The following is a 47,230-nucleotide window of genomic DNA, read 5'->3' on the forward strand; positions in this document are numbered from 1 at the left end:
GTCGTACGCCTCGCGGTCGGCGACGCCGAGCTCGACCCACTCGTCGACCTGGACCAGGGCGGGCAGTTCGGTGAGTACGTCCTCCTGGTTGCGGCGCAGATAGGCGGGGGCGACGGACTTGCGGAAGGCGTGCGGTCCGGCCGCCGCGGTGCCGTTGCGGACGGTCGGCAGGAGTTCGGGGCGGAGGTGGCGGACGAGGGTGCGGAACTCCTCGACGTGGTTCTCCATGGGTGTGCCGGTCAGGAAGAGGACGCGGTCGCAGCGCTCGGTCCAGAGGGCGACCGACTTGGTGCGGCGGGTGTCCGGGTTCTTCACGTAGTGGGCTTCGTCCACGACGAGCATGCCCGGGGTGGGGCCGGTCGGTGCGGGGCCTGTCGGTGTCCCGCCCCTCGGCTTCTTGCCCTTGGGCGACGTATCGACCGGCGACTTGTCGGCCGGCGCGGGCAAGGTGTGCAGCGTGTCGAACGTCGTGATCGCGACGCCGCCGCGCTCACCCCACTCCGCATAGGCCTCGTGCCGGTCCGGGCCGTGCACGGGCAACGCGCGCAGGGTGCTGCGGGCGCCGATCTCGCGGGTCCAGTTGATCAGCACGCTGGCCGGGCAGACCACCAGGAAGTGGTTGTGCCCCTCGGCCGCGAGATGGGCCAGCGCGGCGATGGCCTGGACGGTCTTGCCGAGCCCCATCTCGTCCCCGAGGACGACCCGGCGTTGGGCGAGCGCGAACCGCGCCCCGAACGACTGGTATCCGCGCAGGGAGACCCGGCGATGGGTGTCGTCCAGCGGCTGGGCGTGCACACGCTCGGCCAGCTCCGCCGGCAGGAAACCCTCGCTCGCCGCGAGATCCGGCTGCTGCCCGTCGACCTCGGCGAGCTGGCTGTAGTACTCCGCGGAACGCAGCTCGAAGTCGACCCACGCCTCGATGTCGGAGACCGGCGGGCGCAACAGGTCCGTGGAAGCCTGGGCGATCAGCAGCCGTACGTCCTTGGCGGCCGAGTCGGCGACCAGCTCGTGCAGTTCGGCGACCGCGGCGAGCGCGCCGTCTCTCCGCCTGCGCCCGGCGAGCGCCATCAACAGCCTGCTGCTGGCGGGCCGGGCCACGGGCAGCAGCGCACCGAGCCGCTCGTCGAGCCGGGCGGCGGCGTCCAGGGCGCGGCGCAGCTCGGGTCCGGCCTCGACAAGCCGTTGCAGGGCGATGACCAGGGCGGTGGTGCGCGGCTCGGGGTGGTCGACGTCGATGCGGACGGAGACGGTCTCCGCGACCGCCCGCGCGATCTGCCGGGCCGCGGCGAGCGCCCGGTCGGCGGTCTGCTGTCCTACGCCGGGCAGCTGCCGCAGCTCGTACCGGCTCGCCTCGTGCACCGCGCGCACGGAGGTCAGCCCCGCCGCCTCCACGGCCCCGAGCCGCAGCCGCCCCTCGGTGACGTCCTTCAGCCGGGCTACCGGGATGGACTCCAGCTCCTGGGCGACGAGTTCGGCCCGCAGCGGTTCCAGCGCGGAGCGGACGGTGTCGAGGGCGCGGGTGTGGTCGTCACGCAGGGCGCGCGCCACGTCGTACAACCGCGTGCCCCGCGCACACAGCTCCCTGGCCCGCCGCCCGGCCCGCGGAAACTCGTCCTTCATGTCACCCCCCGGCTCCCCATTCGTCCCACTGTGCATCCATCGTGGCACGCGCCACTGACAACGGGGACGGGCGCGGGCGGGGCCAGGGTTCCCGGCCGTCCGTCAGGCGTCGAACCCCGTCGCCCGGGTCCGCTTCTCCCAGGCCGCGATGTCGCCGCGTACCTGGTCGAGGTGGTCGAGGACGGCGTTCACCGCGTCGTCGCCCAAGGGCAGGTGCAACGGGGTCTCCTCGCTATCGAGGGCGGCGAGGATGAGGGCCGCCGCCTTCGCGGGGTCGCCGGGCTGGACACCGTCGCTGCCATCGACGGAATCGCGGGTCGCGCTCACCTTGGCGTACACCCTGCTGTCGGCGCTGACCCCGGCCCGGCCCGTGTCGAACAGCGCGGTCCGGAAGGCGCCCGGCTCGACGATCAGCACCTTGATGCCGTACTCGGCGACCTCGTCCGCGAGCCCCTCGGAGAGTCCCTCCAGGGCGAACTTCGTTCCGCTGTACGCCGAGAAGCCCGCGAAGGACATCTGCCCGCCCATGCTGCTCATCTGCACGATCGCCCCGGAGCGCCGCTCCCGCATGAACGGCAGCACCGCGCGCGCGAGGGCCGCCGGCCCGAAGACATGCAGGTCGAACAGGTCCCGCAACTCCCGCTCGGTGGTCTCCTCGAAGGCACCGACATGCGTACGCCCCGCGTTGTTGACGAGCACGTCGATCCTCCCGTGCCGCGCCACCACATCCCGTACGGCCGCTTCCGCCGCCCCCGTGTCGGTGACGTCCAGGCGCAGCGTCTCCATCTGGTCGGGACGGGCGGCGACGAGATCGTCCAGCCCCTCGGTCCGCCGGGCCGCACCGACGACCACGTCACCGGCCGCGAGTGCCGCTTCGACGATCGCCCGCCCGAACCCGCTGCTCGCGCCGGTCACCAGCCACACCTTGTTCATGAGGACTCCAGGACTCAGGGTGAGTTCACGTACTTCCGTCACGAACCACCGTGCCGTCAAAGTGAGTTGCCCGTCCAAGACCCATGCTGATAACCGTTGGCTATGACCACGGACGTCCATGTGCGGGACCTGCGTTACTTCGTCGCGGTCGCGGAGGAACTGCATTTCACGCGCGCGGCCGAGAAGCTGTACGTCTCACAGCCCGCCCTGAGCAAGCAGATCCGGGCGCTGGAAGGGCAGTTGGGCGCCGAGTTGTTCCGCCGCGACCGGCAGGGCGTCACGCTCACCCCGGCGGGCGCGGCCCTACTGCCGTACGCCGAACGGGTCTTGGCGGTCTGGGCGGAGGGCGCGTCCGCACTGGCGAAGGTCACGGCGGCCGAGCGCGGCACCCTGGTGGTCGGCATGAGCACCAGCCCCGGCCGGGGCGGTCTGCTGCCGGCGATCCGCTCCCGCTTCACGGCGGCGCATCCGGAGGCCACCGTACGGCTGCGGCAGGTCAGTTGGGACGACCCGACGGCCGGTCTCGCGGACGGCGACGCGGACGTGGCGTTCGTCTGGCTGCCCCTGCCCGACGCGAAGCACGGGGACCGGGCCGGTCGCTACGACTGGACGGTGGTCGCCGAGGAACCCCGCCTGCTCGCGCTCCCGGACTCCCATCCCCTCGCGGTCCGCCCCCACATCGACTTCACCGACCTCGCCGACGAACCGTTCCTCGCCCTCCCGTCCAACGCGGGCCTCCTGCGCGACCACTGGCTCGCCCTCGACGAACGCGGTGGCCACCTACCGCGCATCGGCGCGGAGATCGCGAGCACGGAGGAGACGTACGAGGCGCTGGTCGCCGGTCTTGGCGTCTGCCTGGTCGCCACGGGCAACGCCCACCTGATCACCCTCGGCGGCGTCACCACCCGCCCGGTGCACGGTGTTTCGCCGAGCCGTTACGCCCTCGCCTGGCGACGCGAGGACGGTGCACGACCGCTGGTCCGGGCGTACGCGGAGGCGTGCCGCCTGGTGGCGGGGCGCTGATCGAACTCGCCTGCGGCACGGCTACGATGAGCCGTTTTCGGGGGTTGAGATTCAGGGTTCGGGGCTCGGAGGGGAACCATGTCCACAGGGGGAAGCGTGTCCGTACGACGGACAAGACGCACACCACTCGCATCGCTCGCGTTCGTCGGAGTGGCCGCGCTCGCGGGGCCGTTGCTCGTTCCCGGCGCTTCCGCTCAGGCGGCTTCGGGCTCGTTGACCGTCACGACGTTGGGGCGGCACGGTGCGAAGGTGGCGACGACGGTGACCGTCGTCAACGCGTCGTCGGGTGAGACGCGCACCGTCAAGTCGGGCAAACGGCTCAGCCTGCCGTCGGGCCGGTACCTCGCGATGACCGACATCTACGAGAGCGCCACGGACGGTCTGGGCACCGACACCGTCGGCGCGCAGGTCGTGTCGGTGTCGGGGGCCAAGTCCGTGACGCTGGACGCCCGTAAGGGCAAGGCCGTGAAGGTGTCGCTGGACACCCCGGCCGATGTGACGGAGCCGGCCCGGATCAGCGCGCAGGTGTGCGCCGCCGACATGGACATGCCCTCCGCGTTCAGCGCGGGCGGCTGGAACGACGCGGGGTCGCTCTACGCGATCCCCAACTCCTCCAAGCTGCTCCAGTTCGGGTACATGGCGCAGTGGTCGGGCAACGACAGCTATGTCGCGGTCAAGAAGACGACCGGCATCCCGTCCGCGCCCGGCGGTTCGTTCAAGCGGTCACAACTGGCGTCGCTGCGCTTCTCGGTGCGGAGCGGGACGCAGATGGGCACCCAGAACGACACCGCCCTCCAGGCCGCGCCCAAGGTCGACGACTGCACGACCGACCTGTACGCCAACGTCACCGACGACAGCGCGCCGTTCAGCACCACGGTCCATGTGACGCCCGGGACCTGGCAGCCGCGCGACGGTGTGATCGCGAACAACGGCGACGGCGTCGGTGGTGGTTTCCCGGCGACCAGGACGCTGAAGGCTGGGCAGAGTCTCACCCAGTACTTCGGGCGAGCCGTGTGGAGCCCCATGCACTATCTGCCCATCGTCGGCGACAAGTCCCTGACGTTCATCCCGGACGCCCTGATCGGCGACCCCGACGTGGGCATATGGGGGGCCGACCCGACGAAGGAGACGGTGGTGCTGTCCAAGGGGAGCACCACCGTCAAGAAGCAGACCCTGACCAACTGGGGTTCTTCCGACGCCGAGTTCACCGCCACCGTCCGCTCGGCCGGCACGTACCGGCTGACCGTGGACGCCCACCGCTACCACCCGGGCATCACTTTCCCGTCCGGCATGCTGTCCTCGCGCGTCACCCTCGACTGGCGGTTCAAGGCCGACCCGGCCAAGTCGGGGAGGGTCGCGCCCGTCTTCATGACGCGGTTCCTGCCGGCCAGCCTCAACAGCCACAACCAGGCGGCGACGAACAGCACCACGACGGTCACCGTCAGCGCCGGCCGCGGATCCCAGGGCCCCGACGCCAAGTTCACCAAGTCGACGGTCAAGTCCCTGAAGGTCTGGGCGTCTTCGGACGGCGGCAAGACCTGGAAGGCCGCCTCCGTCACCCGCTCCGGGTCTTCCTGGAAGGCCTCGGTGCACAACCCGGCCTCCGGCGCGGTCGCCCTGCGTTCACAGGTGACCGACTCCACCGGCGGCACCTCGGTGGAGACGGTCTACCGCGCCTACGCCATCGGCTGATCCGCCCCCGCCCCGGCCTCCGTCTGAGCACAGGGCTGGTCGCCGGCCGGGGTGGACGGGTCGGCAGTGGGTGACGTCGAGGGCTCGGACGGGGTCGTGGGCTCCGGAGTGGTGGCGGGGTACGGAGTCTCCTTCACGGGAGCGCTCGGTGTTCCGTCGCCCTCTCCGCCGGTCACCGGGGTCGTCGGCTTGGGCTCCGGCTTCGGCTCATCGGTCTTGGGAGGCACGGGAGTTGGGTCGGTGGGCGTCGGGTCGGCGGGCGTCGGGTCCGTGGGCGTGGGTTCTGTGACCACCGGCGGCTTGGGAGTCGGCTTCGTAACCACCGGCGGTGTAGGCGTCGGTGTAGGTGTAGGTGTCGGCTCCGGTTCCGTGGTCACCGGCGGAGCGGGAACCGGCTCGGTGGTCACCGGCGGCGGCTCAACAGGCGCCGTAGGAACGGGAGTTCCGCCACCCCCCACCGGCGTCACGCTCGACCCGTCCCCGCCCCCGGTGCCGCCAAGTACAGCCGGAGGCACGGCACTTATGGACCCGTCGGCCGCAGGTGCCGTAGAACCACTGCGGTCACTCGGCGTCTTCGAGGGCTTCCCCGTCCGTGGCTGGGACGCCACCGGCCCCTGGGAGACCGGGACTTCGGCCACCGGGCCCTTCGCGACCGGGACTTCGGTGGTGGCGTCGGTGCCGCCGAGGAGGACGCAGACCGCGACGGCGCCCGCCACGGCCGTACCGACAGCGGCGGCCACCTGTGTCTTGGAGGCGCCGACTGCCGCGTGCCGTACGCCGTGCAGGAATCCGGCACCGTGGCCACCCGCGGCCGTGACCGCACCGGCGGAGCCCGCGCCGAACGCGGCGAGCAGGAACTTGCCCGCGCCGCCGAGCACGAACACGAGCAGGGCCGGTGCCACGAGTGCGGGCAGGCGGTCGTTGGCGCGCATCAGGGCCGCGAGGCGGGCGCGGCAGTCGTCGCACGCGTCGACGTGGCCGAGGAGGCGTTCGGACTGCCGCTCGGTGGCGCCGCCGCGCACGTACGCGGGCATACGGGCCCAGTGGACCTGGCACGCGGGATCGTCCGGTACGCCGGTCTGGGCGCGCAGGAACGCCTGCCGCATGCCCTCCCGCGCGCGGTGCAGCAGTACGGCCGTCGCGCCCTGCTTGGTGCCGAGTTGGGGGCCGATCGCGGCCAGCGGCAGACCCTCCGCCTCGGCCAGCCACAGCGCCTTCACCCACCGCTCGGGCAACTGCTCAAGTACCCGCACCAGCAGGTCCGTCGAGGACACCTGCTCGGCAGGATCGCCCCCGTGGCCCTGGCCCTGGACGTGCACATGGTCCGCGCCGGCCCGCTCGTCGGTCTGCGGATCGCGCGGTGTCTCGCGTGCGGCGCTCCCCGCGGCCGTGGCGAGGTGCTTCACGGTCGTCATGAGGTACGCCGGTACGTTGTCGATCTCGTGCCCGGCGGACAGTCGGCGCCACACCCTGAAGTGCGCCTCGGCGACGAGGTCTTCGGCGACCCAGGTGTTGCGGGTGAGCGAGCGGGCGTAGGCGACGAGGCGCGGCTGCTGTTCCTCGTAGATCCGGGCGTACGCGGCGGTGGGGCCGTCGGTCATGGCAGCAACGCTCCAGTTGCCAGGCGGGCGGGGAAGGATTTGTAAGCCTAGATGGCAAAACTTTCAACTAAAGTTGCAGCAATAACAGAAGGTGACCCAGATCACATCAACCATCTTCCGTAACGGCGTAATCAAGCGCCCCTCCGCGCACTCAAGGAGGGTGAGTCGGCACAACCGGCCGCCGTCCCACCCGAATCGGAGACCGCCCATGCGCCACATCACCCTGGAACAGCCCACCAGCGCCCGGCTGATCGCCGACCACGACCAGGAGTTGGCGGTGACGGTGACCCTTCGCTACTCGTCCGGCGACCCCTTCGCCGTCCAACTGCTGTTCCCCGCCTGGATATCGCTCGACGGCAAGAAGGTGACGTGGACCTTCGCGCGGGCGCTGCTGGAGGAGGGTCTCGCCACCCCCGCCGGGATGGGCAACGTGCACATCAGGCCATACGGCCCCGCCCATACGGCCGTTGAGTTCCACTCGGCGGAGGGCATCGCGATGATCCGCTTCGACTCGGTCGCCCTGCACCACTTCCTGCGCCGCACGTACAGGGTGATCGAGCCGGGCCGGGAGGCCCTGGAACCGTCCCTCGACCGAGGCCTCGCCTCGCTGCTCGACGGCGCGTGACAACGGCGGGCCCGTTTCGGTCCCCTTGCGTTTGGCATATTCTGCAAGGCCTCTTGATGTGATCAGGTCCGCCGGTGCTCCTCTGGAGAAAGCAGCCCCCCGTGAGTGAATCACCGCGCCGGACGTCCCGGATGTCCACCCGTGCCGTCGTCATCGGAGGCAGCCTCGCCGGCATGCTCGCCGCCGCCGCCGTCAGGGACCACGTCGACACCGTCGAGATCATCGAGGCGCACGACCTGCCCGAGGGGCCCGAGGCACGCCCCGGCGTTCCCCAAGCGGCGCATTTCCACGTCCTGTTGTCCGGTGGGGCGAACGCGATCGAGGACCTGCTGCCGGGCACGGTCGAGGAGTTGCTGTCCGCGGGCGCCAACCGGGTGCCCATGACGACGAACATGCTGATCTACTCGCCCGAGGGCTGGTACCGCCGTTGGCAGCGGGACAGCCACTACCTGATCACCGCCAGTCGCGACCTCACGGACTCCGTCGTCCGCGGGCAGGTGGTGAAGGACCCGCGCGTCAGCGTGCGCCCGCACACCAACGTCACGGCCCTGCTGGGGAGTTCGCACCGCGTCACCGGCGTACGGCTGCGCGCGGCGGACGGTACCGAGACCGACCTGAGCGCGGACCTGGTCGTCGACGCCTCCGGAAAGGCGTCACGCACGCCGCGGTGGCTGGCCGAGTTGGGCATCCCGGGCCCGGCCCAGGACCGCATCGACTCCGGCATCGCGTACGCCAGCCGTATCTACCGCGCCCCCGTCTCCACCCGCAACTGGCCCGTGATCAGCGTCCAGGCCGACCCGCGGCGGGGCGAACCCGGCCGGACCGGCGGCATCGTCCCGATCGAGAACGGCCGCTGGCACGTCAGCCTGATCGGCACCCCGGGCGCCCAACCCACCCGCGAGACAGCCGAGTTCGAGCCGTACGCCCGCACACTCCGCCACCCGGTCATCGCCGACCTCCTGGCCCACGCCGAGCCTCTCACCGACGTCGCCATGACCCACAGCACGGTCAACCGCCGCTACTACTACGAACATCTGAAGTCCTGGCCCGAAGGCCTGGTCGCCCTGGGCGACTCGGTCGCCGCGTTCAACCCGGTCTACGGCCACGGCATGTCGGTGGCGGCCCTGGGCGCCGTAGCCCTACGCACCCAACTGACCTCCCTCGGCCTCACCAACGGCCTCTCCCGCAAGGCACAACGGGCCGTCGCGAGGCCCGTCGAACTCGCCTGGAGTCTCGCCGTAGGACAGGACATCCACTACAAGACGACGAAGGGCCGCACCGCGGGCGCGGCCGACCGCCTCCTCCAGCGCTACGTCAGCCGGCTGTCCCACACCGCCACGGGCTCGTACCACGTGGCCACCGCGATGACAGAAGTACTGACCCTCCAGTCCCCGGGCACGGCCCTGCTCCGGCCAAGTGTCCTTGCGGCGGCGGCGATCGGGCCCCTGCGTCCACAACTCGACGGGCCGACGTTCACGGCTGGGGAACGGCGGTTGCTGGCCGAGGCGGGGATCTCGTTGCCTGGGGTTGCCGAGTAACGCGCCGGGGTTGTCAGTGGCGGCTGCTTTCATCAGGTCATGAGCACCGTGTACGAAGCCGCCGCCCTCCTCCCCGACCCCGTCGAACTCCGCGTCCATCTGCGCGCATTGGCTGTCCTGGACGCCACGATCGCTGACGATCCGCAGTTCAGCCGGTACACCTTCGACACCGACTCGGGCCCCGGCGAGGAGGCGGCCCTGATGGACAACGGCTCGGGGGACGACTTCTCCGTCCTCTTCACCCCGGCCGGCGTGCTCATCCGCGGCTTCGACCACGAGTCGGAGATGAGCCCGTGCGGGACGGACGCCGAGGAGGTCTGGCCCGGTGTCGTCGACGAAGTCCCCGCCGCACTGCGCCCGCTGTTGGACGACCCCGCCTTCCACGACGAGGACATGGACGTCCCTCTCGTCACCGTCTGTCTGTGGCGCGAGACCGGCGACACCGCATGGCGCACCGGCTCGGCCATCGACTTCCCCGCCGGCCACGAGAGCCCGGACGGCTCCGGCTTCCTCTTCCACCTCCTCACCGACCGCTCCCCGGAGGCCGTCCAGGCCCACTTCGAGGACTATTACGAGCGTCCAGTCCCCCTCGACGCCGTCCGCCACGTCCTGGCCGCACACCCCGTGACCCCTGCGATCGCGGCAGCCCTCAACCCGGCCCGGGTCAAGTAGCCGTGCAAGAGACCGCAGGCCAGGTCCAGTTGCCGTTCGTCTGGATGGTGACGCCCCAACTGTTGCCGGTGCCGTTGGGTTTGGCGGTCAGCACCTGTGAACTGGGGTAAGTGGCCGCGATGTTCCAGGTGGCGATGATCTTCGCGGGCGACGGGACGTTCATCGTCACGGTCCACGTACTGGACCCGGAGACCGAGACGTTGAGGTTGTAGCGGTCGCTCCACTGCGTACCGGCGGACAGGGTCGCCGTACAACTGCCGCCGCTCCCACCGCCGTTGCCGCTGCCGTCGGGGGCCACCGCGCGGCCGGTCTGCGGAGAGATCATTCCGGCGCAGAGGTTGCGGGCCGCCAGGCCCTGGGCGATGCGTGGGATCGCCGCGACCGTGTTGGCCGGCCAGTCGTGCATGAGGATGATCTGGCCGTTGGTGAGCCGGGCGGCGGCCTGGACGATCGCGTCGGTGCTCGCGCCGTTCCAGTCCTGCGAGTCGACGTCCCAAATGATCTCCGTCAGACCGTACTTGGCCTCTACGGCCTTCAGCGTCGCGTTGGTCTCTCCGTACGGCGGGCGGAAGAGCTTGGGGGTGCCGCCGCCTGCCGCCGCGATGGCCTGCTGGGTCCGGGAGATCTCCGAGTCGATCGTCGCCTGGGTCTGCTGGGTCAGGTGCGGGTGGGTGTAGCTGTGGTTGCCGACCCACATACCGGCGTCGACCTGCGCCTTGACCTGTGCCGGGTACGCGGCCGCGTACTGGCCCTCGTTGAACATCGTGGCCCGAAGACCGTTCTGCTTCAGCGCGTTGAGCAGGGTGGGGGTGTTGCCGGACGGGCCGTCGTCGAAGGTGAGCCCGACGTACCCGCTACAGGTGGCGGCCTGCGCCGGAGCCGCCGTGCCGACGGCGAGGGTGCCCGCGGCGGCCAGGGCGATGACTGCCAGCCTGGCGACCAGGGATCGCAGGGAACGTAACGAGAAGTGCGGTGCGGGCTTCATGTGAAGTGGTCCTCCAGCCTCGGGAGTTGGGGGGCGGTCAGCTCGCCGTGCAGGAGACCGTGGGCCAGGTCCAGTTGCCGTTGGGCTGGATCGTGGCGCCCCAACTGTTGCCGGTGCCGTTGGGTTTGGCGGTCAGCACCTGTGAACTGGGGTAGGTGGCCGCGATGTTCCAGGTGGCGATGATCTTCGCGGGGGACGGGACGTTCATCGTCACGGTCCAGTTGCTGGAGCCGGAGACCGAGACGTTGAGGTTGTAGCGGTCGCTCCACTGCTGGCCGGCGGACAGGGTCGCGGTGCAGCCGCTGGTGCCGCCGCCCGAACTGGTGCCGCCCACCGTGATGTTGGAGTTCCCGCTGCTCTGGTAGCCCTCGGTCGCGAGGATCATGTAGTAGCTGAAACTGCCGAGCGGCATGCCAGCGCGGGCCCAGGCGTCGAAGTGGTTGCCGGTGGTGATGGTGCCGCCGGTCCGCTTCGTCTGCCGGACGCTCCAGTACTGGTCGAAGGTCTTCGTGCCCTCCACCGAAGGGGCGTTGTACCGCGTGGTCTTGTAGATGTCGTACGTGCCGCCGTCGCTGGTGACGGTGCCCATGTACGTGCCCGTGGGCCGGTAGGTGCCCCAGTTGTCGACGATGTAGTACTCGACGAGCGGGTTCGACGTCCAGCCGTACAGCGACAGGTAGCCGTTGCCGGACGGGTTGAAGGTCCCCGAGTACGTCACGCTCCGGCGACCGCCGGTGCTCCAGCCCTTGCCGGCGACGAAGTTGCCGGTGTTGCTCCACGTGGTGCTGTAGTTGCCGGCGGAGCCGAGGTTCATGGAGACCGAACCCTGGGTGTCGGTCCAGAACGAGTAGTAGTAGCCGTTGTTGGTGCCGGTCTGGTTCGTGGTGACGACCGTGTCGGCATTGGCGGTGCCGGGCAGGGTCATCATCGCCAGGAGGGCCAGCAGCAGGGTGCAGGCGCCGCTGACGAACAGCCTGAAGCGGCCACGGCCAGGGCCATTGGGTTCACGGTTCGTCGTGCGTGCGGGTGCGGGTGCGTTGTTCATGCGGGTGCTTCCTCCTCGTCCTCGTCACATCACGGTCACGACGGCGTCAGTGTTGGTCTGACCCTGTCAACTGTCAATAGTTTCGGTATCGAGTGCGAAATATTCGCCGCTCGCGAGTAATGGACGCTGCTCGTAATCTCGCAGCTCACACGCCCTGTTGAACGATTCACAGCGGAAGAATCTCAAGAGATCGCGTCCGAACCCGGAGAATCAAGATCCGCGCTTCGAATGTTTTCGCTCGAATGTTTCGAAGAATTCCCCGAACATGCGATCGGGGCAGTCATTGATAATGGACAAAGGTCACACGCCTCACACGACGGCTCGCATGATGGACCTCATGACGGCTCGCACGACGGCTCACCCGATGGACCGCTACCCCACGGTCGCCGAGGTCACGGAGTCGGCGCGGCGGCTGGTCTCGCGGTATCCCGGAGCCTGCCGGCTGCGCCGGATCGGGAGATCCCGCGCGGGCCGCCCGATCCTGATGCTGTCCGTGGGACACGGACCGCGCCACGTCCTCGTGGTCGCCGGCCCGCACCCCGACGAGCCGGTCGGCGGCGCGACCGCGCTCACGCTGGCGGAGCAAGTGGCGCGCGGAGACCGGCTGTTCGCGGCGACCGACCCCGCCATCGTCACCTGGGACATCGTCCTGTGCCTCGACCCGGACGGCGCGGCCGTGAGCGAGGCCGGAACGGAGGGAGCCACGACCACAGCCACCCTCACCCCCACGGCCAACCCCACCCTGCGCAGCTACTACCGCACCACCTACCGTCCGATCGCCGCCGAGCAACCGGAATGGGCACCGATCGTCTCGCGCCAACTCCCGGAGAGCCGAGCGCTGTTCGAGGTGATCGACGACCTACGGCCCTTCCTCCAGTGCTCGCTGCACTGCACCGATGTGGGCGGCAGCTGGGTCCAGTTGACCCGCGACCTCCCCGAACTGGCCGCGCCCTTCCGCACCTCCGCCGCAGAACTCGGCATCCCCCTCCAACACGGTACGTACGACGCCCTGTACTGGGAGAACCCCAGCCCCGCGATCTACGTCCTGCCCGCACCGGCCAACACCGCACGCCTGGCGGCCGGTTCGGAGAACATCGGGGCGTCCACCTGGTGCGCACCCCTGCGGTACGGCGGAGTCACCGCGATCGTCGAAGTCCCCATGTGGGCAAGCGACTTGGCCGAGGACCTGTCCCCGTACCCGGATGCCGAACACGCCCTCCGCGACCTGGCCGACCTGGTCCTGGACGGCGGACGCCAGGTGACCGCCGTACTCGAAAAGGCACGCGCCTTCCTGCCGCCACCCCAGGACGACCCGCTCAGACGCGTGGTGGAGTGGATGGCCGACGGCCTCTACGACATGGTCGCCACCTCCTGGGAACCACTCGCCCGCCAGGCCGCCGCCGCGTCGGCCGACGACGACCCACGGCGTCTGACGACGGCCCAGGTCTCGGCCCTGAACATCGTGGCCCGCCGCCAACCGATCCGCGCGGCAGGCCTTCTGCTACGACTCCTGCAGGCGTCGGACGACACGTCCGCCCCCGCGCTGTACCGCGAGTTGGACGAACTCTTCACGGCGTGGTGCACGGACGCCGAAGAAGCCCTACAGGTGCGCTGGGTACCGGTCCACCACCAGGTGGAACACCAGGCCCGCACGGTCCTGGCCAGTGCCGAGAGCGCGCTGAAGGCTCTCCGCTGAACATGCGAGGCACCCCCATGAACACGCGACAGGCCCCGATGACCAGGTGACGGACCCGCACCCGCACCCAAAGGGCGGCCCCCTCAATGCCGCCCGGCAAGCAGCGCCTCCACCCCGAACTCGTACCGCTCCTCGAACGACCCCGGCGCGAGATGTCCGGCCACGCGATGGAGCGCGGGATGGGTCGTCTCGGAGATCGCACGCGCAAGGATGTCGCCCAACGGACGGTGATCCACCGCCTGTTCCTCCTGCGTGAGCCCCAGCGCGAAGTAGACGACCGCCCACGAGGTCCACGCGGCCTCGCGATCACCCAGGCCGCACGCGAGCAGCGCCTCGACCAGGCTCTCCGCGAAGGACAGGGTCATGGGCTCGGCGGCGTAGGTGCCGACGACGAGTGCCGCGCCGTCGCGATGGGACAGCAGGGCGCGACGGAACCGGCGGGCCAGTTCGCGGGCCCGTTCGGCGGGGACGTCCGGCAGGTCGGTGAGCGGGATTTCGCCAAGTACGGCGTCCGCCATCAGCTCCAGCATCCGGGCCTTGGTCTTCACATGCCACTGCACGGTGTTGATCCGCACGCCGAGCCGGTCGGCGACCGCGCGCGTGGACACCGCGTCCAGGCCCTTCTCGTCCAGGAGGTCCAGCCCCGCACGGACCACCGTGGCCGGATCCAGTCGGTCACTCCGTTGCTTGTTGGTCACTGACCTAGTCTACTTCACCCGCAGACTCTGGGTCAGCGACCAAGAAATGGGTGATCTCATGGGAGCACGGCAGGTGGAAGCACAGCGGGTGGGAGCACAGCGGGTGGAAACAACGCAGGTCGTCATCGCCGGAGGCGGCCCCGTCGGCCTCTGGCTCGCCGCCGAACTCCGGCTGAACGACATCTCCGTCACCGTCCTGGAAACCCGCACCGAGATCGACGACCGCTCCAAGGCGCTCACCGTGCACCCGCGCGGCGTCGAGGTGCCGGCCTCCCGCGGCATCCACCAACGCTTCCTCGCCGAGAGCCTGAAGATCTCCACCGGCCACTTCGCCAACCTGTCCGACCGGCTCGATTTCTCCGTCCTGGACACCCCGTTCCCGTACACCCTCTTCATCCCCCAGGCCCGCACCGAGGCGCTCTTCGAGGAGTACGCCCGGTGGATCCGGTGGACTCTGCTGTCCGCCGGGGTCGTCGTCTCCGTGCTCTTCGTCGTCACGGGGTTCCGACTGCCGGTGCCGTCGCTCGGTCCGGACAGCGGCTGCACCCGCGAACAGGTCCAGTGCAACCTCCAGGCAAGTCCACGCGGGGCTCGACGGGCCACGCGGAGCACCGAACCGTGGATCAACCGAGCCGAAGATACTGTTATCCCTCCTCATTTTCTCATTCAAACGAAGGAAGGGTGTGATGGACGGGTTAACCATCTCCCCCTAGGGCAGAAAGCCGTTGCTTACATCAAAGAAAGAAAAGGAAGGGTGAGGGGGTGGAAAGAGTGGAGGGGATTTTCGTCGCATGAGGGCATGCGTGAACCCAATCGCTGGGAGCATTTCTTTCGTTCGATCATTGGTGATGCGCATGCACTTATGCCGCGATTCTTTCTGGACTGAAGTCCTTCAGCATCGCGAGCGCCTCCTGCGTCTGGTGCGCCGTCGACTGCCCAATCTTCATGACGCCGAGGACTGCGTCCAGGAGGCCATGCTGCGGGCGGCGACCCACCGTGACCTTGACCGCGACCGGCTCGGCGCGTTCCTGACCACGGTCGCCATGCGGCTGTGCATCGACAGCTACCGGGAACGGGAGCGCTGGCAGCGGCTGCTGCTGCGCATCACCGACGGGGAGCCGGAGATGCTGGAGGAAGCCGTCTGCGACCGGGAATTCGGGCGCTGGCTGCTCCGGCAGGCCGGCCAGCTCCGGGGCCGGGAGCGGCAGGTGATGCTCGCGCGGGCCGATGGGATCTCCATCGTCGAGTTCGCCCGCATCAACCAGATCTCCGTAAAGGCCGCCGAGGGTGCTTTCACACGTGGCAGAGCAAGGCTCCGGCACATGTGCACCCAATCCCTGGGCGAATCCTGCGGATGACCGAAAAATGGTTGGGCATCTTGGTCTATTCCATGATGCCCCTAGGGAAGGACACCCGAAAAAGTGGCTGACAAGCCGAGCACACAGGACACCATCAAGAACTTACTCGGCGATATCGCCGACAGTTCCAACAAGGCCTTCAACGATTTCCTCGACCCGCCCAACAAGTCCAGGAAGTCCGACTTCCCGGACTGGTTCGGCTCCGGCAATCCGATGGCGGCCCTGGCCGGGACGCCCCTCGGGGCACTGCAGGCGATGGCGGCGTTCGGCGGCGGCATGAACCCCGTGGCCGCACTCGCCGGCGCCAACCCGCTCGCCCTCCTGGCGGGCGCCTCCTCCGACCGGGGCTCCGGGCCGGTGAACCCCCTGGCCGCACTCGCGAACGCCAACCCGCTCGCCGCACTGGCGGGCGCGACCCATCCGGCGGCGGCCCTCGCCGGGCTGTCCGGCCAGTCCAACTCCTCCAACAATCCGCTCGCCGCCTTCGGGCAGCTCGCCGGCGCGGCGGCGGGACTGCCCGCTGCCGTGGGCGGTCTCGGCGGCCTGGCCGAATCCCTGGCGACCCTGCCCCAGCAGATCGCCAGGCTGACCGACCTGCTGTCCTCGCTGGTCGGCGCCCTGGACACCATCAGTGATGTCGCGGCGAGTGCCGGAGTCCGTCCGCCGGCCAAGAAGGGATGACCGACGCCGTCCTGGCACAAGGCCGTTGACCCGCGGTCCGTGCCCGGTGCGCCGGGTCGGCTTCCGCAGAACCCTTAGGAGGGAACCCGCGTCGTGAGGACCTTGATCGGCGACCGGCTCCGGCTGGTCGTGAAGGTGCTGGGCAGTCTGATCGCCGACGAGGTCGGTCACACGGCGCGGGAACGCGGTAGATCCAAAGGGAACGGCCGGTCCCCGGCGGAGGAGGAGGAATCCGCCGCCGGGGACGCCCAACGACGTGCCCGGGCCGTACGAAAGGCCCTGGAGAGCCTGGGCCCGTTCTATGTGAAGCTCGGCCAGATCCTCTCCACCCGGCCGGACATGGTGCCGCCCTCGATGATCGCCGAGTTCCAGAACCTGCACGACCAGGTCGACGTGCAGCCGTTCTCCCTGTTCGAGCCGGTCCTGGAGAAGGATCTCGGCCCTGACTGGAAGCTCAGGTTCGACGACATCGACACCAGCAAGCCCCTGGGGGCGGCGTCGCTGGCCCAGGTCTACCGGGTGACCCTGCCCGGGGGCCGGGAGGCCGTGGTGAAGATCCAGCGGCCGGAGATCCGCGAGGCGGTACGGGCCGACATGGCCCTGCTGCGCCGGGCGTCCCGCATCGTGGCGCGTGCGGCACCGCGGTTCAACGAGGTCATCGACGTCGAGGCGATGCTGGGCTCGATCTTCGACGCCATGGAACCCGAACTGGACTTCACCGGCGAGGCGCGCAACATGGAGGAGGGCCGGGAGGCGGCCCGGGACTTCCGCACGCTGGCCGTCCCCGAGGTCCTGTCGGCCACGCCCCGGGTGCTGGTGCAGTCGATGGCTCCCGGCATGTCCGTACGGCATCTGGACCCCAGGGCGTTCAGCGACAGCGAACGCACCGACATCGGCAAGGACCTGCTGCGGTTCATGTACCGCGGCTACTTCGTCCAGCGGACGTTCCACGCGGATCCGCACGCGGGCAACGTCTTCGCCCTGCCCGGGGGCCCCGCGACGCTGATCGACTGGGGCATGGTGGGTCGCCTGGACAAGCGGACCAGCCTGCAGCTGCTGCCGCTGCTGATGGCACTCGCGCAGAACGACGGACACGGACTGGCCCGCGCCTGGGCCGACATGGGGAAACTCACCGCCTGGGCGAACCTGCCGGCGTTCGCCGCCGACATGGCGGCACTGGTCCCCAAGATCTCCAACGCCTCGCTGGGCGAGCTCAACTTCGGCGTCTCGCTCACCACGGTGCTGGAGAAGGCCACCAAGCGGGGCATCGGCTCCGCGCCCTCGATCTCGCTGCTGGGGAAGTCCTTCGCCAATCTCGAAGGCTCGGTCCGCTGCCTGGCGCCCGAACTGTCGCTGGCGGAGATCTTCAAGGGCGAGGTCCGCGGCATCGTGATGTCCCTGCTGGGCGAGTTCATCTCGCTGGAGCAGTTGGGCCGTACGGCGATGGACCTGATGGTCACGGCCACCACCAGCCCCGAGCAGCTGCGCGGGCTGCTGGCCGACGCGTCCAACCGGCGGTTCGCGCTCCAGGTCCACCACCCGAGGACGCCGGCCGCCCTGGGAGGCGAACGCGGGTCCTCCTACGCGGGGTTGATCGCGCTGGGTGCCATGGCGCTGCTGCTGGACCACCGCCGTAGGTCCCGCTGACACGTCCGGGCGCGCACCCTGCCTCAACCGCCCCAAGGGCTCCCGCTTCAGCCGCCCTCCAGAGCTGCCCGGAGGGCGGCGAGTGTCGCCCTCATCGTCGCGCGGTTGCGCTCGCGGCGCCGGACCACACCGGTGAACACCGGGGTGACGGCGGTGAGCAGCCGTCCGGCGACCGGCGACCGCAGGTCCAGCCACTCCTCCGTCACCTCGCATCCCCCGGGTACCTCCGTGAACCGGTACGTCCATTGAGACAGGGCGACGCCCAGGAAGCTGACCTTGAAGGAGAAGCAGCTCCCCGGCTCGGCGGAGACCACGGTGCACAGGGTGGCCCAGGGCAGCCACGAGGCGCGGTTGAGTCCCACGAAGCGTGTTCCCACGCGTACGGGTCCCCGGCCGCCCAGTACTTGGGAGCCGCGGACCTCCGGACTCCACTGCCCCATGCGCGTGACGTCGCTGACGGCGGCGTACGCCGTGCCCGGCTCCACCCGGACCGTGACGCTCTCGCTGAGCGGGGCCGGGCCCCTCACGCGCGGATGGTGATGCCGTGCTCACGGTCGTCCGTGAGGATCTCCATCAGGGCGCGGCTGTCGGTCTTGAGCGCGGTGCGCTTGCCGGTGACCCGGTTGGCGATCTCCACCGTGCAGGAGCCGATCTTCGTGTTGAGGCAGTGTTTGATCCCGCCGGGCGGGTTGTAGTAGTTGAGGCCTACGAACCGTTCCTTGGGGGCGGTCATCCGGCCGCGGATGTCGACGGTGCCGTCGGATGTGGCGAAGTCCCAGTAGAAGTAGCCGAAGTCCGCCTTGGCGGTGAGCGCCTGGCGCAGGGACACCAGCGAGTACTCGCGGTCGTCGTGGCGCAGGACGAGGAAGGTGACCTGCGGGATGTGCACGGGGCCGATCTTGGCGCGTGCCGTGACGACCTCCAGGAAGCTGTCGGGCTCCCCGTCGAAGCCCGCGACCTGCCCGAAGGCGTAGTGGTCGGTGTGCCGGCTGCCCCAGTTGTGGTTCTGGCTGCCCGTCCAGCCGTCGATGGCGACCTCCTCGCCGTTGACGTGCAGACTGCCGCTGTACCGGGCGAGCGGCGTGCCGACCAGGCTCTTGGCCTTGGGGAACCCGCCCGTGTACATCCTCGGCGGCAGGAGGAGAAGCGGCGGCTGGTCCCCGGTGTACGTCAGATCCCAGCCGATCCGGCCGTCCGGCCCCCTCGCCTCGCCCTTGAGGCGGCCCGGTTCCAGCACGCGGTCGCCGACCCGGGCGCCGAACGAGTCGGTGCCGAAGTGGCAGTCGGCGATGGGGTGTTCCTCCTTGGCCACCACGTGCTGTCCGGTCACTCCGTCGAACCAGATCGCCCAGAGCTCGCCGATGGCCGCCTCGGGCATGTTCGCGGGGCTGAACACGGTGTACCTGATCCAGAACGCGCGGGGTTCCGTGGGGTGGTTGCCCCGCTGGTAGAAGCTCTCGTAGTGGCCGGCCCGCTGGCCCGGCCGGTAGCGGGTCCGGTTGACGTGCTCGGGGTCGAGGAGCGAAGAGTCGGCGTTCATGAGGTCCGTTCTCCCGGATACGGTCGGCTCCGGCGCGGGGGTCGGGTACAGCGGCGGCTTACTGGGCATGGGCGGGTCGGGCGGCCGAGGGCGTCCGCTGATGCATCGTCATCAGCATTCCGTACCGCGGCCGCAGGGTGATGGTGGCGTGGTTCACCACCCGGTGTGAGGGAACATGGCGGAACTCCCAGCGGCGCACCAGGGCGCACAGCAGCAGATGGGCCTCCATGAGCGCGAAGTGCTTCCCGATGCACAGATGGGGCCCCGCGCCGAAGGGCAGATAGGCGAAGCGATGGCGCCCCTTGCCGGTCTCCGGCAGAAACCGGTCCGGGTCGAAGCGCTCGGGGTCCGTCCAGTGCCGCGGGTGACGGTGGATGTCGTACAGGTTCACCAGGACGCGTGACCCGGCCGGCACCCGGTAGCCGCCCAGTTCGGTGTCCCGCAGCACCAGCCGGGGGAGGATCGGCGCCGACGGGTAGAGCCGTAGTGCCTCTTCGAAGACCCGCAGGGTGTACGGCATCGCCGCCAGGTCGTCGGGAGTGGGGAGGGCGTCGCCCAGGACGCCGTCCACCTCCCGCTGGACCCGCTCCAGCACCTCTCGGTGCCTGGAGAGCAGGTAGAAGGCCCAGGTGAGGGTGATCGCGGTGGTCTCGTGGCCGGCGGCGAAGGTGGTGATCACCTCGTCCCGCAGCTCCCGGTCGGTCATCCCCTGGCCGGTGTCGGCGTCGCGGGCGGCCAGCAGCATGTCCAGCAGATCCCCGCCGCCGGTGGTGGCGTCGGGCCGCCGGCGTTCCGCGATGATCCGGTAGATGAGGTCGTCGAGTCCCCGCATGACCTCGTGGAAGCGCCGGTTGCGTGGGGTCGGCCAGGACGTGGGCGGGCTCAGCGGGTTCTGCAGCCGGTCGAAGGCGTAGTTGATCGCGACGTCCACCGCGTCCGGTCCGAGACCGGCCAGGGTCCGGCTCACATCGGTGCTGAACATGCAGCGGCTGACGATGTCGAGGGTGACCCGCATCATCTCCGTGTGCAGGTCCACCACCGCGCCCGTCCGGTAGCGGTCCGCCATGTGCGAGATCTGCTCGGCCGCCGAGACGCCCATCGTCGCGAACATGCCCGCTAGGGCCTGCTTGGTGTAGATCGGCTGCATCATCCGGCGGTTGCGCAGCCAGCTCTTGTGGTCGTCGCTGGTCAGCAGGCCCTCGCCGAGGACGAGCCGCAGCGGGTTGTCCGGCCCGAGTTTGCCGAACCGGCCGGTGTCGGTCAGTACCTCGGCGGCCAGCTCCGGGCTGGACACGCCGTGCACCGCCACCGGGCCGAGCCGGTAGCGGACCAGGTCGCCGTGGGCGGTGCGCCCCCGGTGCATGGCCTTGAGGATGTCGCGCCGGAAGTCCAGCACACTGCCCAGCAACGGCAGCCCGGCCGCCCTCGGGGCGCCTGCCCCCACACCATCGCGTACGTCGGTCATCGCCCTCGCCCTCACTTCCGCGCCAGCGCGCAGACCCAGCCCAGCGAACGGCGCGGCTCCGACACGAACCGGGCGTCCTGGAAACCGGCCTTGGTGAGCCGGTCCACCAGGTCGTCCCCGGAGAGGATGTGCAGCCCCGCCCGCTGCGAGCGTTCCGTGAAGCGCCGGCCGAAGAACCGCTGCGTCAGTGACGGGTCGTCAGCGGCCTCCCGGCTCATCTCCAGCGTGATGGCGATCTGGCCACCCGGTTTGAGCACCCGGTACGCCTCGGCGAGGCCGAGCAGGGGATCCGGCCAGAAGTAGAAGGTCTCGATCGCGCAGACCTGGTCGAACGAGGCGTCCTCGTACGGCAGTTGGGAGCATTCCCCGTGCCGGACCTCGACCCGGCCACGCGCGATGGACGGCAGATTGCGCCGTACCGCCTGCTCGACCATCTCCGTCGAGTAGTCCACCCCGGCGACGAATCCCTGAGCGGCCCGCTCCGACAGCAGCTTCACCGCCATGCCCCCGCCGCACCCGACGTCCAGCACCCGTTGGCGGCCGCGCACGTCCATGTGCTCGATCGTCCACAGGGTGAGGCTCCGGTGTTGCACCGCCATCAGGTTTCCGAAGAACCGGCCGGCTCGCCCGGTCGGCCTGCGGAAGTTCTCCTCCATGAGCTCCAGCGGCCTTGCCAGCAGTGTCCCGATCATTGACGTTTCCTTTCCCGGTCGGCCCGGCGTCCGTGCGGTGGTGAGGCAGTCGAAGGGAATCGGACGGATGGTCTACGGCTCCTCACCCCCGGGGACCCAGGGCGGGCCCTGCCGCACGGCGGGCAGTGCGGTCCATCCAGGCCAGGTGGGCCCGCAGGAGCGGCCGGGCCGGTCCCGACACCGGCAGTCGTGGCGCCCGGGAGCGGTGCCAGGGCAGCGGCTCACGCGGGCCCGCGTCACCCAGCAGGGCCTCGGCGAGGTAGGCGCCGTGCGCCACCGACATCGCGAGACCGTGCCCGTTGCAGCCGCCCGCGTACCAGAGTCCGGGTCGGCCCCGGACCGGCCCCACCACGGGGAGACCGTCCGCCGTCACCCCGATCCCGCCCGCCCAGCGGTGCGTGACCTCCACCCCGGCGAGGGCCGGGTGCAGTGCCCGCAGCCACTGCTCCAGCCGGTGGAACGCGAAGACCCGCAGCACGGCCCTGCGGCGGGGTCCGATCCCGTCCGGACAGAGGGCGGTCCCGCCCCCCACCACCAGTCGGCCTTCCGCGGTGAGGCGGAAGTACGGGGCCAGCGGCACCGCGTCGATCACCGCCAGGCCACCGTGGCCGAGGAGCGCACGCGCCTCGTGGCCCAGCGGCTCGGTCGCCACCGCGTGCACCTCCAGACCGAGCACCGTGCCCACCGGCAGTCCGAGCCCCGCCACCCCGGCGTTCACCGCCAGCACGGACTGGGGCGCCCGCACGGTGCCGTGCGGGAACAGCAGTTCGGGCCGGTGTCCGTCCCCGCCGCGTACCTCCCGCAGGGGGCTGCCGCCGTAGAGCCGTACGCCCTTGGCCACGCAGGCCCTCGCCAGAGCCGCCGTCAGCGCGGCCGGATCGAGGGTGGCGGTGTGCCGGTGGAGCAGACCCGCGTGGTAGGGCACGTCCACCCGGCGCCGGATGTCGGCGGCGCAGAGCACGGGCACCTCCAGGTCCAGGGCGCGGTAGGCGGCGGCCTGCCGCGCCAGGGACAGCAGCCCGGTGCGGGAGCGCGCGGCGACGATCTGTTCCCCGTCCGCGCAGGGCACACCGAGCCGGTCGCACAGGTCCACGACGCGTCGTACCGCCTCGACACTGGCCCGGTGCATCCGGCGGGCGACGGCGGGGCCGTGGCGACGCACCGCCCGGTCGACCGGCGGACCCACCCGCGGGCCCAGCAGCCCGGTGCCCCGCCCACTGGCACCCGCCGCCGGCCGCCGCGCGTCCACCACCACGATGTCCAGGGACGGTTGGCGTTCCGCCAGGTGATACGCCGTGGACAGTCCTACGAGTCCCGCGCCCACCACCGCGACATCGGCACCGATCCGGCCGCACACGGTGGACGGCGGGTCCGCGCCGTCCGGCCCGGCCGGGTCCCCGGACTCCCAGCAGGGCGTGCCCGGCGCGAACAGGGTCACCGGGGCGCTCCTTCCCGGGCCGTCGGCTCACCGGCCCCGGACACCGACCCGAACCGCCGGTCGTGCCAGAGCAGGGGCCGGCCCGACGCCACCTGCACCACGGCCACCCGACCCACCACCGCGCTGTGGTCGCCGTAGCGGCGGATGTCCTCGACCAGGCAGACCGACCAGCCCAGCGCGTCGCCGAACACGGGTGCTCCCAGGACCGGACGGAGCGGGACCTCGCGGAACCGCTCCGCCGGCGAGGCCGCCGGGTCCGCGAAGCGGGCGGCCCGCGGGCGCTGGTTGTCCCGGAGCAGGTTGACCGCGAACACGCCCTGGCCGCTGATCGCCGACAGCGTGTGCGAGCCGTTGCGCAGACAGGCGAGCAGCAGGGGCGGCCGGGCCGACAGCGAGGTGAGGGAGGAGACGGTCATCCCGGTGGGCCCGTCCCCGCCCTGCGTGGTGACGACGGTGACACCGGAGGCGAGTTTCGCGTACAGGCGCAGGCAGTGCTCGGTGTCCGGGCCGGGCTCGTCCCGCAGCTGTCCGCCCGGGTCCAAGGGCCGGGCCAGGGCGAGGTCAGCCATGCGCGGCGTCCGCGAGACCGGCCGGTGACACCGTGCCGAGCAGACCCTGGAGGATCTTCTCGATGTTGGTGCGTAACGTCGACTCGGCCACCGGGTCGAGGATCTCGGCCAGGGTGGGGATCCCCAGGTCGAACGCGGCCCGGAAGGTGACGGTGGTGCCGTCCTGGTGCGCCTCGCAGGTCCAGCTGCCCTCGAAGGTCTCGAAGTCGCCGCTGAGCTGTACGAACGCGATGGAGAGGGTGGCCGGCGAGAAGGTGTCGCGTTCCGTCCAGCGCATCAGCCCGTTGCGGAAGGAGACCGTCCACTCGGAGACCACGGAACCGTCGGGTCGTGGAGGCTGCACCTCGACCGCGCGGACCGTCGTGGTGAGGTCGGGGTACCGGCTGAAGTCGCTGATCCTCCGGTAGGCGTGCTCGGGGTCGATGCCCTGAGCCGTCATCCGGACTGTCACATGGCGCATGGTGTTGGTCCTCACTGGCGTGGGGTGCTGTGGTGCTGATGTCGTGACCGGTCAGCCGAGGCGTGTGTGCACGGCCCGCAGGGCTTCGGCCAGGGTGTCCAGGAAGAGCCGGACCTCGTCGGCGTCGGCGATCGCCGGGGGCGTCAGCCGGAGCACCCGCGTGGAGTTGAGCGAGTGGTTGACCAGGACGCCGCGGCTCACCAGCTCCAGCAGCGTCTCGCCGACGGCCTGTGCCTCGGTGAACTCGATACCGATCAGCAGTCCCCTGCCGCGGACCTCGTGCACCAGGCGCTCCCGGTAGGGGGCGCAGGCCTCCACGACTCCCGCGAGCAGCCGGCGGCCGAGCGAGGCGGCCCGGCCCACGATGTCCTCGCGGTCCATCGTCTCCACCGCGGCCCGCGCCGCGGCACAGGCGATCGGCGAGGCGCCGAAGGTGGAGGTGTGGAGGTAGGGGTCGCGGGAGAACGGACCGTAGGCGTCCTTGGTGGCCACCATCGCGGCCACCGGCACGACACCGCCGCTCAGACCCTTTCCGACGAGGAGGACATCGGGCACCACACCCTCGGTGTCCACGCCCCACCAGGTGCCGAGCCGGCCCAGACCGGTCTGCACCTCGTCCACGATCAGGAAGGCGCCGTACGCGCGGCACAGTCCGGCCGCCTCCGCCAGATACCCAGGCGGCGGGATACGCACCCCGCCCTCGCCCTGCACCGGTTCGAGGATCACGCAGGCGCGGTCGCGGCGCGCACCGAGTGCCGCCTCCAGCTCGGCCAGGTTCCCGTAGGCGACCTGTGTGGTGTCCGGCAGCAGCGGTTCGAAGGGCGTCTGGTAGAGGGGGTTGGCGGTGGCGCTCAGTGCCCCCAGGGTCTTGCCGTGGTAGCCGGACACGGTGGTCACCAGGGCGTTGCGGCCATGGGCACGGGCCAGCTTCAGACCCGCTTCGGTGGCCTCGGCACCGGAGTTGACGAAGTGGACGTGATCGAGGCCCGCCGGGGTACGGGCGGCCAGCGCGGCGGCGGCCCGGGCGGCGACGGGTTCCAGGAACACCCGGGTGGCCAGCGGATGTGCGTCCAGCTGCCGGTGCACCGCCTCCAGCACCGCCGGGTGGCGATGGCCCAGGATGAAGACGCCGTAGCCCCCGAAGTCCAGATAGCAGCGTCCGTCGTCGGTGTGCACCCAGGCGCCCTCGGAGTACACCTCGGCCATTCCGCCGAGCACCGTCCCCATGACCGCCCGGCCGGTGCCCAGGTGGCGCCGGTAGAGCTCGGCGGTGTCGGGGGGCGGGGCTGTGGGGGCGGGACCGGCCGTCTCTACGGCGGGAGCGGCCACCCCTGCGGGGGCGGGAGCGGCCGTCTCCACGGCGACGGGACCGACCGTCTCTGCGGTAGCGGGAGCGGCCACCTCTACGGCGGCGGAAGCAGCCGTCTCCGCGGGGGCGTGAGCCGCCTCCTCTACGGTGACAGGACCGGCCGTCTCTGCGGGGGCGGGAGCAGCCACACCTGCGGGGGTAGAAGCGGTCATCTCTACGGCGGCGTGGGCGGCCACTCCTACGGGGGCGTGAGCCGCCACCTCTACGGCAACGGGACCAGCGACCCCTACGGCGGTGTGAGCCGCCGCCTCCACCGCGGTCATGACGCCAGCTCCGCCGGGGTCTGAGCCGTCCGCGACCGGCGCAGGCCCCCTCGGCCGGTGGCCCAGCACTCCACGTTGCGCACCAGCGCCGACCGGATCGCGGCGCGAGTGGGGGCCGTGCCGCAGTGCGGTGTCCCCAGGTCGGACGCGAAGGGCAGCTCCCGCTGGAAGACCAGCAGCAGCTCCGCGTAGTCCTGGAGCCGGCGCCGCACCAACGCGGGGAAGGACGGCCCCTCCAGCAACGGCAGCAGCAGCCGGTGCACCGCTTCCACGGGGATCAGCCGCGGCGGGTGCGGGCGTTCACCGTGGTGTCCGGCGAACTCCAGGCAGATGTCGACGACCTCCCGCTGCAGGATGGCCTCACGCCCGGCGGTCAGCCAGTACTCGCCCTGGGCGACGCCGGACCTGACCAGGTCGCCCACCGCGCGGGCCACCACGTCCTGCGGCACCATGTCGATCCGTGTCCCGGGCGAACCCGGCAGCACCGGGACCTGGCCCTTGACGATGCCTCCCAGCGCCCGGGTCAGACCCTGCACCCGGGCGATCTGGCCGGTGGACGAGTCGCCCATGACCAGGGACGGACGCAGGATGACCCCGGGAACCTCGGCCGACCGTACGGCCTCCTCGGCCGCCGTCTTGGAGGCGAGGTACGCGGCCGCCCCGGGAAAGCGCTCCTGCTCCTCGGGCGCGAGCGGGTTCGCCACGAAGGCGGTGCTCATGTAGAAGAAGGGGGCGTCGGCGCGGGCCGCCAGGTCGAGCATCGACCGGGTGCCGTCCAGGTTGGTGCGCCAGATGTCGGCCGGGTCCAGCCGCCAGTTGGTGGCCGCGGCGGAGTGCACCACCACGTCCACCTCGGCGGCGAGGTCCAGCCGCTGGGCGGCGGAGAGCCCCAGCCCGGGGGCTCTCAGGTCCGCCGTCACCTCCCGTACCCGGGGGTCGTCCAGCGGTGCCCGGTGGCGCAGGCAGATCAGGTCGTAGTCGTCGCAGAGCTCGTCGATCAGGGCTTGGCCGAGTACTCCCGCGGCGCCGGTGAGCAGCAGGGTGGGGCGTTGGTTCCGAGGACGGGACGGACGGGACGGACCGGTGGGTTCTGGCGGCATGGTTCGGAAACTCCCATCGGGTGGCGGGTGTTGGAGTGGAGTGGGAGGCGGTCGTGGAGACGTGAAGAGTCGCGCCTGGGATCGGGATCGGATCAGGCGACGGTGAGCGGACCGTCGGCCAGGTGGGCCGCCAGCGGACCGGTCATCCTGCACCGTGCGGGCGGGTGCAGGGACAGCCCGTTGGCGCAGGCCGCGAGGTGTCCGACCTCGTCCGAGCTCATGAAGTTGAGGCCGCCGAGCAGCTCCACCGCCCGTGGGACGATGCGGGAGAGGGCGTCCTGCACGCAGTACCGCACGTACAGCGAGTCGGCGAGCGTCGACTCGTCCGGGCAGCCCTCGTCGAGCCGGCGGGCGACGCCCTCCGCGGCGGCCATCGCGCCCTCGGTCTCCACCAGCAGCCGGACCCGCTCGGACTCGGGCACCCGCTCGTTGCGCAGTACCCGCTCCACCAGTGCGCTGGCGGCCCCGAGATAGCTCCCCGTCATCAGCAGCTCGAACCAGACCAGGCCCGCGGTCTGGAGTTCGTCCAGGCGCCCGTCCGTGGCCGAGGTCCGCAGCAGCAGCTCCGGCGGTACCAGCACATCCGTGAGGGTGACCTGGTCGCTCTCCGCTCCCGACAGGAAGGAACTGGACCAGAAACCGCTGACACTCACGCCCTCGCTCTCGGCGGGCACCAGCGCCACCGCCAGCTCCTCGCGCGCCCCCCGCTCACCGGGTACCAGGACACTGGCGGTGAGCAGATCCATGGACCGGGCGAGGCTGCACGGGCGCTTCACCCCGCTGATCCGCACCCCGTCGGGTCCCACTGTGGCGGTCATCGACGGCGAGAGGATGCCGGCGCCCGGACGCCCCTCGGCGAAGCCGGAGGCCACCAGGCGGTTGCCGGAGGCCACTCCTTCGACGAGCATCCACTCCAGGCCCTCGCCGTCGGTGACCAGACCGACCAGGGTGGCCATGGAGAAGTGGTGCATCGTGGTGGCCACCGCCAGGGACGGCGACCTGCTGCCCAGGGCGCGCTGCACCCGCAGGGCGTCCAGAGCGGTGGCGCCCTTCCCCTTGCAGGAGACCGGCACCACGAGGCCGGGGCCGCCGCTGTCGCGGAAGAGCCCGATACCGGGGCTGCGAGGGCTCTCCAGCTCCATGAGCGGCACCGCCCGCAGACTCTCGTCGAGCCCCGGCAGCAACTTCGTCAGTACGGCGCGTTCGCGCTCCAGAAACCTCATGTGCTCCCCTGCTCCGGGACGACCCGGTCGCGCTGAACCCCGTCCGGCGGACGGGAATGACGGGTGACGGGAATGACGGGATAACGGGGCCGGTCGGACCGGCGGGACTGGTCGGACGCGCGGGACCGGCGGGACTGGTCGGACGGAGGGACTGGCGGGATGGCGGGACCGACGGACAGGCGAGACTGGTCGCCCCGGCCCTACAGCGCCCGCGTGGCACGCAGCAGCTGCCAAACCGCCGCTGGACCGGGCCGCCCCTGGAAGGCGATGTACTCGGGCAGCACCGCGTGGGGCGCCCATTTCCGCTTGTACTCAAGCTGTGCGGCGGCCGGGTAGATCCGTTCGCCGTGCTGGGCGAGCAGCCGCACGCAGCGCGTGAAGGTACGGCTCGCACACGGCAGTTCGTGCTCGTCGGAGAGACCGGTGAAGGGTGTGAAGCCGAAGTGCAGCCAGCCCGCGCCGTCGGCCGACATCCGCTCCATCGCGGTCGCGTTCAGCGCCTCCATCACCCCGGGTGGAGCGTCCGGGGAACGCCGGCTGAGGTCGTGGAGCCAGCCCGGCCGACTCCCGAAGACCGGCGAGTAACTGATGTACCCGACGGCCACCCCGCCGATCCGCCCCACGAACAACCGCCGGTGCCGCTGGGCCAGCCCGGTCCGCTCGCCGACCAGGAACCGGAGCTCCTTGGCACCGCCCTTGCCGCTGAGCCAGGCCCGGTCGATCAGATCCAGTTCGCCCTGCACCTCGTCGTCGGCCACGGAGGGGGCCTCGACCACCTCCAGACCGGCGCGACGGGCCCTGGATATCTTGTTGCGGAGCCGTACGAAGGACGATCCGCGCAGGGTGAACCGGGCCAGGTCGACCGCGTACGACGCCCCGAGCTGGTTCACCGTGAACCCGTGCGCCCCGTACAGCTCGGCGTCCGACCGCTGCAGTTGTACGGCCACCAGCCGACGCGGACGGGCCTGCGCCGCGAAGGCGTCCAGCAGACCCGCGCGCTGCTCCTCGGCCGCGAAGGGACCCGCGAATTGGAGGAGGTGGCGCCCCGACCGGCGGAAGACGCAGGTGCCGTCGAAGCGTGGATCTCGAAAGTATTCATTGCCCTGATTGAGGGCAAGAAAAGAGCTCGGATTGTCGCTGTGCCGGACGAGGGTCTCAAAGACGGACGGCATCCGCACTCCTCCGGGAGTCATCGGAATTACTTCCGGTCGAATTCGAGTATGCCCGCTCGAATTCAATATATGCCGGATGCGGATCCGGCTCAAAAAGCACCCCGAACGGCTTGAGTGAATTCCCGAACAGGGCACGGTCCCCCAGCAGGTGCAGCGGGAGAGCGAGCAGCGCCCATTCCGGCTTCACCAGCACCGCCCACAGACCGGCGACGACGCCTGCGGTCACGAGGCTGTGCATGGTGTTGTACGCCACGAAGTACCAGCGCGAGATACGCCCGCCCCGACTCCTCCGGAAGGCCAGGGCGCCGGGAAGATAACCGATGGCGTCGATGACGACGAAGAGGGCGATAAACACTCCCCACCGGATCTCCGAAAAATGCCGCACGGCAAGCACGGCACATACGACCAGGCCACCGAGCCATTCCATGCGCAGCAGCAGGAAAGTGGCTCTCGTCTCGAATCTGTTTTTCGCATCCATGCGCCCTCCACCCTTCACCCTTGTTTACGGGGGAAGCGACGGAAACCCTCACAGGAAAACAAATACAGAATTAATCACTTTTACTATAAAACCATGAGGCCGGAACCAGGTCCTGGTTCCGGCCTCATCTGTCACTGGTTACACGTTGAACCGGAACTCCACCACATCCCCGTCCTGCATCACATAGTCCTTGCCCTCCATACGCGCCTTCCCCTTGGCGCGGGCCTCCGCCACGGACCCCGTCTCCACCAGGTCGGCGAAGGAGATGACCTCCGCCTTGATGAAGCCCTTCTGGAAGTCGGTGTGGATGACGCCGGCGGCCTCGGGGGCGGTGGCGCCCTTCTTGATGGTCCAGGCTCGGGATTCCTTGGGGCCTGCCGTGAGGTAGGTCTGGAGGCCGAGGGTGGCGAAGCCGACGCGGGCCAGGGTCGTCATGCCGGGCTCTTCGACGCCGACCGACTCCAGGAGCTCCATCGCCTCCTCCTCGTCGAGCTCGGCGAGGTCCGCCTCCAGCTTGGCGTTGAGGAAGATCGCCTCGGCGGGGGCGACCAGGGCGCGCTGCTCGACCTTGAAGTCCTCGTCCACCAACTCGTCCTCGTCGACGTTGAAGACGTAGAGGAAGGGCTTCGTCGTCAGCAGGTGCAGGTCGTGGAGGAGTTCCTCGTTGCCGGAACCCTGGACGATGCCCTGCGAGAAGAGGGTGTCGCCCTTCTCCAGGATCTCCTGCGCCGCCTCGACCGCCGCGACCTTCGGGCCGATGTCCTTCTTGATGCGCGACTCCCGCTGGAGGCGCGGCAGGACCTTCTCGATGGTCTGCAGGTCGGCGAGGATCAGCTCGGTGTTGATCGTCTCGATGTCGTCCTTGGGCGAGACCTTGCCGTCGACGTGGACGACGTTCTCGTCCTTGAAGGCGCGGATGACCTGGCAGATCGCGTCGGACTCACGGATGTTCGCGAGGAACTTGTTGCCCAGTCCCTCGCCCTCCGACGCGCCCTTCACGATGCCCGCGATGTCGACGAAGTCGACCGTCGCCGGGAGGATCTTCTGCGAGGAGAAGATCTCGGCCAGTTTCGTCAGGCGCGGGTCGGGGACGCCGACCACGCCGACGTTCGGCTCGATCGTGGCGAACGGGTAGTTGGCCGCCAGCACGTCGTTCTTGGTCAGGGCGTTGAACAGGGTCGACTTGCCGACATTCGGCAGACCGACGATTCCGATCGTGAGCGACACGTTGCGACTTCCCGTACGTGAGTGGCGTGAGAGCAGTGGAGGGGACCGGCTGGGGCTGCGGAAACCGGGGCCCGGGGCCGATCCACCAGTCTACGGCGTGAGCCGCGCCCTCCCGGCTTCGCGTCGAACACGTGGCCAAGCTCTGCCCATCGGCGTGTCTGAGGAGCTATTCGGCACATAAACCGACCTAAGTTGGTCCAGTGGAGCAACACAGGACACGACCCCCACAGCCCGGCGCAAGACGCGGGGGCCCGCCCCTGCCCCCGCAGGCGGGCCGGGGCCCGAACGGCGGCCCGGCCCGCACGACCCGCCCGGGCCCGCAGACACGCGGCACCGCACAGCGCCGTCCGGCAGCCGTACGACGCCCGGGTCCCGCGGCGGCCCCGACTGTACGACAGCTCCCGAACCCCCGGCTCACCGGACTCGGCGGCGGGCTGTTCTGCGCGGCCGTGATGTTCGTGCTCGGGTGTCTCGACCAGTTCCTGTTCGGGGCGTCGCTGACCGTGTACGGCGTGCTGTTCGTGCCGGTGTGCGTGCTCACCGCGGTCTGGATCCGGCGGGGCGACCTGCTGACCGCGCCGGTCGTCGTGCCGATCGCCTTCGCCGTCGGGCTGTTCCCGGTGGCCGACGGCAGCGGCGGCCTCGGCAACCGGCTGATGGGCCTGTTCACCGGGCTCGCGACACAGGCCGGCTGGCTGTACGGGGGGACGCTCGTCGCGGGGCTCATCGCGACGGTCCGCAGGGTTCGCTTGCTGAAGCGTCGTCGGCAGCCGTGACTCCCCGGCCCCCGGTTCGGTTCAAGGGCCAGTTCCGGGACCGGGGCGCCGGAGACTGATCTGCGCAACATGCCGCGCCGACGGAGCAGTCCGGCCCCGAGCGAGCCCATGCGACCCGTGCGCTCGGCGACCAGCGCCACCGCCTCTTCGCAACAGCACCAGCACCAGCACCAGCACCAGCACCAGCAGCCGACAGCCGGCCCAGTCGCCGCCAATCCCCCTAGTCGTCCCCCGCCGCATGCATCGCCGCTCCCACGATCCCCGCGTTGTTCTGCAGCTGTGCCGGGACGATCTCGGCCTTGATGTCCTCGATGAAGTGCAGGAACTTGTCGGCCTTGCGGCTGACTCCGCCGCCGATGATGAACAGTTCGGGCGAGAACAGCATCTCGACGTGGGCGAGGTACTTCTGGACGCGGTGGGCCCAGTGTTCCCAGGTCAGCTCGCCGTCGTCCTTGGCCTTGCTGGAGGCCTTCTTCTCGGCGTCGTGGCCGTTCAGTTCGAGGTGGCCCAGCTCCGTGTTCGGGACCAGGACGCCGTTGACGAACAGGGCGCTGCCGATGCCCGTGCCGAAGGTCAGCAGGATCACCGTGCCCTTGCGGCCCTGGCCGGCGCCGAAGTGCATCTCGGCGACGCCCGCCGCGTCCGCGTCGTTGACAACGGTCACCGGGAGGCCGCCCAGTCTGTCGCTGAACAGCGCGCCCGCGTCCGTGTCGATCCAGCTCCTGTCGACGTTCGCCGCCGTACGGATCGTGGCACCGCCGGTGACCACACCTGGAAACGTGAGCCCGACCGGTCCCGTCCAGCCGAAGTGGTCGACGACTTCCTTCACGCCGTCGGCCACTCCGTCCGGTGTCGCCGGGTGCGGGGTCAGCACCTTGCACCGCTCTTCCGTCAATTCGCCCTTGTCCAGGTCCACAGGGGCGCCCTTGATCCCGGATCCACCGATGTCCACGCCGAAGATCTGCATGGATCCACGCTACGACGAACGACTGACAGTCACTGCCCGGAGGGTGCCGTACGGTCCGAACCGGTGCGCTCGGCTACCAGCGCGGCCGCCTCTTCGCGCAGGTCACGGCGGAGTTCCTTGGGCAGCGAGAAGGTGATGGACTCCTCGGCCGCCTTGACCAGCTCGACGTCCTCGTAGTCGCGCGCCGACAGCCACTCCAGTACCTGCTCGACCAGGACCTCCGGCACGGACGCGCCCGAGGTCACGCCGACCGTGGTCACGCCCTCCAGCCAGGCCTCCTCGATCTCATCAGCGAAGTCCACCAGGTAGGCGGCGCGGGCGCCGGCCAGCTTGGCGACCTCGACGAGCCGTACGGAGTTGGAGGAGTTCTTCGAGCCGACCACGATCACCAGGTCGGCCTCCTCGCCCATCTGCTTCACGGCGAGCTGGCGGTTCTGCGTGGCGTAACAGATGTCGTCGCTGGGCGGGGAGATGAGCTGCGGGAACTTCTCCTTCAGGGCGTCGACCGTCTCCATGGTCTCGTCCACGGAGAGGGTCGTCTGGGAGAGCCAGACCACCCTGGACGGGTCGCGCACCTCGACCTTGGAGACATCGGACGGGCCGTCGACGAGGGTGATGTGGTCGGGGGCCTCTCCGGAGGTGCCGATGACCTCCTCGTGACCCTCGTGGCCGATCAGCAGGATGTCGAAGTCGTCGTCGGCGAAACGGACGGCTTCCTTGTGGACCTTGGTCACCAGGGGGCAGGTCGCGTCGATGGTGGCGAGGCGGCCCTGCTTGGCCTCGTCGTGGACTACGGGCGCGACGCCGTGCGCGGAGAACATCACGATGTTCCCCTCGGGGACCTCCTCGGTCCGCTCGACGAAGATGGCGCCCTTCTTCTCCAGGGTCTGGACGACGTACTTGTTGTGCACGATCTCGTGCCGGACATAGATCGGAGCCCCGTACTGCTCAAGGGCTTTCTCGACGGCGATCACGGCGCGGTCCACACCCGCGCAGTAGCCCCGGGGGGCGGCGAGCAGGACACGGCGGCCAGACGAAGCAGTCATGTGTCCCATCGTAAGGCCGCGCTCGACGGGTCAAAGATCGCGTCCTTGGGGAGACTGGCGTGGGGAGACTCGCGGTGGAGTGGGAGGGGCGGGGGCCGGGCACGACGTACGGGAGACGCGCGATGGCGGACACGGATACGAACACCACGGCCGGCGAGGGGCCCCAGCTGCGGCGCAGCCTCGGCTTCCGGGATCTCGTCGTCTACGGGCTGCTGTTCATCGCCCCCATGGCACCGGTCGGCGTGTTCGGCACCCTGGACGCCAAGTCGCACGGCGCCGTCGCGCTGGTCTACATCGTGGCCACGGTCGCGATGGCGTTCACGGCGTTCAGCTACGCGCAGATGGTGCGGGTCGTCCCCCAGGCGGGCTCGGTGTTCGCCTACGCGCGCGTGGGGCTCGGCAGGGAGGCCGGGTTCATCGCCGGCTGGATGGCGATGCTGGACTACATCCTGATCCCCGCCGTCGCCTACCTCTTCTCCGGTATCGCCATGAACGCGCTGGTCCCGGACGTCTCGCGGTGGGTGTGGACCGCGCTGGCGGTCGTCATCACGACCTGCCTCAACCTCTGGGGTGTGCGTGCGGCGGCCCGCGTGGGCTTCCTGGTGCTCGCGATGGAGATCGTCGTCCTGGTCATCTTCGTCGTGTCGGCGATCGTCGTCCTCGCGCGCGACGGCGCCGAACGGGGCTGGCTGTCACCGCTGTCCGGGGACGGCACGCAGGGCGCGTTCGCGCTGTCGGCGGTGATCGGCGCGGTTTCGGTCGCCGTCCTCTCCTACCTGGGCTTCGATGCCGTCGCCACCTTCGCGGAGGAGGTCACCGGCGGCTCCGAGAAGGTCGCCAGGGCACTGCTGTTCTGCCTCGCCCTGGCCGGCGTGCTGTTCATCGCCCAGACGTACCTGGTCGCCCTCCTGGAACCGACGACATCCGCACAGCTGGCCGCCGACGCCGGAAAGCAGGGATCGGCGTTCTACGACGCGGTCGACGTCTCGGTCGGCAACTGGCTGCACAACCTCGTGGCCGTCAGCAAAGCGATCGGCGCGGCGTTCGCGGCATTGGTCGGGCAGGCGGCGGCGGCCCGCCTGGTGTTCGCGATGGCCCGCGACCGACGCCTCCCCCGCGCCCTGTCGAAGACCGACTCCGGGGTACCCCGGGTCGCCCTGCTCGCCGCGGCGGTCATCACCCTGATCGCCGCGGTCTGGGCGGCCCGCCGCGACGACGGCCTCGACCACCTGGTCTCGGTCGTCGACATCGGCGCCCTCACCGCCTTCACGTTGCTGCACGCGAGCGTGGTGGGCTGGTTCGCGGTACGACGCCGGGGCGGCCCGGTGGTGTGGTGGCGACACGTACTGGTGCCGGTGCTGGGAGCGGCGATCACCATCGCGGTGATCGTGGAGGCGTCCGGTACCGCGCAGGTGGTGGGCGCGATCTGGTTGGCGGTGGGGCTGGTGGTGCTGGCGGTGCAGTCCCGTGGGGGCGGGGCGCGCGCGGACGCGAGTTGACGCCCGACGGCCCGACGGGACTGCCCCGCCCCACACCTCGACCCCGTTGTCACAGGTGGCCGTTACTCTCGGGCACATGGCTCTCAACACGGCTCCGGACGCGCCGCTCCCCGTCGGTGAGGTCTCCCGGCTCATCGGCGGGTGGATCGATCGGCTCGGTGCGGTGTGGGTCGAGGGGCAGATCACTCAGTTGTCGCGGCGGCCCGGTGCCGGTGTCGTGTTTCTGACGCTGCGTGACCCGTCGTACGACATCTCGGTGAGTGTGACCTGTTTCCGGCAGGTGTTCGACGAGGTCGCCGATGTGGTCAGTGAGGGCGCGCGCGTCGTCGTACTCGCGAAGCCCGAGTGGTACGCGCCGCGGGGGCAGTTGTCGTTGCGGGCCACCGAGATAAAGCCGGTCGGGGTCGGGGAACTCCTCGCGCGGCTGGAGCAGTTGAAGAAGTCCCTCGCAGCGGAGGGGCTGTTCGCGGCCGACCGGAAGAAGCCGCTGCCGTTCCTGCCACAGCTGATCGGGCTGGTCTGCGGGCGGGCCTCGGCCGCCGAGCGGGACGTGTTGGAGAACGCGCGGCATCGCTGGCCCGCCGTCCGTTTCGAGGTGCGCAACGTGCCCGTGCAGGGCGTGCACGCCGTGCCGCAGGTCGTACAGGCCGTGAAGGAACTGGACACGCTCGACGGCGTGGACGTGATCATCGTGGCGCGGGGCGGCGGCAGCGTGGAGGACCTGCTGCCGTTCTCCGACGAGCAGCTCGTACGGGCCGTGTCGGCCTGTCGTACGCCCGTGGTGTCCGCGATCGGGCACGAGCCCGACAACCCCCTCCTGGACTACGTCGCCGACCTGCGCGCCTCCACCCCCACCGACGCCGCGAAGAAGGTCGTACCGGACGTCGGCGAGGAGTACGAGCGCGTACGGCAGCTGCGCGACCGGGCGCGGCGGTGTGTCGTGGCGTTCGTGGACCGGGAGGAGCGCGGGCTGGCGCAGGCGCTGTCGCGGCCGTCGATACAGGATCCGCACCGGATGATCGACGAACGCGCGGATCATGTCGCCGCCCTCCTCGACCGCGGCCGGCGCACGCTCGGCCACCTCCTGGACCGCGCCGACTCGGAGCTGACCCACACGCACGCGCGCGTGGTGGCCCTCTCCCCCGCGGCCACCCTGAAGCGGGGGTACGCGGTGCTGCAGAGGGCCGACGGGCATGTCGTCCGGGACCCGGAAGAGGTGAGCGCGGACGACGTGCTGCGCGCGCGGGTCGCCGAGGGCGAGTTCACGGTTCGGGTCGAGGCGTAGTTCCTGTTGATGCATAGGGTGGGCGGATGACCAGCAAGGTGACGGAAGAGTCGCTCGGGTACGAGCAGGCACGCGACGAGCTGATCGAGGTCGTACGGCGGCTGGAGGCGGGCGGTACGACGCTGGAGGAGTCGCTCGCGCTCTGGGAGCGGGGCGAGGAGCTGGCCAAGGTGTGCCGCCGCTGGCTGGACGGGGCGCGAGCACGGCTGGACGCGGCGCTGGCGGAGGAAGAGGGATCAGCCGCAGCAGCGGACGGCGACGGCGAGTAGCGAAAGCGGGCGGCTCGCGGCGGGCAGCGAACCGCGAGTAGAGACATCTGGCAGCAGACAGCAAGCCGCGGCGACCGCCAGCCGGCGCAGCGATGGCGAAGAGCTGGCAGCGGCCGGCGAGCAACAACAGCCGACAACCAGCGGCGGACGGCAAGCAGCGCCCGCTGACAGCGGACGGCAAGTCGCAGCGGCCGCAGCCGACAGCGACGGCGGGCGGCGGGCGGCGGGCGGCGGGCGGCGGGCGGCAAGTAGCACCGTCTGGCAGCGGACAGCAAGTCGCAGCGACCGCCACCCGGCAGCGACGGCGAGCAGCTGGCAACTGGCAACTGCTTGCAGCGGACAGCGAGTCACGGCAGCCGGCAGCGAACGGCGAGTCGCGCCAGCAGACACCTGGCAGCGACGGCGGCCGGCCGACACCCGCCGTCGCCCGCTGCCAGCAACGCCGGACAGCCGGCAGCAACAGCGGACACCGGGCAAGCGGCCGCAACGGCGATTTCTTGTGATGCGGATCACCCTGATCCGGTTTTGGTTGAAAGTTGAACCTTCCATCGCGTACGGTCTGCGTTGTCAGCCGATCCGGACCGCGGTCCGGTAATCCGGTTCCCGGCAACCCGAGGAAGTTCTCGCATGTCTCTCGTTCTTGACCCCACCGCCCAGGACCTGCTGTTCCGCGAGGCCCGCACCGCGAACACGTTCACCGACGAGCCGGTGACGGACGAGCAGGTGCAGGCGATCTACGACCTGGTCAAGTACGGCCCGACCTCCATGAACCAGTCGCCGCTGCGCATCACCCTGGTCCGCTCCCCCGAGGCCCGTGAGCGCCTCGTGCAGCACCTCGCCGAGGGCAACCAGAAGAAGACCGCCGCCGCCCCGCTGGTCGCGATCCTCTCCGCGGACAACGAGTTCCACGAGGAACTGCCGAACCTGTTCCCGCACTTCCCGCAGGCCAAGGACGCCGTCTTCGGCGAGCGTTCGGTCCGCGAGGGCAACGCCGCGCTGAACGCCGCGCTCCAGGCCGCGTACTTCATCATCGGCATCCGCGCCGCCGGCCTCGCCGCCGGTCCGATGACCGGCCTCGACTTCGGGGGCGTCCAGAAGGAGTTCCTGGACGGCGACCACACCCCGATCATGGTCGTCAACATCGGCAAGCCGGGCGAGGACGCCTGGTTCCCGCGCTCCCCGCGTCTGGAGTACGACGAGGTCGTCACGACCGTCTGAGTCGACCCACCCACGGATGACACGAGGAAGGCCCCCGGCACGGAATCCGCGCCGGGGGCCTTCCTCGCACCTGCCTGCCCTGCCTACTTCCTACTTCCCACTTCCTACTTCGTCTGCAGCGCCTTCGCCATCTCCGTCAGTTGCGCGAAGGACCCCGTGCCCGCCACGACCGTCGTCGACCCCTTGCCCGCGAGGACGAGGGCGTCGTAGCGGCCGCCGGTGTAGCGGGTCCAGGTGTGGCCGTCGATGTCCTGGGTGGTCTTCGTCGCGGCGCCGCCCTGGCTGGCGGTGTCGACGAAGTCGGCCGGCTTCTGAGTCGACTGCTCTATCTGCACGTACTGTCCGCCAGGGGCACTGAACCCGAGGTGCCAGGCGTCGAACGCGGCGCCGTCGTAGCTGACCGAGGTCGCCTTCCAGGTCTTGGACAGGCCCTCCGGGGCCGCCACCGGGTACGGCGCCGCGCGGCGTGCCGTGAGCAGCTCCACGCGGTAGTCGACCCGCTTGACGTCCGGAGCGTGGTCGCTGTGCGGGATGAAGATGTAGACGACCGCCGCCGCGATCCCGATCAGGCCCAGGGAGAGGATCATGTCCCGGACCGTCTTCTGCTTGCCGTTCGAACCTGCCACGTCCCTATCGTCGCAGGTACCCCGGTCCGCTCATCCGTGGGCCCCCCTGCTCATTTTGTCTGCCTGGCGATAGAGTCGGGGCCATACCCTCATCCGGCCGTCGCCGTATCAGAAAGGTGCGCTCCGATGACCGAGCATCATCATCTGCCGTCCGAACTCGAAGTCCCCTCCGAGGCCCCCGACCGCAACCTCGCCCTGGAGCTCGTCCGGGTGACCGAAGCCGCCGCGATGGCCGCGGGCCGCTGGGTCGGTCGCGGTGACAAGAACGGCGCCGACGGTGCGGCCGTGCGTGCCATGCGGACCCTCGTCTCCACCGTCTCGATGAACGGCGTCGTCGTCATCGGTGAGGGCGAGAAGGACGAGGCGCCGATGCTCTTCAACGGCGAGCGCGTCGGTGACGGGACCGGGCCGGAGTGCGACATCGCCGTCGACCCGATCGACGGGACCACGCTCAACGCCAAGGGCATGCCGAACGCGATCGCGGTGCTGGCCGCCGCCGACCGGGGTTCGATGTTCGACCCGTCCGCCGTGTTCTACATGGACAAGCTCGTCGCCGGGCCCGAGGCCGCCGAGTTCGTCGACATCGAGGCCCCGATCTCGGTGAACGTCCGCCGAGTCGCCAAGGCCAAGCGGGTCACGCCCGAGGACGTCACCGTCGTCGTCCTGGACCGGCCGCGGCACGACGGCATCATCAAGGAGATCCGGGAGACCGGTGCGCGGATCAAGCTGATCTCCGACGGCGATGTCGCGGGCTCGATCCTGGCGCTGCGCGAGGGCACCGGCGTAGACCTGCTGCTCGGTATCGGTGGCACGCCCGAGGGCATCATCTCGGCCTGTGCCGTGAAGTGCCTGGGGGGCGTGATCCAGGGCAAGTTGTGGCCGAAGGACGACGCCGAGCGGCAGCGGGCGCTGGACGCCGGGCACGACCTGGACCGTGTGCTCACCACCGACGACCTGGTGTCCGGGGAGAACGTGTTCTTCGTCGCGACCGGGATCACGGACGGCGAGCTGCTGCGGGGTGTCCGCTATCGCGCCGAGACCGCCACGACCGACTCGATCGTGATGCGGTCCAAGTCCGGGACGGTGCGGCGGATCGACTCGGAGCACCGGCTGAGCAAGCTGCGGGCGTACAGCGCGATCGACTTCGACCGGGCGAAGTAGCCACGCCGTAGGCAGCACAAGGCGGCACGTAGGCACGAACCAGCCACGACCACACGGTCGTATGGGAAAAGGGGCGCCCCCGGTGCGGTGGGGGCGCCCCCTCTACGTCGGTCGGTCAGCCCGCCGCCGCTATACGGCCCGCGGCGCGCGCCTTCTGGAGTTCCAGATCGCGGCGGCGGCGCCGGGCCAGGACCACACGGCGTTCCGCGGCGGTGAGGCCGCCCCAGACGCCGTAGGGCTCGGGTTGCAGGAGCGCGTGCTCTCGGCACTCGACCATGACCGGACAGCGGGCGCAGACGCGCTTGGCGGCGTCCTCGCGGGAGAGTCGGGCGGCGGTGGGTTCCTTGGAGGGTGCGAAGAACAGGCCTGCCTCGTCGCGCCGGCACACCGCTTCGGTGTGCCAGGGAGCGTCTTGGTCCCTGTCTCGCGCAGGCACCCGCTGAGCCGGAACAGCAGCTACCTGCAGGGACGAATGCGGCGGTTGCAGCACGGTCTACTCCTGACGACGGCTTCGCGAGCGAGAGACGATGCAGCAAGGCCTACCCGCTGTACGCGCGCCTATGCACTGAGTTCCGAACCGCTGGTTTTCGGGCGCTTCTGCGCGATGGCCGGAGCGGACGGGCGTGGACCGATCAGCTCCACATGTGTCCCGATTCACAACCGTCAACGGTCCAGGTGTTTGCGCAAACCCTTGTCGACCTTGCGCTGAACCCGATCGAGAATGTCCGCAACGAGCTTGCCCCGCTTGGGTTTTGCCTCGATATTTCCGAGTACGGCCCATCCGTCGACGTAGATCACGGGCGCGTCCGGTTCGAGTGAGTCGAGCGTGTCCACCTCGAAGTTGCCGAGGACGCCGCCGCCGGTGCCGCGCAGCGACACGTTCTCCGGGACGCGGATCTCGACGTTGCCGAAGACCGAGACCGCCTTGATGACGACCTGCTGGTACTCGAAGATCGCCTCGCTGAGGTCGATCTCGACGCTGCCGAACACGGCATAGGCGTGCATACGGCGGCCCGCGCGCCAGCGGCCCTTGCGCATCGCGGCGCTGAACACCGCCACCACGTGCTCGTCGGCCTCGGCCGGGATGGCGCCCTCCGTCGGGCGGTTCGGAGCGGGGCTGTACGACGGGGTCGTCGCCCGGTGTCCGTGGGCGGCCGGCAGATCCTGGATGAAGACCTCCAGCTCGCCGACCGTCTTGGCGCTCAGCACCCCCTCGACGCGCTCGGCGTGCTCGTCCGCGTCCAGGCGCCCCTCGGCCAGGGCCTCGCGCAGGATGTCGGCGATGCGGTCACGGTCGGCGTCCGAGGCGCGCAGCGCCGATGCGGCGGGGGCGGGCTGCGGGTCCGTGGGCGCGGATGCGGGCTGCTTCTGAAGGTCCACGACAGCAGAGTACCGAAACGCGATAGATCGCGACTAGGGGTGTGGACAACGTTGGCGTGGCGAAGGCCCGGAGAACTGAGCCTTACCTCACAAGCTCGGTGTCAGTGGCAGGTTCTACGCTGGTGGGCGCCCGCCAATGGCGGCTGGCCGCGCTGTCTGTCGAAAGAGGAATGGGCGACATGCCTGAGTTCGCGTACACCGATCTGCTCCCCATGGGAGAGGACACCACCCCGTACCGGCTGGTGACCTCCGAGGGTGTCTCCACCTTCGAGGCCGACGGGCGGACGTTCCTCAAGGTCGAGCCGGAGGCGCTGCGCCAGCTCGCCGCCGAGGCCATCCACGACATCCAGCACTATCTGCGGCCCGCCCACCTCGCGCAGCTGCGCCGGATCATCGACGACCCCGAGGCGTCGAACAACGACAAGTTCGTGGCGCTGGACCTCCTGAAGAACGCGAACATCGCGGCGGCCGGCGTGCTGCCCATGTGCCAGGACACCGGTACGGCGATCGTCATGGGCAAGCGCGGGCAGAACGTCCTCACGGACGGCGGCGACGAGTCGGCCCTGTCGCGCGGCATCTACGACGCGTACCTCAACCTCAATCTGCGGTACTCGCAGATGGCCCCGCTGACCATGTGGGACGAGAAGAACACCGGGTCGAACCTGCCCGCCCAGATCGAGCTGTACGCGACCGACGGCGGCGCCTACAAGTTCCTGTTCATGGCCAAGGGCGGCGGTTCGGCCAACAAGTCGTTCCTCTACCAGGAGACGAAGGCGGTCCTCAACGAGGGCTCCATGATGAAGTTCCTGGAGGAGAAGATCCGTTCGCTCGGTACGGCTGCCTGCCCGCCGTACCACCTGGCGATCGTGGTCGGCGGCACGAGCGCCGAGTACGCGCTGAAGACCGCGAAGTACGCCTCCGCGCACTACCTGGACGAGATCCCGGCGGAGGGCTCGGAGTTGGGGCACGGTTTCCGGGACAAGGACCTCGAGCAGAAGGTCTTCGAGCTGACGCAGCGGATCGGGATCGGGGCGCAGTTCGGCGGCAAGTACTTCTGCCACGACGTGCGCGTGGTGCGGCTGCCCCGGCACGGTGCGTCCTGCCCCGTCGCCATCGCCGTGTCCTGCTCGGCCGACCGGCAGGCCGTCGCGAAGATCACCGCCGAGGGTGTGTTCCTTGAGCAGTTGGAGACCGACCCGGCGCGGTTCCTGCCGGAGACCACCGACGAGCATCTCGACTCCGCCGAGGCGGACGTCGTGCGGATCGATCTCAACCAGCCCATGGACGACATCCTCGCCGAGCTGACCAAGTACCCCGTGAAGACCCGGCTTTCGCTCTCCGGGCCGCTCGTCGTCGCGCGTGACATCGCGCATGCCAAGATCAAGGAGCGGCTCGACGCGGGCGAGGAGATGCCGCAGTACCTGAAGGACCACCCGGTGTACTACGCCGGTCCGGCCAAGACGCCCGAGGGGTACGCGTCCGGGTCCTTCGGGCCTACGACCGCCGGTCGCATGGACTCGTACGTCGAGCAGTTCCAGGCGGCGGGCGGGTCCAAGGTGATGCTGGCCAAGGGGAACCGGAGCAAACAGGTCACCGACGCGTGTGACGCGCACGGCGGGTTCTACCTCGGGTCGATCGGTGGGCCTGCGGCGCGGCTCGCCCAGGACTGCATCAAGAAGGTCGAGGTCGTCGAGTACGAGGAGCTCGGTATGGAGGCGGTCTGGAAGATCGAGGTCGAGGACTTCCCGGCGTTCGTCGTCGTCGACGACAAGGGCAACGACTTCTTCCAGAACCCGGCGCCGGAGCCTACGTTCACGCATATTCCGGTGCGGGGGCCTGGGTTGGCGTAATGCCGTCGGGCGGCCGGGGGGAATTTCGCCCCCGCCGCCCCTACCCGTCCCATCCTCAGGGGCTCTGCCCCTGGACCCCGCTGGGGCTGCGCCCCAGACCCCCTTCGGCCTGAACGGCCTCGTCCTCAAACGCCGGACGGGCTGGATGCACCTGGCCTGCGCCGGACGGGCTGAGGGGTGTCCCGGGACGCGTGAAAGTGCCGCCCTTCCACTCACCCGTGTCCCAGTTCATCCCAGGGACGCACGGGACGGCATCTCCGCCCGGTTTGCCGGAAAAGCTCCGAACTGACTGGATCACAGCCCGTGGTCCTCGGTCGACTCGGAGGGAACCCCCATGATCCGACGCATTCTGCGCAACGGTCTCGTCGCCGCGATCGCAGCCGTCGCCGTCTTCCCCGTGACAGCCGTCGCCGCCACCACCACCCCGGCTCCCCACGCCCGGCACCACGTCGTGACGACGCCCGCCGTGCACCACCACGTGGCGCGTCACACCTGGGGTCGCGTCACGACCCACCACTCCCCGCGTCTGAACGTCCGTTCCGGCCCCGGCACCGGCTACCGCGTCGTCGGCACGCGGCCGACCGGGCGGATGCTGCCCATCGTCTGCAAGACGTACGGATCGAACGTCTTCGGCAACCACCGCTGGTACAAGCTCCCGCACCACGAGGGCTACGTCTCCACCCACTACGTCCACAACCGCAGCGCCGTCCGCTGGTGCTGACCCTCGTCTGACCCACGGCACCACCCGACGGGACGACCCAGTGCGTCCTGTCGGGTGGTGCCAGGTCAACAGCCCTTCATATTCCGGTGATCGGGGTGTGACACGCGGCCGGCCCCGGGCACGGATCACGGCGGTCACCCCGGTTCGGCGAGGGAGCACGATGGAAAGCCACGTGACGGTCGAGAGGCAGCCGCTGCCCGGCCCGTACGACGACGCGGGGAGGCTCCTCACGGAGCGGCTCCGCCTCCTCAAGCAGCGGACCGGCCTGAGCCTGGCGGCGCTGGCCTCCGTCACCCCGTTCAGCAAGTCGACCTGGCACCGCTATCTCAACGGCGACCAACTCCCGCCCCGGGCAGCCGTCGAGGCCCTCGCCCGGCTCGCGCACACCGACCCCGGCGCGCTGCTCTCCCTGTGGGACGCGGCGGCGGTCCGGGAGCAGCCAAGGCCGTCCGCCACTCCCCCACCGCCGCCCCCCGTCCAGTCCCTACGACCCCGCCGTCTCCGCCTCCGTCCTCCCACCCGCGCCCTCGTCGCCCTCGCCGCCATGGCCGCCACCGTCGCGGTCACCGCCGGTGCCGCCGGCGTCCTCGATCGCGACGCCGGGGCGGAACGGCACACGGTCGCCTCCTGCCGGGGCAACGGTTGTCAGGGGGAGCTGCCGTCCTCCGAGACCTGTGCCCGGGACGCCCGTACGGAGCGTGCCGTCACCCGGGCCGCCCAGGTCGTGCTGCTCCGCTACTCCCCGGCCTGCGCCACCGTCTGGTCCGAGGTGCGCACCCGGGTCGGCGGTGCGCGGGAGATCTCGATCAGGTCGGGGCAGGACGAGCTGTCCGCCGAGTACCCGGGCCACCGGTCGGACGGTTACAGCAGCCCGATGCTGGCCGCCGCCGACCCACGTGGGGCGCGGGCATGCGCCGAGGTGGGCGGGCATCCGGTGTGCACCGGACCCGGCCTCTGAGCCAGGCCGCTCCACTCCCGGCCACTGAGCCAGGCCGCTCCACCTCCGTCGCCTCCCTCCGCCGACGCGGAACACTCCGTTTCCGGCCGCTGCGGTGGGAACACGGGAAGTGTCCGCGATGCTGTCCCCCACAGGAGGTGATCGGCGATGGCCGACGGTCAGACAGAGGGCGCGTTCCGCATCGAGCACGATTCGATGGGGGAGGTGCGTGTCCCGGTCGACGCGAAGTGGCGGGCGCAGACCCAGCGGGCGGTGGAGAACTTCCCGATCTCGGGGCAGCGGATCGAGCGGGCCCACATCGAGGCGCTGGCCCGGATCAAGGGTGCCGCCGCGAAGGTGAACGCCGAACTGGGCGTACTGGACAAGGACATCGCGGAGGCGATCCAGGAGGCGGCCCGTGAGGTCGCCGGCGGGGCGTGGGACGAGCACTTCCCCATCGACGTGTTCCAGACCGGGTCCGGCACCTCGTCCAACATGAACACCAACGAGGTGATCGCCACCCTCGCGACCGAGCGGCTCGGGCGGGATGTGCATCCCAACGATCATGTCAACGCCTCGCAGTCGTCCAATGACGTCTTTCCGTCCTCCATCCACATCGCGGCCACCGGTGCCGTCATCCACGATCTGATCCCCGCTCTGGAGCATCTCGCGGGCGCGCTGTCGCGCAAGTCCGTCGAGTTCGCCGATGTGGTGAAGTCCGGGCGGACCCACCTGATGGATGCCACGCCGGTGACCTTGGGGCAGGAGTTCGGCGGGTACTCGGCGCAGGTGCGTTACGGCGTCGAGCGGCTGGAGGCTTCGCTGCCGCGGCTCGCCGAGCTGCCTCTCGGCGGGACCGCCGTCGGGACCGGGATCAACACCCCGCCCGGGTTCTCCGCCGCCGTGATCGCGGAGGTCGCGCTGGTCACCGGGCTGCCGTTGACCGAGGCGCGCGATCACTTCGAGGCGCAGGGCGCCCGGGACGGGATCGTCGAGACCAGCGGGCAGTTGCGGACCATCGCCGTAGGGCTGACGAAGATCGCGAACGATCTGCGGTGGATGGCGTCCGGGCCGCGGACCGGGCTCTCGGAGATCTCGCTGCCCGATCTGCAGCCGGGGTCGTCGATCATGCCCGGCAAGGTCAACCCGGTGATTCCGGAGGCCGTGTTGATGGTCGCCGCGCAGGTCGTCGGGAATGACGCGACGGTCGCGACCGCCGGGGCCGCGGGCAACTTCGAGCTCAATGTGATGCTGCCGGTGATCGCCAAGAATGTCCTGGAGTCGATCCGGCTGCTCGCCAATGTGTCGCGGCTGCTCGCCGACCGGACTGTCGACGGGGTCGTCGCACACCGGGAGCGGGCGCGTGAATACGCCGAGTCCTCGCCGTCCGTGGTCACTCCGCTGAACAAGTACATCGGGTACGAGGAGGCCGCCAAGGTCGCCAAGAAGGCACTGGCGGAACGGAAGACGATCCGCCAAGTCGTGCTGGAGAACGGCTATGTGGAGCGCGGAGACCTGACCCTCGCGCAGCTCGACGAGTCCCTCGATGTCCTGCGGATGACGCGTCCGTAACCAATCGTCGCCATGGCGCGAACCGTGACGCGCACCGCAGCGTCGTATGCCCGGGGCACCTAATATCTGTTCATGGCAGACGGTGGAGCGGTGAGAGCGGTGGAAGCGGGTACGTCGACGGCCTTCTGGGCGCCCGGGAGTCAGATCCTGTGGCGCTACCGGGAGAACGCCGGACCGCGCTTCCACATCGCCCGCCCCGTCACGGTCGTCCGCGACGACGAGGAGTTGCTCGCCGTCTGGATGGCGCCCGGCACCGAGTGTGTGAAGCCGGTGCTGGCGGACGGTACGTCGGTGCACGTCGAGCCGTTGGAGACCCGGTACACCAAGCCACGCACGGTCCAGCGGGACCACTGGTTCGGTACGGGTGTGCTGAAGCTGGCGCGGCCCGGTGAGCCCTGGTCGGTGTGGCTTTTCTGGGAGCCGGGATGGCAGTTCAAGAACTGGTACGTGAACCTTGAGGAACCGCAGGTCCGTTGGGACGGCGGAGTCGACTCCGTGGACCACTTCCTGGACATCGCCGTTCACCCGGACCGCAGTTGGCGCTGGCTCGACGAGGACGAGTTCGCGCAGGCCCAGCGGGACGGTCTGATGGATGCCCAACTCGCGGAGCGGGTACGGGAAGCGGGCTGGTCGGCGGTCGAGACGATCCGCGCTTGGGAGCCTCCGTTCGCGGACGGATGGCAGCACTGGCGCCCGGATCCGTCCTGGGCTGTACCTTCACTTCCGGAGGACTGGGACCGCACCCCCGCGTACATGTCCACATGAGACCCTTGATGCGCCCCCGGTCCGCAACCGTAGGATCGTCCTCCGCAAGGGCACAGCACAACTCCCGGGGTATGCACCGGGACTGACCAGACGTCACCGAGGGGCGGCAGGACGTGAGCGAGGGGTATCAGGGCACCACCGAATCGGGCCGCCGGTCCGCCGGTGGCACAGGAACAGCCTCTGACCACGCGGGAATTCCGTTCCTGGGGCACGTATTCCGGGTATCGGCATTTCGGCGGGACGATCCGCACGCGCGGCGCATGGCCCTGTCGTCACATTCCCGTCGTCCGCCCGAAGGGCGGGCCTCGCGGGGTCTGGTGCGTGCAGCTGCAAGGCGGAGGAGGGAGG

The 47,230-nt window shown here is 70.1% G+C and carries 45 protein-coding genes; 21 read left to right on the top strand and 24 right to left on the bottom strand.

What is annotated here, in order from left to right; genetic code table 11:
- Together ACFWP5_RS28755 and ACFWP5_RS28760 are read right to left on the bottom strand one after the other, a co-directional pair.
- Positions 1-1,620 (bottom strand): SNF2-related protein (locus ACFWP5_RS28755; RefSeq protein ID WP_384162553.1); only part of this gene is annotated, 1,620 nt, incomplete at its 3' end.
- A 102-nt stretch (positions 1,621-1,722) separates the two neighbouring features.
- Positions 1,723-2,553, bottom strand: a complete 831-nt coding sequence (locus tag ACFWP5_RS28760) for an oxidoreductase (RefSeq protein ID WP_384162670.1) — start codon at positions 2,551-2,553, stop codon at positions 1,723-1,725.
- A 102-nt stretch (positions 2,554-2,655) separates the two neighbouring features.
- Between ACFWP5_RS28760 and ACFWP5_RS28765 the strand changes: the two genes are divergently transcribed.
- Positions 2,656-3,576, top strand: coding sequence for a LysR family transcriptional regulator (locus tag ACFWP5_RS28765; RefSeq protein WP_384162556.1), 921 nt, complete (start codon positions 2,656-2,658; stop codon positions 3,574-3,576).
- Between the two features lie 78 nt (positions 3,577-3,654).
- Entirely contained in the window at positions 3,655-5,268 is a 1,614-nt protein-coding gene (locus ACFWP5_RS28770; protein WP_384162559.1) for a hypothetical protein, read from the top strand.
- Here the strand turns inward: ACFWP5_RS28770 and ACFWP5_RS28775 are convergent.
- A complete protein-coding gene (locus ACFWP5_RS28775) occupies positions 5,253-6,869 on the bottom strand; it encodes a sigma-70 family RNA polymerase sigma factor (RefSeq protein ID WP_384162562.1) in 1,617 nt (538 codons plus the stop codon). The two genes, ACFWP5_RS28770 and ACFWP5_RS28775, sit on opposite strands and share 16 nt — an antisense overlap.
- Before the next feature lie 208 nt (positions 6,870-7,077).
- Between ACFWP5_RS28775 and ACFWP5_RS28780 the strand changes: the two genes are divergently transcribed.
- The 3 genes from ACFWP5_RS28780 to ACFWP5_RS28790 all read left to right on the top strand — a co-directional run bounded on the left by ACFWP5_RS28780 (position 7,078) and on the right by ACFWP5_RS28790 (position 9,704).
- Positions 7,078-7,494, top strand: coding sequence for an SsgA family sporulation/cell division regulator (locus ACFWP5_RS28780; protein ID WP_384162565.1), 417 nt, complete (start codon positions 7,078-7,080; stop codon positions 7,492-7,494).
- A 131-nt stretch (positions 7,495-7,625) separates the two neighbouring features.
- Positions 7,626-9,032: an NAD(P)/FAD-dependent oxidoreductase gene (locus ACFWP5_RS28785; RefSeq protein ID WP_384162673.1), complete on the top strand. Its 1,407-nt coding sequence runs from the start codon at positions 7,626-7,628 to the stop codon at positions 9,030-9,032.
- A gap of 39 nt (positions 9,033-9,071) precedes the next feature.
- Positions 9,072-9,704, top strand: a complete 633-nt coding sequence (locus ACFWP5_RS28790) for a hypothetical protein (RefSeq protein ID WP_384162568.1) — start codon at positions 9,072-9,074, stop codon at positions 9,702-9,704.
- On the opposite strand, the gene ACFWP5_RS28795 is transcribed toward ACFWP5_RS28790, so the two are convergent.
- Positions 9,697-10,689, bottom strand: coding sequence for a polysaccharide deacetylase family protein (locus tag ACFWP5_RS28795; protein ID WP_384162571.1), 993 nt, complete (start codon positions 10,687-10,689; stop codon positions 9,697-9,699). The genes ACFWP5_RS28790 and ACFWP5_RS28795 overlap by 8 nt on opposite strands.
- A 37-nt stretch (positions 10,690-10,726) precedes the next feature.
- The gene (locus ACFWP5_RS28800; protein ID WP_384162676.1) at positions 10,727-11,617 is read right to left on the bottom strand and encodes a glycoside hydrolase family 11 protein; all 891 of its coding nucleotides are present in this window, start codon (positions 11,615-11,617) and stop codon (positions 10,727-10,729) included.
- A gap of 481 nt (positions 11,618-12,098) precedes the next feature.
- Here ACFWP5_RS28800 and ACFWP5_RS28805 point away from each other — a divergent pair, with 481 nt between their 5' ends.
- A complete protein-coding gene (locus ACFWP5_RS28805; protein WP_384162679.1) occupies positions 12,099-13,430 on the top strand; it encodes a M14 family zinc carboxypeptidase in 1,332 nt (443 codons plus the stop codon).
- An 83-nt stretch (positions 13,431-13,513) separates the two neighbouring features.
- On the opposite strand, the gene ACFWP5_RS28810 is transcribed toward ACFWP5_RS28805, so the two are convergent.
- Positions 13,514-14,128, bottom strand: a complete 615-nt coding sequence (locus ACFWP5_RS28810; protein WP_384162574.1) for a TetR/AcrR family transcriptional regulator C-terminal domain-containing protein — start codon at positions 14,126-14,128, stop codon at positions 13,514-13,516.
- 46 nt (positions 14,129-14,174) lie between these two features.
- On the opposite strand from ACFWP5_RS28810, the gene ACFWP5_RS28815 reads away from it, so the two are divergent.
- The 4 genes from ACFWP5_RS28815 (at position 14,175) to ACFWP5_RS28830 (ending at position 17,814) form a co-directional block, all read left to right on the top strand.
- Positions 14,175-15,014 (top strand): FAD-dependent monooxygenase, encoded by an 840-nt coding sequence (locus tag ACFWP5_RS28815; RefSeq protein WP_384162578.1) that lies wholly within the window; start codon positions 14,175-14,177, stop codon positions 15,012-15,014.
- The gene (locus tag ACFWP5_RS28820) at positions 14,983-15,486 is read left to right on the top strand and encodes an RNA polymerase sigma factor (protein ID WP_384162682.1); all 504 of its coding nucleotides are present in this window, start codon (positions 14,983-14,985) and stop codon (positions 15,484-15,486) included. The genes ACFWP5_RS28815 and ACFWP5_RS28820 overlap by 32 nt, the downstream gene beginning before the upstream one ends.
- 63 nt (positions 15,487-15,549) lie before the next feature.
- Complete coding sequence (locus ACFWP5_RS28825; protein WP_384162580.1) at positions 15,550-16,167, top strand: hypothetical protein; 618 nt, start codon at positions 15,550-15,552, stop codon at positions 16,165-16,167.
- Between the two features lie 93 nt (positions 16,168-16,260).
- Positions 16,261-17,814 carry an ABC1 kinase family protein gene (locus tag ACFWP5_RS28830; protein ID WP_384162583.1) on the top strand — a complete coding sequence of 518 codons (1,554 nt, stop codon included), beginning with the start codon at positions 16,261-16,263 and terminating at the stop codon, positions 17,812-17,814.
- A 47-nt stretch (positions 17,815-17,861) separates the two neighbouring features.
- Here the strand turns inward: ACFWP5_RS28830 and ACFWP5_RS28835 are convergent, their stop codons facing one another.
- The 13 genes from ACFWP5_RS28835 to ychF form a co-directional block, all read right to left on the bottom strand.
- Positions 17,862-18,341: an SRPBCC family protein gene (locus ACFWP5_RS28835; RefSeq protein ID WP_384162585.1), complete on the bottom strand. Its 480-nt coding sequence runs from the start codon at positions 18,339-18,341 to the stop codon at positions 17,862-17,864.
- Positions 18,338-19,354, bottom strand: a complete 1,017-nt coding sequence (locus tag ACFWP5_RS28840) for a hypothetical protein (protein WP_384162588.1) — start codon at positions 19,352-19,354, stop codon at positions 18,338-18,340. The genes ACFWP5_RS28835 and ACFWP5_RS28840 overlap by 4 nt, the downstream gene beginning before the upstream one ends.
- 58 nt (positions 19,355-19,412) lie before the next feature.
- Positions 19,413-20,819, bottom strand: coding sequence for a cytochrome P450 (locus tag ACFWP5_RS28845; RefSeq protein WP_384162591.1), 1,407 nt, complete (start codon positions 20,817-20,819; stop codon positions 19,413-19,415).
- Positions 20,820-20,830: 11 nt separating this feature from the next.
- Positions 20,831-21,511, bottom strand: coding sequence for a class I SAM-dependent methyltransferase (locus ACFWP5_RS28850; protein WP_384162594.1), 681 nt, complete (start codon positions 21,509-21,511; stop codon positions 20,831-20,833).
- 82 nt (positions 21,512-21,593) lie between these two features.
- On the bottom strand, positions 21,594-22,949 hold the full coding sequence (locus ACFWP5_RS28855) for an NAD(P)/FAD-dependent oxidoreductase (protein WP_384162597.1): 1,356 nt from the start codon (positions 22,947-22,949) through the stop codon (positions 21,594-21,596).
- Complete coding sequence (locus ACFWP5_RS28860) at positions 22,946-23,518, bottom strand: flavin reductase family protein (protein WP_384162600.1); 573 nt, start codon at positions 23,516-23,518, stop codon at positions 22,946-22,948. Before ACFWP5_RS28860 ends, ACFWP5_RS28855 begins: the two co-directional genes overlap by 4 nt.
- On the bottom strand, positions 23,511-23,978 hold the full coding sequence (locus ACFWP5_RS28865) for a type II toxin-antitoxin system RatA family toxin (RefSeq protein WP_384162603.1): 468 nt from the start codon (positions 23,976-23,978) through the stop codon (positions 23,511-23,513). Before ACFWP5_RS28865 ends, ACFWP5_RS28860 begins: the two co-directional genes overlap by 8 nt.
- A 51-nt stretch (positions 23,979-24,029) precedes the next feature.
- A complete protein-coding gene (locus ACFWP5_RS28870; protein WP_384162607.1) occupies positions 24,030-25,610 on the bottom strand; it encodes an aspartate aminotransferase family protein in 1,581 nt (526 codons plus the stop codon).
- Positions 25,607-26,710 (bottom strand): SDR family oxidoreductase, encoded by a 1,104-nt coding sequence (locus ACFWP5_RS28875; RefSeq protein WP_384162611.1) that lies wholly within the window; start codon positions 26,708-26,710, stop codon positions 25,607-25,609. Before ACFWP5_RS28875 ends, ACFWP5_RS28870 begins: the two co-directional genes overlap by 4 nt.
- A 92-nt stretch (positions 26,711-26,802) precedes the next feature.
- The gene (locus ACFWP5_RS28880; protein WP_384162615.1) at positions 26,803-27,933 is read right to left on the bottom strand and encodes an acyl-CoA dehydrogenase; all 1,131 of its coding nucleotides are present in this window, start codon (positions 27,931-27,933) and stop codon (positions 26,803-26,805) included.
- Between the two features lie 200 nt (positions 27,934-28,133).
- Positions 28,134-29,105 (bottom strand): bifunctional lysylphosphatidylglycerol flippase/synthetase MprF, encoded by a 972-nt coding sequence (locus ACFWP5_RS28885; protein ID WP_384162618.1) that lies wholly within the window; start codon positions 29,103-29,105, stop codon positions 28,134-28,136.
- Positions 29,089-29,583 carry a hypothetical protein gene (locus tag ACFWP5_RS28890; RefSeq protein ID WP_384162621.1) on the bottom strand — a complete coding sequence of 165 codons (495 nt, stop codon included), beginning with the start codon at positions 29,581-29,583 and terminating at the stop codon, positions 29,089-29,091. The genes ACFWP5_RS28885 and ACFWP5_RS28890 overlap by 17 nt, the downstream gene beginning before the upstream one ends.
- 138 nt (positions 29,584-29,721) lie before the next feature.
- Positions 29,722-30,810: a redox-regulated ATPase YchF gene (gene ychF / locus ACFWP5_RS28895; protein WP_384162624.1), complete on the bottom strand. Its 1,089-nt coding sequence runs from the start codon at positions 30,808-30,810 to the stop codon at positions 29,722-29,724.
- A 200-nt stretch (positions 30,811-31,010) separates the two neighbouring features.
- On the opposite strand from ychF, the gene ACFWP5_RS28900 reads away from it, so the two are divergent.
- Positions 31,011-31,586 (top strand): DUF6542 domain-containing protein, encoded by a 576-nt coding sequence (locus tag ACFWP5_RS28900; RefSeq protein ID WP_384162627.1) that lies wholly within the window; start codon positions 31,011-31,013, stop codon positions 31,584-31,586.
- A gap of 220 nt (positions 31,587-31,806) precedes the next feature.
- Here the strand turns inward: ACFWP5_RS28900 and ppgK are convergent, their stop codons facing one another.
- Together ppgK and ACFWP5_RS28910 are read right to left on the bottom strand one after the other, a co-directional pair.
- On the bottom strand, positions 31,807-32,553 hold the full coding sequence (gene ppgK / locus ACFWP5_RS28905) for a polyphosphate--glucose phosphotransferase (RefSeq protein ID WP_384162630.1): 747 nt from the start codon (positions 32,551-32,553) through the stop codon (positions 31,807-31,809).
- A gap of 29 nt (positions 32,554-32,582) precedes the next feature.
- Positions 32,583-33,608 (bottom strand): 4-hydroxy-3-methylbut-2-enyl diphosphate reductase, encoded by a 1,026-nt coding sequence (locus ACFWP5_RS28910; protein WP_384162633.1) that lies wholly within the window; start codon positions 33,606-33,608, stop codon positions 32,583-32,585.
- Positions 33,609-33,721: 113 nt separating this feature from the next.
- On the opposite strand from ACFWP5_RS28910, the gene ACFWP5_RS28915 reads away from it, so the two are divergent.
- From ACFWP5_RS28915 to ACFWP5_RS28930, 4 genes are all read left to right on the top strand, one after another.
- Positions 33,722-35,098 carry an APC family permease gene (locus ACFWP5_RS28915; RefSeq protein ID WP_384162636.1) on the top strand — a complete coding sequence of 459 codons (1,377 nt, stop codon included), beginning with the start codon at positions 33,722-33,724 and terminating at the stop codon, positions 35,096-35,098.
- Positions 35,099-35,174: 76 nt separating this feature from the next.
- Positions 35,175-36,383 (top strand): exodeoxyribonuclease VII large subunit, encoded by a 1,209-nt coding sequence (gene xseA, locus ACFWP5_RS28920; RefSeq protein ID WP_384162639.1) that lies wholly within the window; start codon positions 35,175-35,177, stop codon positions 36,381-36,383.
- Between the two features lie 26 nt (positions 36,384-36,409).
- Complete coding sequence (locus ACFWP5_RS28925; RefSeq protein ID WP_384162642.1) at positions 36,410-36,652, top strand: exodeoxyribonuclease VII small subunit; 243 nt, start codon at positions 36,410-36,412, stop codon at positions 36,650-36,652.
- A gap of 627 nt (positions 36,653-37,279) precedes the next feature.
- The gene (locus ACFWP5_RS28930; RefSeq protein ID WP_384162645.1) at positions 37,280-37,870 is read left to right on the top strand and encodes a malonic semialdehyde reductase; all 591 of its coding nucleotides are present in this window, start codon (positions 37,280-37,282) and stop codon (positions 37,868-37,870) included.
- 104 nt (positions 37,871-37,974) lie between these two features.
- On the opposite strand, the gene ACFWP5_RS28935 is transcribed toward ACFWP5_RS28930, so the two are convergent.
- A complete protein-coding gene (locus ACFWP5_RS28935) occupies positions 37,975-38,496 on the bottom strand; it encodes a DUF4245 domain-containing protein (protein WP_384162648.1) in 522 nt (173 codons plus the stop codon).
- Between the two features lie 126 nt (positions 38,497-38,622).
- On the opposite strand from ACFWP5_RS28935, the gene glpX reads away from it, so the two are divergent.
- Positions 38,623-39,657: a class II fructose-bisphosphatase gene (gene glpX, locus ACFWP5_RS28940; protein ID WP_033286599.1), complete on the top strand. Its 1,035-nt coding sequence runs from the start codon at positions 38,623-38,625 to the stop codon at positions 39,655-39,657.
- Positions 39,658-39,772: 115 nt separating this feature from the next.
- Here glpX and ACFWP5_RS28945 read toward each other — a convergent pair whose 3' ends face one another.
- A complete protein-coding gene (locus ACFWP5_RS28945) occupies positions 39,773-40,147 on the bottom strand; it encodes a WhiB family transcriptional regulator (protein WP_026150672.1) in 375 nt (124 codons plus the stop codon).
- A gap of 173 nt (positions 40,148-40,320) precedes the next feature.
- Positions 40,321-41,037 (bottom strand): DUF1707 domain-containing protein, encoded by a 717-nt coding sequence (locus tag ACFWP5_RS28950; protein ID WP_384162653.1) that lies wholly within the window; start codon positions 41,035-41,037, stop codon positions 40,321-40,323.
- 179 nt (positions 41,038-41,216) lie between these two features.
- On the opposite strand from ACFWP5_RS28950, the gene ACFWP5_RS28955 reads away from it, so the two are divergent.
- The 5 genes from ACFWP5_RS28955 (at position 41,217) to ACFWP5_RS28975 (ending at position 46,882) form a co-directional block, all read left to right on the top strand.
- Complete coding sequence (locus ACFWP5_RS28955; RefSeq protein WP_384162656.1) at positions 41,217-42,887, top strand: fumarate hydratase; 1,671 nt, start codon at positions 41,217-41,219, stop codon at positions 42,885-42,887.
- 334 nt (positions 42,888-43,221) lie between these two features.
- Positions 43,222-43,608: an SH3 domain-containing protein gene (locus tag ACFWP5_RS28960; protein ID WP_384162659.1), complete on the top strand. Its 387-nt coding sequence runs from the start codon at positions 43,222-43,224 to the stop codon at positions 43,606-43,608.
- A 160-nt stretch (positions 43,609-43,768) separates the two neighbouring features.
- Positions 43,769-44,566, top strand: a complete 798-nt coding sequence (locus tag ACFWP5_RS28965) for a DUF2690 domain-containing protein (protein WP_384162662.1) — start codon at positions 43,769-43,771, stop codon at positions 44,564-44,566.
- A 147-nt stretch (positions 44,567-44,713) separates the two neighbouring features.
- Complete coding sequence (locus ACFWP5_RS28970; RefSeq protein WP_384162665.1) at positions 44,714-46,117, top strand: class II fumarate hydratase; 1,404 nt, start codon at positions 44,714-44,716, stop codon at positions 46,115-46,117.
- A 72-nt stretch (positions 46,118-46,189) separates the two neighbouring features.
- Positions 46,190-46,882 carry a DUF402 domain-containing protein gene (locus ACFWP5_RS28975; RefSeq protein ID WP_384162668.1) on the top strand — a complete coding sequence of 231 codons (693 nt, stop codon included), beginning with the start codon at positions 46,190-46,192 and terminating at the stop codon, positions 46,880-46,882.
- Positions 46,883-47,230 lie beyond the last annotated feature (348 nt).

It is taken from the genome of Streptomyces sp. NPDC058469 (assembly GCF_042721125.1).
Taxonomy (GTDB): Bacteria; Actinomycetota; Actinomycetes; order Streptomycetales; family Streptomycetaceae; genus Streptomyces.

Coding starts and splice junctions, on each gene's coding strand:
- ACFWP5_RS28780 (WP_384162565.1), top strand. CDS start 7,078: ATGCGCCACATCACCCTGGAACAGCCCACCAGCGCCCGGCTGATCGCC.
- ACFWP5_RS28975 (WP_384162668.1), top strand. CDS start 46,190: ATGGCAGACGGTGGAGCGGTGAGAGCGGTGGAAGCGGGTACGTCGACG.
- ACFWP5_RS28865 (WP_384162603.1), bottom strand. CDS start 23,978: ATGCGCCATGTGACAGTCCGGATGACGGCTCAGGGCATCGACCCCGAG.
- ACFWP5_RS28890 (WP_384162621.1), bottom strand. CDS start 29,583: ATGGATGCGAAAAACAGATTCGAGACGAGAGCCACTTTCCTGCTGCTG.
- ACFWP5_RS28800 (WP_384162676.1), bottom strand. CDS start 11,617: ATGATGACCCTGCCCGGCACCGCCAATGCCGACACGGTCGTCACCACG.
- ACFWP5_RS28965 (WP_384162662.1), top strand. CDS start 43,769: ATGGAAAGCCACGTGACGGTCGAGAGGCAGCCGCTGCCCGGCCCGTAC.
- ACFWP5_RS28765 (WP_384162556.1), top strand. CDS start 2,656: ATGACCACGGACGTCCATGTGCGGGACCTGCGTTACTTCGTCGCGGTC.
- ACFWP5_RS28885 (WP_384162618.1), bottom strand. CDS start 29,105: ATGCCGTCCGTCTTTGAGACCCTCGTCCGGCACAGCGACAATCCGAGC.
- ACFWP5_RS28870 (WP_384162607.1), bottom strand. CDS start 25,610: ATGACCGCGGTGGAGGCGGCGGCTCACACCGCCGTAGGGGTCGCTGGT.
- ACFWP5_RS28845 (WP_384162591.1), bottom strand. CDS start 20,819: ATGACCGACGTACGCGATGGTGTGGGGGCAGGCGCCCCGAGGGCGGCC.
- ACFWP5_RS28875 (WP_384162611.1), bottom strand. CDS start 26,710: ATGCCGCCAGAACCCACCGGTCCGTCCCGTCCGTCCCGTCCTCGGAAC.
- ACFWP5_RS28770 (WP_384162559.1), top strand. CDS start 3,655: ATGTCCACAGGGGGAAGCGTGTCCGTACGACGGACAAGACGCACACCA.
- glpX (WP_033286599.1), top strand. CDS start 38,623: ATGACCGAGCATCATCATCTGCCGTCCGAACTCGAAGTCCCCTCCGAG.
- ACFWP5_RS28840 (WP_384162588.1), bottom strand. CDS start 19,354: ATGAACGCCGACTCTTCGCTCCTCGACCCCGAGCACGTCAACCGGACC.
- ACFWP5_RS28925 (WP_384162642.1), top strand. CDS start 36,410: ATGACCAGCAAGGTGACGGAAGAGTCGCTCGGGTACGAGCAGGCACGC.
- ACFWP5_RS28860 (WP_384162600.1), bottom strand. CDS start 23,518: ATGGCTGACCTCGCCCTGGCCCGGCCCTTGGACCCGGGCGGACAGCTG.
- ACFWP5_RS28795 (WP_384162571.1), bottom strand. CDS start 10,689: ATGAAGCCCGCACCGCACTTCTCGTTACGTTCCCTGCGATCCCTGGTC.
- ACFWP5_RS28955 (WP_384162656.1), top strand. CDS start 41,217: ATGCCTGAGTTCGCGTACACCGATCTGCTCCCCATGGGAGAGGACACC.
- ACFWP5_RS28805 (WP_384162679.1), top strand. CDS start 12,099: ATGGACCGCTACCCCACGGTCGCCGAGGTCACGGAGTCGGCGCGGCGG.
- ACFWP5_RS28880 (WP_384162615.1), bottom strand. CDS start 27,933: ATGAGGTTTCTGGAGCGCGAACGCGCCGTACTGACGAAGTTGCTGCCG.
- ACFWP5_RS28775 (WP_384162562.1), bottom strand. CDS start 6,869: ATGACCGACGGCCCCACCGCCGCGTACGCCCGGATCTACGAGGAACAG.
- ACFWP5_RS28815 (WP_384162578.1), top strand. CDS start 14,175: ATGGGTGATCTCATGGGAGCACGGCAGGTGGAAGCACAGCGGGTGGGA.
- ACFWP5_RS28820 (WP_384162682.1), top strand. CDS start 14,983: ATGCACTTATGCCGCGATTCTTTCTGGACTGAAGTCCTTCAGCATCGC.
- ACFWP5_RS28790 (WP_384162568.1), top strand. CDS start 9,072: ATGAGCACCGTGTACGAAGCCGCCGCCCTCCTCCCCGACCCCGTCGAA.
- ppgK (WP_384162630.1), bottom strand. CDS start 32,553: ATGCAGATCTTCGGCGTGGACATCGGTGGATCCGGGATCAAGGGCGCC.
- ACFWP5_RS28850 (WP_384162594.1), bottom strand. CDS start 21,511: ATGATCGGGACACTGCTGGCAAGGCCGCTGGAGCTCATGGAGGAGAAC.
- ACFWP5_RS28760 (WP_384162670.1), bottom strand. CDS start 2,553: ATGAACAAGGTGTGGCTGGTGACCGGCGCGAGCAGCGGGTTCGGGCGG.
- ACFWP5_RS28915 (WP_384162636.1), top strand. CDS start 33,722: ATGGCGGACACGGATACGAACACCACGGCCGGCGAGGGGCCCCAGCTG.
- ACFWP5_RS28970 (WP_384162665.1), top strand. CDS start 44,714: ATGGCCGACGGTCAGACAGAGGGCGCGTTCCGCATCGAGCACGATTCG.
- xseA (WP_384162639.1), top strand. CDS start 35,175: ATGGCTCTCAACACGGCTCCGGACGCGCCGCTCCCCGTCGGTGAGGTC.
- ACFWP5_RS28930 (WP_384162645.1), top strand. CDS start 37,280: ATGTCTCTCGTTCTTGACCCCACCGCCCAGGACCTGCTGTTCCGCGAG.
- ACFWP5_RS28910 (WP_384162633.1), bottom strand. CDS start 33,608: ATGGGACACATGACTGCTTCGTCTGGCCGCCGTGTCCTGCTCGCCGCC.
- ACFWP5_RS28785 (WP_384162673.1), top strand. CDS start 7,626: ATGTCCACCCGTGCCGTCGTCATCGGAGGCAGCCTCGCCGGCATGCTC.
- ACFWP5_RS28960 (WP_384162659.1), top strand. CDS start 43,222: ATGATCCGACGCATTCTGCGCAACGGTCTCGTCGCCGCGATCGCAGCC.